General features: G+C 63.3%; 56 protein-coding genes, 6 tRNA genes and 1 pseudogene. 36 read left to right on the top strand and 27 right to left on the bottom strand.

Features of this window, described 5'->3' with window-relative positions; translation table 11 throughout:
• The first annotated feature begins 126 nt into the window (after positions 1 to 126).
• From rho to B552_RS0106725, 5 genes are all read left to right on the top strand, one after another.
• Positions 127 to 1389, top strand: coding sequence for a transcription termination factor Rho (rho, locus tag B552_RS0106745; RefSeq protein WP_026035395.1), 1263 nt, complete (start codon positions 127 to 129; stop codon positions 1387 to 1389).
• A gap of 75 nt (positions 1390 to 1464) precedes the next feature.
• Complete coding sequence (locus B552_RS0106740) at positions 1465 to 2346, top strand: M90 family metallopeptidase (RefSeq protein WP_019448239.1); 882 nt, start codon at positions 1465 to 1467, stop codon at positions 2344 to 2346.
• Between the two features lie 173 nt (positions 2347 to 2519).
• Positions 2520 to 2780 (top strand): type B 50S ribosomal protein L31, encoded by a 261-nt coding sequence (locus B552_RS0106735; protein ID WP_008647952.1) that lies wholly within the window; start codon positions 2520 to 2522, stop codon positions 2778 to 2780.
• 153 nt (positions 2781 to 2933) lie between these two features.
• Complete coding sequence (locus B552_RS0106730; RefSeq protein WP_019448238.1) at positions 2934 to 4718, top strand: UDP phosphate-alpha-4-amino-4-deoxy-L-arabinose arabinosyl transferase; 1785 nt, start codon at positions 2934 to 2936, stop codon at positions 4716 to 4718.
• A gap of 73 nt (positions 4719 to 4791) precedes the next feature.
• Positions 4792 to 6141, top strand: coding sequence for an MATE family efflux transporter (locus B552_RS0106725; RefSeq protein WP_019448237.1), 1350 nt, complete (start codon positions 4792 to 4794; stop codon positions 6139 to 6141).
• 97 nt (positions 6142 to 6238) lie between these two features.
• On the opposite strand, the gene B552_RS0106720 is transcribed toward B552_RS0106725, so the two are convergent.
• The 7 genes from B552_RS0106720 to gltX form a co-directional block, all read right to left on the bottom strand.
• A tRNA-Asp gene (locus tag B552_RS0106720) sits at positions 6239 to 6315 on the bottom strand.
• A 65-nt stretch (positions 6316 to 6380) separates the two neighbouring features.
• Positions 6381 to 6456: transfer RNA gene (locus B552_RS0106715), tRNA-Glu, on the bottom strand.
• A gap of 115 nt (positions 6457 to 6571) precedes the next feature.
• Positions 6572 to 6647 (bottom strand) — tRNA-Ala (locus tag B552_RS0106710).
• 166 nt (positions 6648 to 6813) lie between these two features.
• A tRNA-Asp gene (locus B552_RS0106705) sits at positions 6814 to 6890 on the bottom strand.
• Positions 6891 to 6956: 66 nt separating this feature from the next.
• Positions 6957 to 7032, bottom strand: a tRNA-Glu gene (locus B552_RS0106700).
• 7 nt (positions 7033 to 7039) lie between these two features.
• A tRNA-Ala gene (locus B552_RS0106695) sits at positions 7040 to 7115 on the bottom strand.
• A gap of 228 nt (positions 7116 to 7343) precedes the next feature.
• On the bottom strand, positions 7344 to 8741 hold the full coding sequence (gltX, locus tag B552_RS0106690; protein ID WP_019448236.1) for a glutamate--tRNA ligase: 1398 nt from the start codon (positions 8739 to 8741) through the stop codon (positions 7344 to 7346).
• A 196-nt stretch (positions 8742 to 8937) separates the two neighbouring features.
• Here gltX and B552_RS0106685 point away from each other — a divergent pair, with 196 nt between their 5' ends.
• Positions 8938 to 9879, top strand: coding sequence for a patatin-like phospholipase family protein (locus B552_RS0106685; protein WP_026035394.1), 942 nt, complete (start codon positions 8938 to 8940; stop codon positions 9877 to 9879).
• A gap of 155 nt (positions 9880 to 10034) precedes the next feature.
• Here the strand turns inward: B552_RS0106685 and B552_RS0106680 are convergent, their stop codons facing one another.
• The 5 genes from B552_RS0106680 to B552_RS0106660 all read right to left on the bottom strand — a co-directional run bounded on the left by B552_RS0106680 (position 10035) and on the right by B552_RS0106660 (position 16799).
• Positions 10035 to 10715: a C40 family peptidase gene (locus B552_RS0106680; protein WP_019448234.1), complete on the bottom strand. Its 681-nt coding sequence runs from the start codon at positions 10713 to 10715 to the stop codon at positions 10035 to 10037.
• A 356-nt stretch (positions 10716 to 11071) separates the two neighbouring features.
• Positions 11072 to 12721 carry a dipeptide ABC transporter ATP-binding protein gene (locus tag B552_RS0106675; RefSeq protein ID WP_019448233.1) on the bottom strand — a complete coding sequence of 550 codons (1650 nt, stop codon included), beginning with the start codon at positions 12719 to 12721 and terminating at the stop codon, positions 11072 to 11074.
• Positions 12718 to 13848 (bottom strand): ABC transporter permease, encoded by a 1131-nt coding sequence (locus B552_RS0106670; protein ID WP_019448232.1) that lies wholly within the window; start codon positions 13846 to 13848, stop codon positions 12718 to 12720. Before B552_RS0106670 ends, B552_RS0106675 begins: the two co-directional genes overlap by 4 nt.
• On the bottom strand, positions 13845 to 14894 hold the full coding sequence (gene yejB, locus B552_RS0106665; RefSeq protein WP_019448231.1) for a microcin C ABC transporter permease YejB: 1050 nt from the start codon (positions 14892 to 14894) through the stop codon (positions 13845 to 13847). The genes B552_RS0106670 and yejB overlap by 4 nt, the downstream gene beginning before the upstream one ends.
• 18 nt (positions 14895 to 14912) lie before the next feature.
• Positions 14913 to 16799, bottom strand: a complete 1887-nt coding sequence (locus B552_RS0106660) for an extracellular solute-binding protein (protein WP_019448230.1) — start codon at positions 16797 to 16799, stop codon at positions 14913 to 14915.
• 209 nt (positions 16800 to 17008) lie between these two features.
• On the opposite strand from B552_RS0106660, the gene fabI reads away from it, so the two are divergent.
• Positions 17009 to 17791 (top strand): enoyl-ACP reductase FabI, encoded by a 783-nt coding sequence (gene fabI / locus B552_RS0106655; protein WP_019448229.1) that lies wholly within the window; start codon positions 17009 to 17011, stop codon positions 17789 to 17791.
• Positions 17792 to 17857: 66 nt separating this feature from the next.
• Here the strand turns inward: fabI and B552_RS0106650 are convergent, their stop codons facing one another.
• Positions 17858 to 18748, bottom strand: a complete 891-nt coding sequence (locus tag B552_RS0106650) for a LysR family transcriptional regulator (RefSeq protein ID WP_026035393.1) — start codon at positions 18746 to 18748, stop codon at positions 17858 to 17860.
• Positions 18749 to 18853: 105 nt separating this feature from the next.
• On the opposite strand from B552_RS0106650, the gene B552_RS0106645 reads away from it, so the two are divergent.
• The 5 genes from B552_RS0106645 to B552_RS0106625 all read left to right on the top strand — a co-directional run bounded on the left by B552_RS0106645 (position 18854) and on the right by B552_RS0106625 (position 23739).
• Positions 18854 to 20827, top strand: coding sequence for an alkyl sulfatase dimerization domain-containing protein (locus B552_RS0106645; RefSeq protein ID WP_019448227.1), 1974 nt, complete (start codon positions 18854 to 18856; stop codon positions 20825 to 20827).
• A 174-nt stretch (positions 20828 to 21001) separates the two neighbouring features.
• The gene (locus tag B552_RS0106640) at positions 21002 to 21280 is read left to right on the top strand and encodes a metal/formaldehyde-sensitive transcriptional repressor (RefSeq protein WP_019448226.1); all 279 of its coding nucleotides are present in this window, start codon (positions 21002 to 21004) and stop codon (positions 21278 to 21280) included.
• A 52-nt stretch (positions 21281 to 21332) separates the two neighbouring features.
• Complete coding sequence (gene dmeF, locus B552_RS0106635) at positions 21333 to 22349, top strand: CDF family Co(II)/Ni(II) efflux transporter DmeF (RefSeq protein WP_035879524.1); 1017 nt, start codon at positions 21333 to 21335, stop codon at positions 22347 to 22349.
• A gap of 220 nt (positions 22350 to 22569) precedes the next feature.
• The gene (locus tag B552_RS0106630; protein WP_019448224.1) at positions 22570 to 22992 is read left to right on the top strand and encodes an Hsp20/alpha crystallin family protein; all 423 of its coding nucleotides are present in this window, start codon (positions 22570 to 22572) and stop codon (positions 22990 to 22992) included.
• Between the two features lie 102 nt (positions 22993 to 23094).
• On the top strand, positions 23095 to 23739 hold the full coding sequence (locus B552_RS0106625; protein ID WP_019448223.1) for a BON domain-containing protein: 645 nt from the start codon (positions 23095 to 23097) through the stop codon (positions 23737 to 23739).
• A gap of 42 nt (positions 23740 to 23781) precedes the next feature.
• Here B552_RS0106625 and B552_RS0106620 read toward each other — a convergent pair whose 3' ends face one another.
• A complete protein-coding gene (locus tag B552_RS0106620; RefSeq protein ID WP_019448222.1) occupies positions 23782 to 25314 on the bottom strand; it encodes a thymidine phosphorylase family protein in 1533 nt (510 codons plus the stop codon).
• Between the two features lie 2 nt (positions 25315 to 25316).
• On the bottom strand, positions 25317 to 25595 hold the full coding sequence (locus tag B552_RS0106615) for a DUF1488 domain-containing protein (protein ID WP_026035392.1): 279 nt from the start codon (positions 25593 to 25595) through the stop codon (positions 25317 to 25319).
• A gap of 205 nt (positions 25596 to 25800) precedes the next feature.
• Here B552_RS0106615 and B552_RS27265 point away from each other — a divergent pair, with 205 nt between their 5' ends.
• A complete protein-coding gene (locus B552_RS27265) occupies positions 25801 to 26268 on the top strand; it encodes a hypothetical protein (RefSeq protein ID WP_019448220.1) in 468 nt (155 codons plus the stop codon).
• Positions 26269 to 26278: 10 nt separating this feature from the next.
• Here B552_RS27265 and B552_RS0106605 read toward each other — a convergent pair whose 3' ends face one another.
• Both B552_RS0106605 and B552_RS28795 read right to left on the bottom strand, forming a co-directional pair.
• On the bottom strand, positions 26279 to 26926 hold the full coding sequence (locus B552_RS0106605; RefSeq protein WP_019448219.1) for a response regulator transcription factor: 648 nt from the start codon (positions 26924 to 26926) through the stop codon (positions 26279 to 26281).
• A complete protein-coding gene (locus B552_RS28795; protein ID WP_157160202.1) occupies positions 26923 to 27162 on the bottom strand; it encodes a hypothetical protein in 240 nt (79 codons plus the stop codon). The genes B552_RS0106605 and B552_RS28795 overlap by 4 nt, the downstream gene beginning before the upstream one ends.
• A gap of 131 nt (positions 27163 to 27293) precedes the next feature.
• On the opposite strand from B552_RS28795, the gene B552_RS0106595 reads away from it, so the two are divergent.
• Positions 27294 to 27863, top strand: coding sequence for a hypothetical protein (locus B552_RS0106595; protein ID WP_019448217.1), 570 nt, complete (start codon positions 27294 to 27296; stop codon positions 27861 to 27863).
• Here B552_RS0106595 and B552_RS0106590 read toward each other — a convergent pair.
• Positions 27848 to 29206, bottom strand: coding sequence for an MBL fold metallo-hydrolase (locus B552_RS0106590; RefSeq protein ID WP_019448216.1), 1359 nt, complete (start codon positions 29204 to 29206; stop codon positions 27848 to 27850). The genes B552_RS0106595 and B552_RS0106590 overlap by 16 nt on opposite strands.
• Before the next feature lie 263 nt (positions 29207 to 29469).
• On the bottom strand, positions 29470 to 30306 hold the full coding sequence (locus tag B552_RS0106585) for a universal stress protein (protein WP_019448215.1): 837 nt from the start codon (positions 30304 to 30306) through the stop codon (positions 29470 to 29472).
• Positions 30307 to 30553: 247 nt separating this feature from the next.
• Between B552_RS0106585 and B552_RS0106580 the strand changes: the two genes are divergently transcribed.
• Together B552_RS0106580 and B552_RS0106575 are read left to right on the top strand one after the other, a co-directional pair.
• Positions 30554 to 31009 (top strand): universal stress protein, encoded by a 456-nt coding sequence (locus tag B552_RS0106580; RefSeq protein ID WP_026035391.1) that lies wholly within the window; start codon positions 30554 to 30556, stop codon positions 31007 to 31009.
• Between the two features lie 29 nt (positions 31010 to 31038).
• Positions 31039 to 31506, top strand: coding sequence for a CBS domain-containing protein (locus tag B552_RS0106575; protein ID WP_026035390.1), 468 nt, complete (start codon positions 31039 to 31041; stop codon positions 31504 to 31506).
• Positions 31507 to 31594: 88 nt separating this feature from the next.
• On the opposite strand, the gene B552_RS0106570 is transcribed toward B552_RS0106575, so the two are convergent.
• Complete coding sequence (locus tag B552_RS0106570) at positions 31595 to 31813, bottom strand: hypothetical protein (protein ID WP_019448212.1); 219 nt, start codon at positions 31811 to 31813, stop codon at positions 31595 to 31597.
• A gap of 435 nt (positions 31814 to 32248) precedes the next feature.
• Between B552_RS0106570 and B552_RS0106565 the strand changes: the two genes are divergently transcribed.
• From B552_RS0106565 to ftsH, 6 genes are all read left to right on the top strand, one after another.
• On the top strand, positions 32249 to 32764 hold the full coding sequence (locus B552_RS0106565; RefSeq protein WP_019448211.1) for a lecithin retinol acyltransferase family protein: 516 nt from the start codon (positions 32249 to 32251) through the stop codon (positions 32762 to 32764).
• 67 nt (positions 32765 to 32831) lie between these two features.
• Positions 32832 to 34352: a bifunctional aminoglycoside phosphotransferase/ATP-binding protein gene (locus B552_RS0106560; RefSeq protein ID WP_019448210.1), complete on the top strand. Its 1521-nt coding sequence runs from the start codon at positions 32832 to 32834 to the stop codon at positions 34350 to 34352.
• Between the two features lie 146 nt (positions 34353 to 34498).
• Positions 34499 to 35161 carry a nitroreductase family protein gene (locus B552_RS0106555; protein WP_026035389.1) on the top strand — a complete coding sequence of 221 codons (663 nt, stop codon included), beginning with the start codon at positions 34499 to 34501 and terminating at the stop codon, positions 35159 to 35161.
• Between the two features lie 40 nt (positions 35162 to 35201).
• Positions 35202 to 35444, top strand: coding sequence for a hypothetical protein (locus B552_RS0106550; protein WP_019448208.1), 243 nt, complete (start codon positions 35202 to 35204; stop codon positions 35442 to 35444).
• Between the two features lie 69 nt (positions 35445 to 35513).
• Positions 35514 to 35768 (top strand): hypothetical protein, encoded by a 255-nt coding sequence (locus tag B552_RS0106545; protein ID WP_019448207.1) that lies wholly within the window; start codon positions 35514 to 35516, stop codon positions 35766 to 35768.
• 66 nt (positions 35769 to 35834) lie between these two features.
• Positions 35835 to 37733, top strand: coding sequence for an ATP-dependent zinc metalloprotease FtsH (gene ftsH, locus B552_RS0106540; RefSeq protein ID WP_019448206.1), 1899 nt, complete (start codon positions 35835 to 35837; stop codon positions 37731 to 37733).
• Here the strand turns inward: ftsH and B552_RS0106535 are convergent.
• Positions 37704 to 39230, bottom strand: a complete 1527-nt coding sequence (locus B552_RS0106535) for an NAD(P)/FAD-dependent oxidoreductase (protein ID WP_019448205.1) — start codon at positions 39228 to 39230, stop codon at positions 37704 to 37706. The genes ftsH and B552_RS0106535 overlap by 30 nt on opposite strands.
• Positions 39231 to 39513: 283 nt before the next feature.
• Between B552_RS0106535 and atpD the strand changes: the two genes are divergently transcribed.
• The 9 genes and pseudogenes from atpD to B552_RS28295 all read left to right on the top strand — a co-directional run.
• The gene (atpD, locus tag B552_RS0106530) at positions 39514 to 40884 is read left to right on the top strand and encodes a F0F1 ATP synthase subunit beta (protein WP_019448204.1); all 1371 of its coding nucleotides are present in this window, start codon (positions 39514 to 39516) and stop codon (positions 40882 to 40884) included.
• Positions 40881 to 41297 (top strand): hypothetical protein, encoded by a 417-nt coding sequence (locus tag B552_RS0106525; RefSeq protein ID WP_019448203.1) that lies wholly within the window; start codon positions 40881 to 40883, stop codon positions 41295 to 41297. The genes atpD and B552_RS0106525 overlap by 4 nt, the downstream gene beginning before the upstream one ends.
• Entirely contained in the window at positions 41294 to 41569 is a 276-nt protein-coding gene (locus B552_RS0106520) for an AtpZ/AtpI family protein (RefSeq protein WP_019448202.1), read from the top strand. Before B552_RS0106525 ends, B552_RS0106520 begins: the two co-directional genes overlap by 4 nt.
• Entirely contained in the window at positions 41566 to 42255 is a 690-nt protein-coding gene (locus B552_RS0106515; protein WP_019448201.1) for a F0F1 ATP synthase subunit A, read from the top strand. The genes B552_RS0106520 and B552_RS0106515 overlap by 4 nt, the downstream gene beginning before the upstream one ends.
• Entirely contained in the window at positions 42252 to 42518 is a 267-nt protein-coding gene (gene atpE, locus B552_RS0106510; RefSeq protein ID WP_019448200.1) for an ATP synthase F0 subunit C, read from the top strand. The genes B552_RS0106515 and atpE overlap by 4 nt, the downstream gene beginning before the upstream one ends.
• A 9-nt stretch (positions 42519 to 42527) precedes the next feature.
• Entirely contained in the window at positions 42528 to 43277 is a 750-nt protein-coding gene (locus B552_RS0106505; protein WP_019448199.1) for a hypothetical protein, read from the top strand.
• Positions 43274 to 44704, top strand: coding sequence for a F0F1 ATP synthase subunit alpha (locus B552_RS0106500; protein ID WP_019448198.1), 1431 nt, complete (start codon positions 43274 to 43276; stop codon positions 44702 to 44704). Before B552_RS0106505 ends, B552_RS0106500 begins: the two co-directional genes overlap by 4 nt.
• Positions 44701 to 45567: a F0F1 ATP synthase subunit gamma gene (locus B552_RS0106495; RefSeq protein ID WP_019448197.1), complete on the top strand. Its 867-nt coding sequence runs from the start codon at positions 44701 to 44703 to the stop codon at positions 45565 to 45567. The genes B552_RS0106500 and B552_RS0106495 overlap by 4 nt, the downstream gene beginning before the upstream one ends.
• Positions 45568 to 45668: 101 nt before the next feature.
• A pseudogene (locus B552_RS28295) lies at positions 45669 to 45776 on the top strand (type 1 glutamine amidotransferase domain-containing protein); the annotation flags it as partial.
• 89 nt (positions 45777 to 45865) lie between these two features.
• Here the strand turns inward: B552_RS28295 and B552_RS0106490 are convergent.
• From B552_RS0106490 to B552_RS0106470, 5 genes are all read right to left on the bottom strand, one after another.
• The gene (locus tag B552_RS0106490; protein WP_019448196.1) at positions 45866 to 46519 is read right to left on the bottom strand and encodes a BON domain-containing protein; all 654 of its coding nucleotides are present in this window, start codon (positions 46517 to 46519) and stop codon (positions 45866 to 45868) included.
• 90 nt (positions 46520 to 46609) lie between these two features.
• The gene (locus B552_RS0106485; RefSeq protein WP_026035388.1) at positions 46610 to 48070 is read right to left on the bottom strand and encodes an efflux transporter outer membrane subunit; all 1461 of its coding nucleotides are present in this window, start codon (positions 48068 to 48070) and stop codon (positions 46610 to 46612) included.
• The gene (locus B552_RS0106480) at positions 48067 to 49158 is read right to left on the bottom strand and encodes an HlyD family efflux transporter periplasmic adaptor subunit (RefSeq protein WP_019448194.1); all 1092 of its coding nucleotides are present in this window, start codon (positions 49156 to 49158) and stop codon (positions 48067 to 48069) included. Before B552_RS0106480 ends, B552_RS0106485 begins: the two co-directional genes overlap by 4 nt.
• Positions 49155 to 49859: an ABC transporter ATP-binding protein gene (locus tag B552_RS0106475; protein ID WP_019448193.1), complete on the bottom strand. Its 705-nt coding sequence runs from the start codon at positions 49857 to 49859 to the stop codon at positions 49155 to 49157. The genes B552_RS0106480 and B552_RS0106475 overlap by 4 nt, the downstream gene beginning before the upstream one ends.
• Positions 49856 to 51001: an ABC transporter permease gene (locus tag B552_RS0106470; RefSeq protein WP_026035387.1), complete on the bottom strand. Its 1146-nt coding sequence runs from the start codon at positions 50999 to 51001 to the stop codon at positions 49856 to 49858. Before B552_RS0106470 ends, B552_RS0106475 begins: the two co-directional genes overlap by 4 nt.
• Before the next feature lie 421 nt (positions 51002 to 51422).
• Here B552_RS0106470 and B552_RS0106465 point away from each other — a divergent pair, with 421 nt between their 5' ends.
• From B552_RS0106465 to B552_RS0106455, 3 genes are all read left to right on the top strand, one after another.
• Positions 51423 to 51833, top strand: a complete 411-nt coding sequence (locus B552_RS0106465) for a response regulator transcription factor (RefSeq protein WP_019448191.1) — start codon at positions 51423 to 51425, stop codon at positions 51831 to 51833.
• 215 nt (positions 51834 to 52048) lie between these two features.
• Positions 52049 to 52690, top strand: coding sequence for a helix-turn-helix domain-containing protein (locus B552_RS0106460; RefSeq protein WP_348599414.1), 642 nt, complete (start codon positions 52049 to 52051; stop codon positions 52688 to 52690).
• A gap of 122 nt (positions 52691 to 52812) precedes the next feature.
• Positions 52813 to 53346, top strand: a complete 534-nt coding sequence (locus B552_RS0106455) for a flavodoxin family protein (protein ID WP_019448189.1) — start codon at positions 52813 to 52815, stop codon at positions 53344 to 53346.
• A 65-nt stretch (positions 53347 to 53411) separates the two neighbouring features.
• Here the strand turns inward: B552_RS0106455 and B552_RS0106450 are convergent, their stop codons facing one another.
• A complete protein-coding gene (locus tag B552_RS0106450) occupies positions 53412 to 54506 on the bottom strand; it encodes an adenylate/guanylate cyclase domain-containing protein (protein ID WP_348599411.1) in 1095 nt (364 codons plus the stop codon).
• Between the two features lie 210 nt (positions 54507 to 54716).
• Here B552_RS0106450 and B552_RS0106445 point away from each other — a divergent pair, with 210 nt between their 5' ends.
• Both B552_RS0106445 and B552_RS27260 read left to right on the top strand, forming a co-directional pair.
• Entirely contained in the window at positions 54717 to 55013 is a 297-nt protein-coding gene (locus B552_RS0106445) for a hypothetical protein (RefSeq protein ID WP_019448187.1), read from the top strand.
• 399 nt (positions 55014 to 55412) lie between these two features.
• On the top strand, positions 55413 to 55645 hold a 233-nt coding region (locus B552_RS27260), incomplete at its 3' end, for a porin (protein ID WP_035879520.1).

The following is a 55645-nucleotide window of genomic DNA, read 5'->3' as shown; positions in this document are numbered from 1 at the left end:
GTGCGCCAGCTCTGGCGCGCCGGCCGGATTGTGCTAAGATGCCAGCCAACAACTCCCCGAGCGTTCGCTCATTCCTCCCCCTTCTCCTAGGTCTTGCCCGTCCGGGCCCTTCTGTACCCCTTGTCTATGCACCTGACAGAACTCAAATCGCTTCACGTGTCTGCGCTTCTCGAAATGGCGGCAACGCTCGAGATCGACAATGCACAACGGATGCGCAAACAGGAACTGATGTTTGCGATCCTCAAGAAGCGCGCCAAGATGGGCGAAACCATCTATGGAGACGGCACGCTGGAAGTTCTGCCCGATGGCTTTGGTTTCCTGCGCTCGCCGGAAACCTCGTACCTGGCCAGCACGGACGACATCTACATCAGCCCCTCGCAAATCCGCCGCTTCAACCTGCATACCGGCGACTCGATCGAAGGTGAAGTGCGCACGCCGAAGGACGGTGAGCGCTACTTCGCGCTGGTGAAGGTGGACAAGGTCAACGGGCAGCCGCCCGAAGCGGTGAAGAACCGCATCATGTTCGAGAACCTGACGCCGCTGCACCCGAACCGGCCGCTCTCGCTCGAACGCGACATCCGCGCCGAGGAAAACATCACCGGCCGCATCATCGACATCATCGCGCCGATCGGGCGCGGCCAGCGTGCCCTGCTGGTGGCCTCGCCGAAGTCCGGCAAGACCGTGATGCTGCAGCACATCGCCCACGCGATCGCCAACAATCATCCGGAAGCCGACCTGTTCGTGCTGCTGATCGACGAACGTCCGGAAGAAGTGACCGAGATGCAGCGCTCGGTGCGCGGCGAAGTGGTGGCGTCGACGTTCGACGAACCCGCGATCCGTCACGTACAGGTGGCCGAAATGGTCATCGAGAAAGCCAAGCGCCTGGTGGAGCTGAAGCGCGACGTGGTGATCCTGCTGGACTCGATCACACGTCTGGCGCGCGCCTACAACACCGTGGTTCCGGCATCGGGCAAGGTGCTGACCGGCGGTGTGGACGCCAACGCCCTGCAGCGCCCGAAGCGCTTCTTCGGCGCCGCGCGTAACCTGGAAGAAGGCGGCTCGCTGACCATCATCGCCACGGCGCTGATCGAAACGGGCAGCCGCATGGACGACGTGATCTACGAAGAGTTCAAGGGCACCGGCAACATGGAAGTGCACCTTGAGCGCCGTCTGGCCGAGAAGCGCGTCTATCCGGCCATCAACCTGAACAAGTCGGGCACACGCCGCGAAGAGCTGCTGATCAAGCCGGACATCCTCCAGAAGGTCTGGATCCTGCGCAAGTTCATCTCGGACATGGATGAAGTCCAGGCGATGGAATTCATCCTCGACAAGATGAAGCCGACGAAGAACAACGCGGAATTCTTCGACCTGATGCGTCGCGGCGGCTAACACTCCCGCAGCCCATCTCCGGCAAAAATGGCGTACCCTTGGGTGCGCCATTTTTGTTTCCGCCCTGCGAGAACCATGTTCGGAAAACTGACCAGCTTCCTGCGCGCCCGCTCGAAGGAGCGCAAGCTTGCCCACTATGCGATTCCCGACGAGCTCTGGACGCATACCGTGGCCGCCCTGCCCTTCATCCAGCGCTATGGCGAGGCCGATCTCGCGGCATTGCGCGAGCTTGCCACGCTGTTCATCGCCAACAAGGAATACTCGACCGCGCACGACATGGAGCTGACCGACGAGATGGTGGTCAGCGTGGCGGTGCAGGCTTGCGTGCCGATCCTGAAGCTCGGCATCGAGTGGTATCGCGGGTGGCATGGCATCGTGCTGTACCCGGGCGAGTTCGTGATTCGCAAGACCGTGCAGGAGGATATCGGCTTCGAAGACATCGGACTTGTACACGGCGTCGAGGAAGAAGCCAGCGGCGAAGCGTGGGAGCATGGGCCGGTGATCCTGTCATGGCAGGACGTGGCAACACCCGGTGCGGGGCTCCCCGCCGACCACTCGCTGCCCGCGGACACCTACAACGTGGTCATCCACGAATTCGCCCACAAGCTAGACATGCTCGATGGCGAGGCCGATGGCGTACCGCCGTTCTCGCGCGTGCTGCACCCGGGAATCGACCCCGAACAGTGGGCCGAGACCTTCCTGACCGAATACGATGCCTTCGCCGAAGCTTGCGATGCCATTTCCGATCATGCCTGGGAGCACCCGGAACGCCTGCCGCCCCGGTTGCAGGTGATCGACCCCTACGGCTGCGAGGCGCCAAGCGAGTTCTTCGCAGTGGCGTCCGAGACATTTTTTGTGGAGCCGACGGGCCTGCAACGGCACTGGCCAACGCTTTACGCTGCCCTCGCGCAGTTCTATCGGCAAGACCCGGCCGAACGTGCCGCAAAGGTCGCCTGAGGCACCATGCGTCGCGCTGCAGCAAATTTGCTTCGCCAGTTGCCTGGTGGCCAATTTCTCTGCCATAATCCCGGTTTGCCCGTTACCGGCAAGTGGTTCGCTCGCCGCAAGCATTTGAAGCTGCGGCACGCAGACATAGAGCGGACTGGCTACCCAACCAGAAAGGAAGCACCATGAAAGAAGGCATTCACCCGAATTACCGCGAAGTCCTGTTCCACGACGTGTCGAACGACTTCAAGTTCGTGACCCGCTCGACGATCCAGACCAAGGACACGATCGAACACGAAGGCAAGACCTACCCGCTGGCCAAGATCGAAGTGTCGTCGGAATCGCACCCGTTCTACACCGGCACCCAGAAGATCATGGACACGGCCGGCCGCGTCGAGAAGTTCCGCCAGAAGTTCGGCAGCAAGCTGGGCGCCGCCAAGAAGTAATCGCCCCGCTTATTGCAAGCGCGTGCCGCACAACGAGGACAGATGCTCCCGCTGTGCGCGACCTGACAAAGAGGCAGCATCGGCTGCCTCTTTGCATTTGTGGCCCACAATGGCAACCTTGATACGCCTGGGTCACAGCCTTTCCATCTGCCGATGAGCCAAGCCAAGACCTCTCCCGTCCATCTGACTGCCGCTGCCACCGGCGCCCTGCCGCGCGCCCTGCTGCTGGCGATCTGCATCATCTATGGACTGGCTGGCCTGTTCGGCCGTGACCCATGGAAGAACGAGGATGCCGCAGGCTTCGGCGTGATGTGGCAGCTTGGTACGGGCAACCTGCAGGACTGGCTGATGCCGAACATCGTCGGCCGGCCGTTCAGCGATGACGGCCCGCTGGCATTCTGGGTGGGCGGCGGGATGATCCGGCTGTTCGGCGGCTGGCTTGGCGCCCCGGATGCCGCACGGCTTGCCACGGCGCTGTTCTACTTCGCCACCTGCGCGCTGATCTGGTATTCCACCTATTTGCTGGGCCGGCGTGACGAGGTTCAACCGTTCGCATTCGCTTTCGGCGGACAGCCCGATGCCCGCTCCTACGGGCGGACACTCGCGGATGGCGCGCTGCTGATCTTCCTGGCCTGCGTCGGCTTGGCGTTGCGCGGCCATGAAACCACCGCGCAGGTCGGACAGGTGTGCCTGATTGCCTTCATGCTCTACGGCCTGGTCCGCAGCCTGGACAAACCCGTGCAGGGCAGCCTCTGGTTTGGCGTGGGCCTGGGCGCACTGTGCCTGGCCAGCGGCCCGATCCTGGCGGCGTCGCTGCTTGCCGCCACAATCGCGGCCGGTACGTTCTGCAAGCCACTGCCGCTGAAGCGGCTGATTGGAATCGGGCTGCCGATTGCCGTCGCCATCATCGTGGTGTGGATGGCCGCCGTGTACTTCGGCGCGACCACAACCGACGACGCCGTCACGTACATCCGTGAATGGGCCCGCTACGACCGCCGCACCTACGGTCCGCCCACGCTGTTCACCGCCGGCTTCATCGCGCGCAATTTCTTCCTGTTCTCCTGGCCCGTATGGCCGATCGCCGCCTTCGCGTGGCTGTCCTGGCGCGGCATGCGTCAGGCACCCCACGTGGCACTGCCGCTGTCGATCGTGGCCGTACTGTTCCTGCTGCTGGTCCTGCTGCGCAGCCCGGGCGACGTGCAGTTCATCCTGTTGCTGCCGCCGATGGCCGTTCTGGCCGCCTTCGCACTACCCACTCTGCCGCGTGCAGCGATCAATGCGATCGACTGGTTTTCGCTGCTTTTCTTCACGATTCTGGGCGGCACGATCTGGTTCCTCTGGATCGCCAAGACCACGGGCTGGCCGCCGCGCGTCGCCAACAACGTATTCCGCCAGTTGCCGGGATTCCAGCACACGTTCACGATCAGCGCTGTGGTTATCGCTCTGGCCGTGACAGTCGCCTGGGTGCTGATCGTGCGCTGGCGCCTGTCGCGCGCGCCGAAGCAGATCTGGCGCCCGGTGGTCATCTCGGCAGCGGGCACCACGCTGATGTGGGTCATGGCGATGACGCTGTGGCTGCCGTCGATCAACTATGGCAAGACGTATCGCGACGTGGCGCAGGCTGCCGCGCTGGCCCTGCCATCGACGTACACGTGCGTGCAGCCGATCCGCATGGGCGATGCCCAGCTTTCGTCGTTTGCGTACTTCGGCCACATCCGTTTCGGCGGCCCCGAGGACGGCTGCGACGTGCTGCTGCGGCACGATGCCGTCGACTACGGCGCACCGAGCAGCATTTCCCATTTCGAATGGCGCCTGATCTGGGAAGGCCGTCGTCCGGCAGACCGCGACGAACGCTTCCGCATGTATCGGCTTGTCGATATGTCGCGTGTAACCGCGCCGCGTCAGACACAGCCGCATCGCCTGCCGCGCCAGCCCTGAGCGCCAGCCGCCTGAGCCCATCCAGGCGGTGACGCACACGGTTCCAGCCTGGCGCCCCCAATCCATTAGAACGATGAGCAGCGCCCTGCAGGATATTCGTCGCATCACCCATCTGGCCGCCCCCGTCCTGGTGGGACAACTGGCCGTCATCGCCTTCGGTGTTATCGACACCATCATGGCTGGCCGAGCATCGGCGACGGACCTGGCCGCCGTAGGGCTGGGCGGATCGATATACGTGACGGTCTACGTGAGCCTGATGGGGGTGCTGCAGGCGCTTGCTCCAATCGCCGGACAACTCCATGGGGCCGGACGCTCCGCCGAGATCGGCGTCGAGGTACGCCAGGCCGCGTGGCTCGGCGTGGCGCTGGCGATCCCGGGCATGTTGCTGCTGCTGTTTCCCACGCCGCTGCTCGAATTCGCCAAGGCACCGCCTGAACTGGTCGACAAGGCCTCGCACTATCTCCATATCGTGGCGTTCGGCCTGCCGGCAGCGCTGGGCTTCCGCATCTACATGGCGCTGAATAACGCGCTATCGCGCCCGATCATGGTGACGGTGTTGCAAATTGGCGGGCTCGCACTCAAGGTACCCCTCAATGCATGGTTCATCGATGGCGGCCTGGGCGTGGCGCCGATGGGCGGCCCGGGCTGCGCGCTGGCATCGACACTGATCAGCTGGGCCTGGTGCCTGTCTGGCCTGCTGATCCTGTGCCGCGGCGTGGCCTATCGGCAGTTGGAGATCTTCACGCGCTGGGAATGGCCGCACTGGGACCGGATTCGCCCGTTGCTGCGACTTGGCGTCCCGATGGGGCTCACATACCTGATCGAGATCACTTCATTCACACTGATGTCGATCTTCATCACGCGCCTGGGCACGGACACCCTGGCCGGGCACCAGATCATCGCCAACCTCAGCGCCGTGGCTTACATGCTGCCGCTATCGCTATCGATTGCCACCTCCACACTGGTCGCCCAGTCGATCGGGGCACGCGACATGGCCGCCGCACGGCGCATTGCCTGGCGCGGCATCCGCTTCGGGGCGAGCCTGGCACTACTGACCGGCACCCTGCTCTGGTTGCTGCGCGAACCGCTGTTGCATGCCTATGCCAAGGATCCCGAGGTGGTGGCCAAGGCGCTGCCGCTGATGCTGTTTGTGGCGTTCTATCAGGCGTTTGACGCCGTGCAGGTCATGAGCGCATTTATCCTGCGCGCATACAAGATCGCGCTGATCCCGACGCTGATCTATGCAGCGTCGCTCTGGGGCGTGGGGCTTGGTGGCGGGTACGTGATGGGCTTCGGACTGATCGACGCCCTGCCGGCCTTCACGCGCGGCGCTTCAGGCTTCTGGCTGGCCAACAGCATCAGCCTGGCAATTGCAGGCACGTTGCTGGTTCGATATTTCATGAAGGTGAGTCGCGTGGACTGAAGAGCGGGTTGACCAGTTCAACCCGCCGGCCGCGCAGGCGACCCTCTCCGCTCCGTATGGACGAAAAAATGCCCGCTTGCGCGGGCATTTTCAATATTGGCGGAGCGGACGGGACTCGAACCCGCGACCCCCGGCGTGACAGGCCGGTATTCTAACCGACTGAACTACCGCTCCGTTGTCGGCTGTCGACCGGAGATAACTCCGACGACTGCTGGGCGTCTGATTACGCCCGGCTGTTTTGGCGTCCCCTAGGGGATTCGAACCCCTGTACTCACCGTGAAAGGGTGATGTCCTAGGCCTCTAGACGAAGGGGACAGAAATCTGTTGCAAGCAACGTTTTCCGTCTGCTGCTGCGAAGTCCGCCATTCTAGCAGAACTTTCACAACTTCAAGCACCTTTTTTACTACTACTTCAAGTGCTTTGCAAATCCTGGTGGAGCTAAGCGGGATCGAACCGCTGACCTCTTGCATGCCATGCAAGCGCTCTCCCAGCTGAGCTATAGCCCCGTAATTCCTGGTCCTGCAAAAATCGTAGTTTCTTGCGAAGCCGCGATTATATTTTGATTTTTCGAGACTGACAAACTTAGCCTCGGGTAAATCGAAAAGTGATTATCAAATAATCACCTCTCACCCAAATAAAAACCCGCTTGGTTTCACCCAAGCGGGCTCAGTCTGGCGGAGCGGACGGGACTCGAACCCGCGACCCCCGGCGTGACAGGCCGGTATTCTAACCGACTGAACTACCGCTCCTTTGTCGGTTGCTGCTCGGAGCTTCGCTCCGGACAGCCAACTGGACGTCTGATTACGTCCAATATTTGGCGTCCCCTAGGGGATTCGAACCCCTGTACTCACCGTGAAAGGGTGATGTCCTAGGCCTCTAGACGAAGGGGACAGAAACTTGGTGGAGCTAAGCGGGATCGAACCGCTGACCTCTTGCATGCCATGCAAGCGCTCTCCCAGCTGAGCTATAGCCCCATAGTTACTGCCGTTACTGCCGTTACTGCCATTTACCACTACTTGCCCACCAGATTTACTGCGTTTCTGGCGAAGCGGCGATTATAAAGCACTCACACCGTTTTGCAAGTCCCTTTTTTCAGTTTTTCAACCGATCCGCTTGACTTGCGTCGTGCAGCAGGGAGAACGAGATTATGCTGAAGTCTCGGCCAGAGCGCAAGCCCCAGCCGAGACTTTTTCAGCAGTTTTTTACGCAGCGGACAGGCGGCGCAGCACCGTGTCGCGACCGAACAGTTCCAGCACCGCGTCGATGCCCGGCGTCTGCAGCTGACCCGCCACCAGCAGGCGGACCGGCATCGCCAGCTTCGGCATCTTCAGGCCGAACTCAGCCAGTACTGCCTTGAACGCAGCACCGATCGCCTCGCGCTTCCATTCGGGCAGCGCGGCCAATTGCGTGGCCAGGGCCTGCAACGCCGGCCGAATCTCGTCGGTCAGATGCTCGGTCTTCAGCGCCGCATCGGCCTGCGGCTCGCCGCGATAGAACAGGATCGCGGTCTGCGCCACTTCCTTGAGCGTGTGCGCACGATCCTTGACCAGCGCGATCACGTCGGCCAGGTTTGCACCCTCCACCTTGCCGCCCAGCGCCTCGATGAACGGGCGCGTCAGTTCGGCCAGGCGCGCGTTGTCGCCCACCTTGATGTAGTGATTGTTGAGCCAGGCCAGCTTTTCCGGGTTGTACTGCGCCGGGGACTTGCCCAGGTGCTCCAGGTCGAACCACTCGATGAACTGCTCGCGCGAGAAAATCTCGGCGTCGCCGTGCGCCCAGCCCAGACGCGCCAGGTAGTTCAGCACCGCTTCCGGCAGATAGCCTTCATCGCGATAACCGGTCACGGGCAGCGCGCCATGGCGCTTGCTCATCTTTTCGCCCTGCTCGTTCAGCACGGTAGGAAGATGGGCGTAGACAGGCACCTCGCTGCCCAGCGCGCGGATGATATTGATCTGCCGCGGCGTGTTGTTGACGTGGTCATCGCCACGAATCACGTGGGTGATCTTCATGTCGAGATCGTCCACCACCACGCAGAAGTTATACGTCGGCGTGCCGTCCGGACGCGCGATGACCAGGTCATCGAGTTCGTCATTCGAAATCTCGATACGGCCCTTCACGGCGTCATCCCAGACCACGCTGCCACCGATCGGGTTCTTGAAGCGCACCACTGGCTGCACACCGGCCGGCGGCTCCGGCAGCACCTTGCCCGGCTCCGGACGCCAGAAGCCGTTGTAGCGCGGCTTTTCGCCGGCCACGCGCTGCGCCTCGCGCAGGGCATCGAGCTCTTCCGTGCTCATGTAGCAGTGATAGGCCAGTCCGCTGTCCAGCATCTGCTGAACGACTTCGCGATACCGGTCCATGCGCTGCATCTGGTAGAACGGACCTTCATCGATATCCAGATCGAGCCAGGCCATGCTTTCCAGGATCACGTCGACCGCGACATCGGTCGAGCGTTCAACGTCGGTATCCTCGATGCGCAGAATGAAGTCGCCCTTCATGCGGCGGGCAAAGGCCCACGGATAGAACGCCGAGCGAATGTTGCCGAGGTGAATAAAGCCGGTCGGACTCGGTGCGAAGCGGGTGCGGACGCGTTGTGTCATGGTCAGGAGAAACAAAAAGGCCCGCGCACGGATGCGCGCAGGCCGACTGTCAGGGAATGCTGCATTATACGCGCTGGCTGATACGATCCCGACGTGGAATCATTTATGCTGCCACCGGTCTGACACAGGGCTATACGCGATACTACCGGCCCGGTGATGCCCACGGCATCACAATCTGCAAGGTCCCAATTCCTCGATGCAACGACGAAATTTCCTGGGCGCGTCAGCAGCAATGCTGCTGGCTGCCTGCTCATTCGGCCCCAGGCCGGACGCGACAAACACCAGCACGACCGCCACCGTGCCACCCGCCACACCCCGGCCGATCCGTATTGGCCTGGCGCTTGGCGGCGGCGCGGCGCGCGGCTTTGCCCATATCGGCGTGATCAAGGCGCTCGAGGCCCAGGGCATCCATCCTGACATCGTCACGGGTACCAGCGCGGGCTCCGTTGTGGCAGCGCTCTACGCATCGGGCATGGACGGGTTCACGCTGAACAAGCTCGCGTTGACAATGGACGAGGCCACCATCGCCGACTGGGCCCTGCCCTTTGGCACGCGCTTCGGTGGTTGGCTCAAGGGCGAGGCGCTGCAGAACTACGTCAATCGCCTGGTCAAGAATCGTCCGATCGAGGCCATGAAATTGCCGCTGGGCATCGTTGCCACGGATCTCAAGTCTGGCGACCGGATCCTTTTCCGCCGTGGCAATACGGGCCAGGCCGTGCGCGCATCGAGCAGCGTGCCGGGCGTATTCCAGCCCGTTTCGATTGGCGGGCATGACTACGTCGACGGCGGTTTGGTGGAACCCGTGCCGGTGGATTCCGCGCGTGAGATGGGTGCCGATTTCGTGATCGCGGTGAATATTTCCGCCGATCCGGCAAGTCAGAAAAACGGCGGCCAGAGCGGCGTCCTGCTGCAGACCACCGCCATCATGGGTCAGTCGATCAACAAGATAGCGCTCTCGCGCGCCGACGTCGTGATCCGGCCGGACCTGCCGGACATGGGTGGCAGCGACTTCACTTCGCGTAACCGGGCGATCCTGGCCGGCGAACAGGCCACAGCGGCGGTACTGCCAGCGCTGAGAGAAAAACTGGCCGCCGCCCGCAGTCGCCCGGCGACGACCGGCGCCGTCGCCACGCAATAATTGTCAGCATGGCCCAAACTGCCTGACAGAAATTGTCAGGTCGGATGACAAATCGTGTCACCCTTTAGTGGGGTACTTGTCTTAATACAATTACGTCGCACGCAACAAAAAAGGACTGCCTGGGCAGTCCTTTTTTGTTTGGCTTCGGGCCGGAATCAGCCGCCGTACAGCGAGCGTCCCTGGGCATTCGGATCGAAGCGCTTGAGCGTCTCGATCATGTTGCTCGTATTGTCGACGGAGCCACGGGCGGAGTCGTCAATACGGCGGGCGCCGTTGTAACGCGTCACCCAGTACGACGCACGCATGTCGTCGACACGGATCTTGCTGCCGGTGGACGGGGCGTGCACGAACTTGTTGTCGCCAATATAGATACCGACGTGCGAGAACGTGTGGCGCATCGTGTTGAAAAACACGAGATCGCCGGGGCGCAGGTCATTCACCGCAACGGTGGTGCCAACCTGGCTCATTTCCACGGAGCGGCGCGGCAACATGAAGCCGAAGGTGTCGTTGAACACGTAGCGAACGAAGCCGCTGCAGTCCAGACCCGATTCGGGGCTGTTACCGCCGAAGCGATAACGCACGCCAATCAGGCCCAGCGCGTTCATGACCAGGTCGCCAGCTTTCGTGGCGACATTGCTGGTGGAGTTCATCACCGACGACAGCAAGCCACGCTTGCCTTCCGGATGGGCGTCCGTGGCATCGGCACGGGCTTCGATCCGGGCGTCGGGGTCCTTGAACACCGTATCCGCCAGCACTCCATTCGACACAGTCGCACCGCAGGCAATGGCAATTCCAACGGCGGCGTGCGCCAGGGAATGAAGTACCGTTCGCTGCATTGGTTCTCCTGATGATCGGACTAATCTGACCGGTAAACAGACAACACCGGACAGCGTGAAAAACATCAGGGTGGATCGTACGCAAGAAGTACGCCAGCGAATTGACTCCAGTCCCGCACCAGCCGCGTGCACTGACGGTCTTCCCCAAGACCTACGCGACGGACGAACCACCCCCGAAAAAACTTATCGCGCGATCTTAAAGGAGCCACCCTTGACGTGTCAAAGATGGTTACAAATTTCCCGCAAATCGCTAGCAAATCAACGAACTAGCGTAAAAAACGCATCTAGATTCTTGATCTTCGTATAAACGGTGCGTGTTACGCAGCCGTGTCAAAGCATGCTGCAACGCACATCATTCAAGCTGCTCCAAGCTGGGCTGCCGCCATCAGCTTGCGCGTATACGGATGTTGCGGTGCGCCGAGCACCGTTTCGGTTTCACCCGACTCCACCACCTCACCGTTCTTCATCACGATGACCCGGTGCGCCATGGCGCGAATCACGGCCAGGTCGTGACTGATAAAGAGGTAGCTGAGGTTGTACTTGTGCTGGAGCTGCGACAACAGTGCCAGCACCTGCTGCTGGATCGACACATCGAGTGCTGAAGTCGGCTCATCGAGCACCAGTACCTGCGGTTTCAGGATCAACACCCGCGCAATGGCAATGCGCTGCCGCTGACCGCCTGAGAACTCGTGCGGATAGCGACCCAGCGCCGTGCGGTCGAGCCCGACCTCGCGCAGCGCCTCGATCAGACGTTCGCGCATGGACTCCGGGGACAGCCCGGGCTGATGGAGTGCAAGCCCCTCCCCCACGATCTGCTCGATCGTCATGCGAGGCGACAGCGAGCCGAACGGATCCTGGAACACCACCTGCATGCGCGAGCGCAGCGCACTGCGCTCCTTGCTCGTGCAGGTGTCGAAACTGCGGCCGAGGAACTGGATCGTTCCCCCGCTCTTGCGCTGGAGCGCGAGCACGGAATGCGCGAGTGTCGTCTTGCCTGAGCCCGATTCCCCGACGATGCCGACCGTCTCGCCCTCGCGCAGTTGCAGATTCACGTCCTTGACGGCCCGGAACGGTTCCTTGAGGAACCAGCCCGCCATCCCTGAGCGCTTCTTCATATAGTTGACGCACAGCGCTTCCGTCTCCAGCAGCACCGGCGCCAATGGCACGAGCGGCAGCACCTCGCGCCTGGGTCGACTGTCGATCAGCTTGCGCGTGTAGGGGTGGTGCGGATTGGCAAAGACTTCGGCAGTCTCGCCGGATTCCACCAGGACTCCCTTCTCCATCACGCCGACGCGCTGGGCAAATGCCCGCACCATGTTCAGGTCGTGCGTGATCAGCATCACCGCCATGCCGAACTCGGCCTGCAGGTCACGGAGCAGATCAAGAATCTGCGCGCGGATGGTCACGTCCAGCGCAGTGGTCGGCTCGTCGGCCAGTAGCAGCTTGGGCCGGCAGGCCAGTGCCATGGCGATCATCGCCCGCTGGCGCTGCCCGCCCGACAACTGGTGCGGGAAACTGTTGAAACGGTTGGCTGCGTCCGTGATGCCGGTGCGTTCCAGCAATGCGATGGCGCGGTCGCGCGCGGCGCGCCGGTCCAGCCCCTCGTGCAGCGCCAGTGTTTCGACGATCTGGTTGCCGATCGTGTAGAGCGGATTGAGTGCCGTCATTGGCTCCTGAAAGATCATGGCGATCTCGGAGCCACGGATGCGGCGCATCTCGCGGTCGGACACCTGCAGCAGATCTTCGCCCTCGAAGCGGATTGCGCCCTGGTATTGCGCATCGTCGACCAGCCGCAGCATGGCAAGCGCCGTCACGGTCTTGCCCGACCCCGACTCGCCCACCAGCGCGAAGCGCTCGCCGGCGCGCAGATCGAAGCTCACATCGCGCACCGCGCGCGTGGCATGCTCGCCCTCGCCGAACGTGACCGACAGCCGGTCCACGCACATCAACTTGGTACCCGGCATTGGTGCCGCCACCGGCTCCGTAAAGGTCATCGCGAGGCTCATTGCACGGCCTCCGTTGCCGCGCCGCGCGCCGGCACCTTCGGCGCCACGCGGCCGCGCATTTGCGCCAGCCCCATCCGCGTATCGAACGCATCGCGCAACGCATCGCCCATGAACGTCAGCAACAGCAACGTGATGACGAGCACCGCAAACGTCGACAGGGAAATCCACCAGGCGTCGAGGTTGGCCTTGCCCTGCGCCAGCAATTCACCAAGGCTTGGCGTGGTCGGCGGAACCCCAAGGCCGAGGAAGTCCAGGCTGGTCAGCGCCAGGATGGCCGCGCTCATGCGGAACGGCAGGAACGTGATCACAGGCGTGAGGCTGTTCGGCAGGATATGCCGCCACATGATCTGCACGTTCGACAGGCCCAGCGCGCGGGCAGACTTGACGTAATCAAGCGAGCGATTGCGGTAGAACTCCGCGCGCACGTAATCGGACAGCCCCATCCAGCCGAACAGCGACAGCAGGATGATCAGCAGCGTCAGGCTCGGCTCGAAAATCGATGCAAATATGATCAGTAGATAGAGTTCGGGCATCGACCCCCATATCTCGATCGCCCGCTGCGACATCAGGTCGAACCGGCCACCGAAGAATCCCATCAGCGCGCCGGTCAGCGTACCGATCAGGACGCCGATGACCGTGAGCGCCAGGCCGAACAGCACCGAAACACGGAAGCCGTACAGCAGACGCGCGAGAACGTCGCGGCCACGGTCATCGGTGCCAAGCCAGTTCTCGGCCGACGGCGGCGCCGGATTGGGCTCCTTGGCGAAGTAGTTGAGCGAATCGTACGAATAGCGGTTCGGCGGGAAAACGGCGAAATTGCCATGCGTCGTGATCCGGTCAAGGATGTACGGATCCAGGTAGTCGGTGCGCGTCGGGAAATCGCCGTCGAACGTGGTTTCCGGGTAGACCTTGACGATCGGGAAGTAATAGTCGCCCTTGTAGCGCACCATCAGTGGCCGGTCGCTCGACAGCACCTCGGCACACAGGCTCAACACGAACAGGGCCACGAACAGGATCAGGCTCCAGTAGCCGAGCCGGTTGTGACGGAAGCGCTGCCAGGCGCGCTGGCGCGGCGAGAGCGAATGCGGCAGCCCGTTCTGGATCGGGGCACGATTGAAGATGCTCATCGATGCATCCCCTCGAAGTGGATGCGGGGATCGACCATCACGTAGCAAATATCCGAAATCAGGCGCGTCACAAGACCAATCAGCGTGAACAGGTATAGCGTGCCGAGCACCACGGGGTAGTCGCGCCGCAGCACGGCCTCATAGGACAGCAGGCCCAGTCCGTCGAGCGAGAACAATGTCTCGATCAGCAGCGAGCCCGTGAAGAAGGCGCCGATGAAGGCCGCCGGGAACCCCGTCACCAGCGGAATCAGCGCGTTGCGGAATACGTGCTTCCACAGCACGCGGCGCTCGGCCAGGCCCTTGGCGCGCGCCGTCAGCACATACTGTTTGCGGATTTCCTCGAGGAACGCGTTCTTGGTCAGCATCGTGACGACCGCAAAGCTGCCCACCACCGATGCGGTGATCGGCAGCACCAGGTGCCACAGGTAGTCCATGACCTTGCCCATGATGGACAACTGGTCCCAGTTGTCGGAGGTCAGGCCGCGCAGCGGGAACCACTGTACGAACGTCCCGCCGCCAAACAGCACCAGCAGCAGCACCCCGAGCACGAAGCCCGGGATCGCATAGCCCACCAGCACAATCATGCTGCTGATTACGTCAAACCGGCTGCCCGCCCGGATCGCCTTGGAAATGCCGAGCGGCACCGATATCAGATAAGTCAGGAAAAACGTCCAGAGCCCCAGGCTGATCGAGACTGGCATTTTCGACTTGACCAGCTCCCAGACACTGCGGTGCTGAAAGTAGCTCTGGCCAAGGTCGAACCGGGCGAAGCGCTTGAGCATCAGGAAATAGCGCTCGAGCGGCGGTTTGTCGAACCCGTACAGCGCCTGGATCTCCTTGATCTTGTCGGGGTCAACGCCGCGCCGGCCGCGATACTCGGCGCCGCCGCCGCTGGCCTCTCCGCCGCCGCCCCGCCCTTTCATCTCGAGCATCATCTGCTCGACCGGGCCGCCGGGCACGAACTGGATCACGACGAACGTAAGCGTGATGACACCGATCAGCGTCGGGATCATCAGCAGGATGCGCTTCAACAGGTAGGCAAGCATGGCCGTCCGGGTTCGGGATTACTGGGTTTTCGGCGTCAGGTCATTACGCCACCAGTTGGAGAGGATCCAGCCCTCCGCCGTGTAGTAGTACGGCAGACGCGTCGGGTACGCCATCTCCTTGCGATACGCCACACGATGGAATGCACTGTACCAGTTTGGCACGATGTAGTACCCATGCATCAGCACACGGTCGAGCGCACGGCCGGCCGTGACCAGTTCCTCTTGCGACCGCGCATGCAGAAGCGCATCAACGAGTTTGTCGACGGCGGGCGACTTAAGTCCGAAAAGATTGTCCGAACCTGGCGTACCCGCCGCTTCGGCCGAGAAGCGGTCGCGCAGTTCGTTGCCCGGACTTTGCGAATCCGGGAAGCGGATCGACACCATGTCGAAATCGAAATCCTCGAGCCGCTTCTGGTACAGCGCGAAGTCCGTGGTGCGCTGCCGCACTTCGATGCCAAGCTTCTCCAGATTGTGGATATATGCGGTGATGACGCGGCTCATCGCGCCGCCGTCGTCGAGGAACTCGAACACCAGCGGATCGCCCTTGGAGTTGCGCAGGGCGCCATCTTCATATGTCCAGCCCGCCTGCGCCAGCAGGCGGCGCGCATCGCGCAGGTTGTCGCGCAGCGAGCGCGGCGGATTCGTGGTCGGCTGCACGACGTCCGTGCCAAACACCTCGGCTGGCAATTCGGCACGCAGCGGATCCAGCAGTTGCAGCTCACGCGGGCCCGGCCTGCCGTCGAAGGTCGAGCTGGCGGCCAGTTCGCTGTTTGAGAACCAGCTATCGAGCCGCTTGTAGGCCCCATAGAACAATTGCCGGTTCAGCCATTCGAAGTCGAGCGCCAGGATCAGCGCCTGGCGCACGCGCACGTCCTGGAAGATCGGCTTGCGCATGTTCATGACGAAGCCCTGCATACCGGCGCCATTGCGGTGCGGGAACTCGGTCTTGATCAGCTCGCCCTCGCGGAAACGCGTGCCAACGTAGCTCTTGGCCCAGTTCTTCGACCGATATTCGACGATGGCGTCGAATTCACCGGCCTTGAATGCCTCGAGCTTGGCGGTCTCGTCCTTGTAGAGGCGGTAGACCACGCGGTCGAAATTGAATGTCCCGCGCCGCACGGCCAGATCCTTGCCCCAGTACTTCGGATCTCGCTGGAATATGATGCCGCGCCCGGCATCGTACCGCTCGATCTTGTACGGGCCGCTCGTGATCGGTTCCTCGAACGTCAGCTTGTCGAACGGCACCTTGGCCGTCCATTTCTTCGAGAACACGGGGAGCGAGCCGACGATCAGCGGCAATTCGGCGTTACGTTGCTTGAAGTCAAAGCGCACCGTGCGTTCGCCGGTCACCACCACGGCCTTCACATCGGTGCACATGCTGCGATAGCCCGGGCTAGCGAACTTGCCCATCAGCATGTCGTACGAGTATTTGACGTCCGATGCCAGCACGGGGTCGCCATTGACGAAGCGCGCTTCGCGGCGGATATGGAAGGTCACCGACAGTTCGTCGGGTGCCACGGTCACATCGTCGGCCAGCAGGCCATAGGCGCTGGCGGTCTCGTCCGCACTGCTGATCAGCAGCGATTCGAACATCAGGGCATTGAGCCCCGGTGCGGAAGTGCCCTTGAGCGTGAACGGATTGAACTTGTCGAAGCTGGTGCGGCGGTCGGGGTTGGCCAGCGTCAGCGTGCCGCCCTGAGGCGCATCGGCATTGACGTAATCGAAATGCTTGAAGTCCGGCGCATACTTGAGGTCGCCGTGGAGCGCAAAACCATGGGCAGCGAACGCGGATGCGGGAAAACCCGAAGCCAGCACGATAGACAGTGCCACGCCCCATTGCACCACCACGCGTCGACGGAAGCACTGCCCGGCCGCCCGAAGCGGCCAACGTGCGTGAATCAGCATCCGGTTGCAGACCTCCACATAGCCCAGGACATCCCGGCGGCTTGTGGCCGGGCGAAGTTGTGCGACAATTTTACATGCGTTCGGGTAGCCCCCAGCCATCCGGACATTCCCTCTACGCGGCGCAACAAAAAGCGGGGAACTTTACCCGTCATGCACCGGCCATGTGCCCACGCATGAACACGCCCGTCCTCACATCACTTGGAGAATTTATGGGATTTCTGGCAGGTAAGCGGATCCTGATCACCGGCTTGCTTTCGAACCGTTCGATTGCATACGGCATCGCAGCAGCATGCAAGCGCGAAGGCGCAGAACTGGCATTCACCTATGTCGGCGAACGTTTCAAGGACCGCATCACGGACTTCGCCAAGGAATTCGGCTCCGACATGATCTACGAATGCGACGTGAGCAGCGATGAACAGATCGCCGCCACGTTCGCCGCGCTGGGCCAGCGCTGGGACAAATTCGACGGTCTGGTGCATTCGATCGGCTTTGCCCCGCGTGAGGCCATCGCCGGAGACTTCCTCGATGGGCTGTCGCGCGAAGGCTTCCGCATCGCCCATGACATCTCGGCCTACAGCTTCCCCGCGCTGGCCAAGGCCGCGCTGCCGCTGCTGAACGACAAGGCATCGCTGCTGACGCTGACCTACCTGGGCGCCGAGCGCGTGGTACCGAACTACAACACGATGGGCCTGGCCAAGGCGTCGCTGGAAGCCAGCGTGCGCTACCTGGCCTCCGCCGTCGGCCCGCGCGGCATGCGCGCCAACGGCATTTCGGCCGGCCCGATCAAGACGCTGGCCGCGTCGGGCATCAAGGACTTCGGCAAGCTGCTCAAGCACTTCGAGGACGTGGCCCCGATGCGCCGCAATGTGACGATCGAGGAAGTCGGCAACGTCGCCGCCTTCCTGCTGTCGGATCTGGCCAGCGGCGTGACCGGTGAAATCACCTACGTCGACGGCGGCTACAACATCGTCGGCACCGCTGTCGAAGAATAAGCCCGGCCCGCACCGTCCTGCGACCAAAGCTGCGACCAAAGCGCTCCACCACGGAGCGCTTTTTCTTTATGCCACCGCCACGATGGCGGCCACCGCCCGCTCTGCGGCCGGGGACAGCGTCCGCTGCGCCAGCCGCACGATTGCGAACTGCATTGGCACTTCGGGCATCTCGGGCACATCAAGCGGAATCAGCCGCCCAGCCTCCAACTCTTCCCGCACGGCGCGTGCAGGCGCCAGCAGCACGGCGTCGGCATGCTTCGCGAGGTGTGTCAGGGCCCGGAAGTCGTTGCTTTCGACCTGGAACGGCAACTCCTGGCCAGGCTTGCAGCGCAGCAGCTTGCGCAGCCGCTCGTGCGTCTCGGGCGGGAACACGACCGATGCCAGCGCCGCCTCACGCAGCGTTTGCAGTGAAACGGCCCGCCCCGCCAACGGATGCCCCGCCCTGACGAACATGCCACCCGCCTCCGCCGGCAGCCGCTGCACCTTGAGTTCGGCCACTGTCGGCACCGTGCTGTGCTCGACAACCGCAAAATCGATCCGCTCGGCCCGCAGGGCGTCCAGCAACGCCTGGGGATGACTGACTTCGGTGGCAATGCGCAGCTTCGGCCATTGCCGATGAAGCGCGCAGAGCATCTCCGGCAGCAGGATGGCCGCCGGAAATGCGCCGAGCCCGATCTGAACGCTGCCGATCTCGTGCTGCCTGACCAGCGTCAGGTCGCGGGTCAGGCAGTGCGACTCAAACAGGATGCGCCGCGCGCGCTCGGTAACCATGCGCCCCACGGCCGTCAGCGTCACGCCACGCGTGCCGCGGTCGAACAGCACCGCGCCGGCTTCTTCCTCCAGCGTCTGGATACTCCGCGTCAGCGCCGGCTGGCTCAAGTGCACGCGACGCGCCGCAGCCGCCAGCGAGCCCTCCTCCGCCACTGCAACCAGATGCTCTAGTCGTTTCAGGTTCATGTATGCGACAAATGCATTGCTGCGATACGAAATTTGCAATTGAATTATAGGCAGCCGGCGCATCCAATAGACGCTTTCCCAACCCAATCGCCCAGAGTCCACGCAATGCGTCTTGCCCGCTTCACCGTCTTTGCCTCTGCCGCGCTGACGATGTCCGTCGCGCTGGCCGGCCCGAATCCCGCCACACCGATCACCGAACAGTCGAATGCCGAATGGCTGCGGAAGCTGCCGTTTGCCGATCGGGCCGACTATGCGGACGCGCAGCGCGGCCTGGTGGCACGCTTTCCGGAGCGCACGATCAAGACTGCCGACGGCAGGGTGGCCTGGGATTTTGGCGCCTACGCGTTCGAGTCCGCGGCCGATGCGCCGCCCACCGTCAATCCGAGCCTGTGGCGCCTGGCCCAGCTGAACAACGAGGCTGGCCTGTTCAAGGTGACGGATCGCGTCTACCAGATCCGGGGCGCCGACCTGGCGAACATGAACATCATCGAAGGCGATACCGGTCTGATCGTCATCGATACGCTGCTGACGGCGGAGACGGCCCGCGCGGCGCTCGACCTCTATTACGCGAATCGCCCGCACAAACCCGTTGTGGCCGTCATCTACACGCATAGCCACGTCGACCATTTCGGCGGCGTGCGCGGCATCGTCAGCGAGGCCGACGTGAAGGCCGGCAAGGTGGAAATCATTGCGCCAAACGGCTTCATGGACGAAGCGGTCAGCGAGAACGTGCTGGCGGGCGGCGCCATGGGCCGCCGCGCGCAGTTCATGTACGGCACCAACCTGCCGACTGGCGCCACCGGCCAGGTCGACACCGGCCTGGGCAAGGCAACCGCGCGCGGCACGATCACGTTGCTGGCACCCACCACGTCGATCACCAAGCCGATCGAAACACGCCGCATCGACGGCGTCGACTTCGAGTTCCAGCTCACGCCGGGCACGGAAGCGCCTGCGGAAATGAACATCTACCTTCCGCAGTTCCGCACACTATGCATTGCCGAGAACGCGGTGCGCACCCAGCACAACCTGCTGACGCTACGCGGCGCGCAGGTACGTGATGCGAAGGGGTGGTCCTACTTCCTGAGCCAGGCGTTGCTGCGCTATGGCGACCGGACCGATGTGCTGATCGGCCAGCATCACTGGCCCACCTGGGGCCACGCACGGATCGTGGAGATGCTGTCCGACCAGCGAGACATGTATGCATACCTCAACGACCAGACGCTGCGGCTGATGAACCAGGGGCTGACACCGCTGGAAATCGCCGACACGCTCAAGACCCTGCCCGAGCCGCTGGCCAGCAAGTGGTACGCACGCGATTACTACGGCTCTGTCAGCCATAACGTACGCGCCGTCTATCAACGCTATCTTGGCTTCTACGATGGCAACCCGGCCCACCTGAACCCGCTGCCGCCCGAGGAGTCGGCCAAAAAGACGATCGAATGGATGGGCGGTGCCGACGCCGTACTGGCCAAGGCGCGCGACGCCTATGCACGGGGCGACTACCGCTGGGTCGTGCAGATCGGCAACGAGCTGGTCTTCGCCGACCCGTCCAATGCGGCAGCCCGCGCGCTGCAGGCCGACGCGCTGGAGCAACTCGGCTACCAGAGCGAGAACGCAACCTGGCGCAATATCTATCTGAGCGGCGCGCAGGAACTGCGCAACGGCGTCGACAAGAAACGGGCCGCCCCGCTTGGCTCACCTGACCTGGTGCGCGCGCTGACGGTACCGAACTTCTTCGATTATCTGGCCGTGCGCCTGAACGCGGACAAGGCCGCCGGCAAGACAATGACGCTGAACTGGCAGTTCACCGACCTGAAGCAGCGCTACGCCATGACGCTGCGTAACAGCGCGTTGACCTACGTGGCCGAAGCCCAGCACGCGCAGCCAACTGCCACGATCACACTGACCAAGGCCACGCTGGACCAGATCAGCCTGAAGCAAATCACGTTGCCGCAGGCGATGCAGTCCGGAGCGATCCGCATCGACGGCAACCCGCAGGCGGTGGCCGGTTTGTTCGGCATGCTCGACACATTCGATCCGGCGTTCAACATCGTCACGCCGCACGGATACCAGAAGTAGCGGAGGGGCGATCCCCAGAATGACGGCACGCGGAGACGGGATGGCAATGTGAATTAGACATTACTTACATAGGGCTGTACGGCCGGATTACCCTCCCTCTCCAGCTTCGCGCAAAGCTCATGGCAGTCAGGATCTGATAGTATCCCCCCCTATACTATTTCAGCCTTACCTGTCATGAGCCACACCATCCACGACAAGCAGAAGCTCATCAACCGCGTGCGCCGCATTCGCGGGCAGATCGATGCCATCGAGCGCGCCCTCGATGAGGAGAAGGGTTGCCTGGACGTCCTGCAGCAAATCACAAGCTGCCGTGGCGCCATGAACGGCCTACTGAGCGTCGTGCTGGAAGAGCACATCCGTTGCCACCTTGTCGACGCCGAGCCTGACAGGAACGACGGCGAAGGCGATTCCCGCGAGGTGCTCATCGAGGTGGTTCGGAGCTATTTCAAGTAAGGATTGGCGCCGCCAGGACGAACAGGACCACAGCACCTTCTCAGTCATTACCATGCAAACTCAGGATCTATCCCGGTGGACGCACTCCCACGTGTTCGATACCGGCAATCACGCCGCTGAGCGGGGTACCCGGCTCGTCATGCTGATCACCGCAGCCATGATGTTCGTGGAAATCGCGGCGGGCCTCTGGTTCAACTCCATGGCCCTGCTGGCCGATGGCTGGCATATGAGCTCGCATGCGCTGGCCATCGGGCTTAGCGCCTTCGCGTATGCCGCCGCTCGCCGCTATGCGAACGACGCGCGCTTTGCCTTCGGCACCTGGAAAATTGAAGTGCTGGCCGGCTTCGCGAGCGCTGTCTTCCTGCTCGGCATCGCCGCGCTGATGGTGTTTGGTTCCGTTGAGCGCATGATTACGCCGCAGGCCATTCACTACAAGGAAGCGATGGCCGTCACGGTCATCGGACTGGTGGTCAACCTTGCCTGCGCTCTCATCCTCGGTGGCGCGCACGACCATGGCCATGGACACCATCACGGCCAGCACCATGGCGCACATGCGCACGACGACCATGACCACGAGCACAAGCATCATGACCTGAACCTGCGGTCGGCCTACGTACACGTCCTGGCGGACGCCGCCACTTCTGTGCTGGCGATTCTTGCGCTGGGCGGCGGCTGGCTGTTTGGCTGGAGTTGGCTTGACCCGGTGATGGGCATAGTGGGTGCTGTGCTCGTTGGCGCCTGGGCATTCGGCTTGCTGCGGCAGACCGGCGTGGTCCTGCTGGATCGCGAGATGGATCACGACGTCGTCGAAGAGATCCGTGAGGTCCTGGCGACGTTCAACGTGGGAGACAGTGCCACGCAACTGGTCGATCTTCACGTTTGGCGCGTGGGCAAGGAGAAGTTCTCGTGTGCCCTCAGCCTGGTCACGGACGACGCGGCCTTGTCAGCCGCAAAGATCAGGCACGCACTCAGCATTCACGAAGAAATCGTGCACTTGACGGTCGAGATCCATCGCTACGGCGATGGCGACGAACGCACGCAAAGCGCGTTGGCACCTGCCTGTCACTGATCCCGATGCAGGCAGGCCAATGTCTGCCTGCGACAATCTCCGCCCCTCAAGGTCTCCCGACTACATGTGATCTCACCTGCATCGCCGCAGGCCACCCGGCAGCGGTGCAGCACAGCCCCCTGCCTCCGTTGATCCAGCGCAAGGGGCTCCGGATGCTGCGTGCCAGTATGAATTCGCACGAGGCATGACCTCTGCCAACTCAATCCAGCAGGAGATCACGATGAGCAACATCCGTCTTTACGATCCGTTCTCCATCGAGCCGATTGGCGACATGTTCCAGGGCATGCTGCGCGCAATGCGTGGAAGCGGAGAGCCCGGATTCGCCTTCAAGGTAGATGTGACGGAGTCCGACAAGGACTACACCGTGGTTGCCGAAATCCCCGGCGCGAAGAAGGAAGACATCAGTGTTTCCGTGGAGCGCGGCACGGTGATGATCTCGGCCAAGGTCGAGAAAGCCAGCGAAGAGAAGCAAGGTGAGCGCGTGATCCGGCGTGAGCGCTACAGCGGCAGCATGCAGCGGGCGTTCACCCTGGATACGCCGGTGGACGAAAGCAAGGTGGACGCCAGCTACGAGGATGGCGTACTGCGCGTCTTGCTGCCCAAGGCCGAAGCCACACCGCAACGAAAGATCAGCATTCGCTGACCATCGTCGCGAACCTCGCAGGGACTGTCGCCGCTGCGCGCGTCGCGCTACCGGCGGCATCCTTGCGCTCGCTGCAATGACGATCGATGCAGGAGAAGTGCTATGAAGACCGACTTGCAACTGAAGAAGGATGTCAGCGACGAACTCGAGTGGGATCCGTCCATCGCTGCCGCCGGCATCGGCGTCGAGGCGCAGAACGGCTACATCACCCTCACCGGGCATGTCAGGAATCTGCCGGAGAAGCTGGCGGCGGAACGCGCGGCCGAGCGAGTCGGAGGCGTCAAGGGCGTCATTGTGAAGCTGAACGTCGGGCAGCAGATGGAGGCCGGAGATGAGGCGCTTGCCAAGGCGTGCCGCGAAGCGCTGCAGGCGTATGTGCACGTTCCGGCGGATGACATCCGGCTTCACGTGGAGAAAGGTTGGGTGACATTGTCCGGCGATGTCCAGTGGGGCTACCAGCGCCACACCGCCGAGCATGTGGTGAGCCTGATCCGCGGCGTCAACGGTGTCCTGAACGATATCCGGATCACCCCGCGCCTCGCGCCCGAGGATATCGAGGGCAAGATTGATGCGGCTTTGCGCAGGCATGCCGAACGTGAAGCCTCGCACATCCACGTCAAGGCCGAGGCTGGCGTCGTCACGCTCGAGGGCACCGTGGACTCGCTGGCGGAGCGACGGGCAGCAGCCGGGGCTGCGTGGTCCGCGCCCGGCGTCTCGCAGGTGATCAACAACCTGCGCATTCGATAGGACATCGACAGAAATTCTCAGCGGAGCCGGCAGCGCCCCGCTTCAGTCGTCATCGATCCGGACTGCGGGATGCTGCGCCGCAAAGGCGGTAGCGTAGGCAAGCTCCCCGGAAGCCTGTGCATTCAAGGTGAACAGTGTCTGGCCGGCCGTCACCTTGTCGCCCAGGCGCACCTTCATCTCGATGCCCGCCTCAGGGTGCTCGGGGGCGCCGGCCAGCCGCGCAGCGCGCGCGATGCGCCGGCAGTCGATCTCGTGCACCTGCCCGGAACGGTCGGCCAGGATATCGTGGCGGAAGACTGCCTCACCGGGGGTTCTCAGCCCACCCTGGGCCTCGCAGATTGCCTGGAACTTCTGCCACGCCGCGCCACGTGAAAGTATCCTTTCAGCCTCTTCCCCCCCCTCCCCTTCGCGGCACACACCACAAAGCTCCAGCAAGGCGCCGGCCAGCATGATGCTGCGCGTGCGCAGATCAACCGGCGCCTGCGGCGCACACTGGAGCACCTCGAGCACATCGCGCGCTTCGAGCGCCGGCCCGACCCCGCGTCCGACGGGCTGCCTGCCGTCGCTCTGGACGATGGCCAGATGCAAGCCAAACACCTCACCGACGTGTTCGAGCATCGCACGCAGGCGTCCGAGGTCCTGCAAGCTGCGCACTTTTGCCGTCGGTCCTACCGGGACATCGATCAATACATGTGTGGAACCGGCGGCAATCTTCTTCGAGAGAATGGAAGCCACCATCTGTGCATCGCTGTCGAGCGCCAGTGCGCGCTCCACCCGGATCAACAGATCGTCTGCGGGGCTCAGAGACAATGCGCCGCCCCAGGCCAGTGCCGCGCCGGTACGCTCCACCACTCGCCTCATTTCCCTGGCATCGAGGGCCACGCGGGTCAGAACGGCCATGGTGTCCGCCGTACCCGCTGGCGATGTAATCGCACGTGACGAAGTCTTGGGCACCAGCAACCCGGCCGCCGCGGCAATCGCCACCACAATCGGCGACGTGCGATTACCCGGAACGCCGCCTACGCAGTGCTTGTCGGCCACTATCGGTGTGGCCCATTGCAGGGTCTCGCCCGCCTCGACCATCGCACGCGTCAGATCGGCCGTTTCACGCAGGCTCATGCGGCCGTTGGCACAGGCAGCGAGGAATGCGGCAATGTGAACGTCCGAATAGCGTTCCGCCGCGATGTCCGTGACAACCGCAGCCAGTTGTGCACGGTCCAGACGATGGCCGAAGATCTTGCTGCGCACGTCACGCAACGATTCCAGCGACGGCGCATGACTGATCCATACGGCATCTCCGGCACGCGCCTGCAGATGGTCGCAGGCGCTCCTGGAAAGGCTGGCCTCCTCCATGGAGAGCAGCACTGCATCCACGGTGTTGACCGTGGCAATCAGCGATCTCTGACCAATCCTTACCGTGACACGAGCCTGCGCGGAAAATCCCTCCGCCCGGCATACCGCGCAATCGCGGTTCAGGTAGACGACGTGTTCCTGCCAAGTATCGATGCCCAATGGCCGGAATGCCAGCGGCCCATTGTCATTGCATGGCGCGGTGGGCGTGCTCGCGGCCATCATGCCTAAATTGCGAAACGAAAATGGCCGCTATGCAGCACGACGTTGCTTGCGCCGGTCAACTCGAAGAGGCTTTTGGCAACCGATTCAATGTCCGGCTTGTGGCGCTCATACGCCGCCAGCAGGTCCTCGAACCGGTATGACCGTGCGCCGAAGTGATCTTCCAGCGCTTCTGCCGTAACGCCATACGACGCCAGGCTCCCGTCGACACGCACCGAGCACTGCAGGCTCGGGCCAGCGGGACAGTACGAGGGAGCTTGATTCAGGAAGTCTATCTGTCTCATGACGGGTCCGACGATGCGTTGGATGCGAGCGATTCCGGCAATCCGTGTCATTCCGGACTGCCTGTATCAACCCTAGCTTCCGGTGAACAGATGGGATTGATGTGTATCAAGCTCCCCGAATCCCTACGGCCTACGCTCGATCGAAAGAGGGTTGGGCATTACTGCCCGGCCATCCGAATCCGCTTCACCGACGAAACACCCGCTCATGCACCCATCGTTCTGCGTCAAGTCAGTCGCCGTTGCAATGGCGGCGGTCGCCGTCGCGGTCGCCGTCGTCCACGCGCAAGTGCCCTCGCCCGAGATTCGCGAATCGGGCGGCGTCCCCTACGTCTCGGGCGGCGTTGGCATCGACGACGTCAGCCAGATGAAAGCACTGGCCCCCGGGTTCAACGTCCGGCTTCGGTTCGCGGACGAATCGAATGGCAACTCGCTTTCCGATGTATTGATCGTGGTGCTGGATGAGAGGAATGAACGCGTGCTCCGCGTGCGCACTGAAGGTCCGCTTCTCTATATGAAGCTGCCACCGGGCCGCTATCTCCTGGCCATGGCGTATCTGGACAGTGTCCGTCAGTTGCCAATCACTGTCGGGCGTACGCCGATGCAACTGACGATCGGCTTCCACGTGGAGGACGTTGACGTCTCATTGCAGCGCGGTCACGACAGTTCGCGTTAGCGCAGTGACTTTATAGATCCTCGTCGGAGTCGAACAGATGATTGCGCATCGCGTATCGCACCAGCGCGGCGTCGCTTGCCAACTGCATCTTCTCCATCAGGCGCATCTTGTAAGTGCTGACGGTCTTCGCGCTCACGCATAGGGCCGACGCGATACTGGTGAGCGGTTCGCCCAGCACCAGGCGCCGATACACCTCCAGCTCCCGGTCCGACAATCGCATGTGCGGTGCCTCGCCACGATGGTCCTGCAAGCTCGTGGCAATTTTTTCGGCGATGGCCATGCTGACGTAGGTTTCCCCATTGGCGACCTTGACGATGGCGGAGACCAGCTCGGTTGCGGCGCTCTCCTTGGTCAGGTAGCCGGCCGCGCCGGCCTGGAATGCGCGCACGATGTATTGCTCCTCGGCGTGCATGGTGAGCACGAGGATGCGTAACGCCGGATGCTGGTCGCGCAGCAGGCGAATCAGTTCCAGCCCGCTTCGGCCAGGCATGGACAGGTCGAGCAGCAGCACCTGCGGTGAGGACTCGCGCACCAGTGAGAGCACCTGCGTGCCGTCGGCGGCTTCCGCGACGACCTCGAACCTGCCGGCCCGCTCCAGAATCTGTCTCAATCCGTCGCGGACGACAGCGTGATCATCGGCAATCATTACGCGCGTCATGCTTTGGCCTCTACCCCATGCGGCGGGATGGTCACGATCAGCAGGAATCCGTCTCCCGGTTCGCTTTCGATCGTGGCGGCCACGTCCTCCAGTCGCAATGCCCGGGACTCCGGTGCGGTGTCATCACATCTGAACGAAATATAGGGCAGCAAACGGCGTCCGCAATCGGAGGAGCACACGCCAGCAATCCCTTGCCGGGTGTTGCTGGAATTCTTCAGAATCCCGGTGTTGTGCATCGAACCACACTTTCCCCTTTGCATCGGCAACGCCCCCCGGATTGATGCGTATCAACCCTCTTTCCGGGTCCGTGCATAGATTGAGCAGTAGCCAATCGTTGTTGCCGCTGTTACCTGACGGGGGAGCCGAGATGCCTGAACGTTCCGAAGACTGCCTTACCGAGCAGCACCTGCGCCTCTTTGGCGGCATCGTGCACTGGTTCGCGCGCCACGAAATCCTGATGGAGGATGTCATGTCCGCGGTCTCCGGCGCCAGCCGGGCCGACGTCATGCTGCTGACGCGCCGTCTGGATTTCAATGCGAAGCGCGAAGCGCTGCTGGATCTTCTACGCCACCACGGCACGCCCGTGGACAAGTTCGACCGGATTTGTGCGTATCTGCTGGTTCCCCATACCCAGATGTCCCTGTGGCGCGACATTGCACATTCCACCTGGCGCCCGGGCAGGCATCTGGAACTCATCCAGCCGAACTGGATCCTGAATCTGCCCGCAACGATCAGGCCGATCACGGATGACCTCGATGAACCAAGCGAGCGACAGATGTCGCGCGACGACCGGGAACTGACCTACTCGATCCAGGACCTTCAGGACGTCGAAGGCATTCTGGCGGCGAACTATCGCGCGCTGTCCGAGTTCCTGCATGAGGCCGGGCTTCTGCCGGCAGCCAGCGGCGGCCGCCAGGCCGCTCATTCCAGCGAATAGGACTGCCGGTACTCCGGCATCGTGACGGGCCAGCGGAGTTCCCGCTCGATGTGCTGCCGCATGGCATCGCTGGCGTGCGGCTCGCCGTGCACGACAAACGTGCCGCGCGGCGCGCCGCCGAATCCTTTCAGCCAGGTCATCAACTCCGCCGCGTCGGCGTGCGCGGAAAGGTTCTGGATCTGGGCCACGTCAGCCCGCACGCCGATATCCTTGCCATGCATGCGAACCACGCGCCCGCCAGCGGCAAGCATTGCACCGCGCGTACCGGCGGCCTGGAATCCGGTCAGCAGAATGGTATTGCGGGGATCGGGTCCGAAGCTCTCCAGATGATGCAGCACCCGGCCGCCCGTCGCCATGCCGCTGCCCGCGAGGATGATCTTCGGTGTACGGTCGCGGTTCAGCCAGATGGACTGGTCGACGCTTTGCACGGGCGTCGCCAGCGCGCAGGCTGCGGTGCAGGCCGCGCGATCGATACGCAGTTCCTCGGCGTGTCGCGCGAAGATCTTGGTAGCTTCCGCCGCCAGCGGACTGTTGAGGTAGACGGGAACGTCCGGTATGCGCCCGAGTTCGCGTAGCCGATACAGGCAATACAACAACGACTGGGTGCGGCCAACCGCAAACGCAGGGATCACGAGCGTACCGCCCCGCCCGATCGTGCGTTGGACGACGTCGCACAGCGTGTCCAAAGGATCCTCGGCCGGATGAAGCCTGTCCCCGTAGGTGGACTCCACGAGCAGCCAGTCGGCCTCGCGCACGGGCTCGGGCGCAAGCATCACTAGATCCCGTTGCCGGCCAAGATCACCCGAGAACACGATACGCTGACCGTCAACATGCACGGTCACGCTAGCTGCGCCAATGATGTGACCGGCCCGGTGGAACTCCACATCCACGCCGGCCGCTGCCGAACAGCGAGTCCCATAAGGAACCGGCTCGAGCCTGCGCAACGCCCGGGCAGCATCGGCACTCGTGTATAGCGGCAGCGCCGGATGGTGCCGGGAAAACCCCTTGCGGTTCGCGTAAATCGCATCTTCCTCGGCCAGCGCGGCACTGTCTGGCAGCAGGATGCCGCATAGCTGCGCGGTGCCCATCGTGCAGAACACGCGCCCCCTGAAGCCATTGCGCACCAGCAAGGGCAGGTAGCCGCTGTGATCGATATGCGCGTGGGTAAGCACCACCGCATCGAGGCTGGCGGGATCCACCGGAAGCGGGTCCCAGTTGCGCAGGCGCAGGGCCTTGAATCCCTGGAACAGCCCGCAGTCGACCATGACCCTGCTGCGGCCTGTATCGAGCACGTACCTGGAACCGGTTACGCAGTCGGTGGCGCCCAGGAACTGCAGTTTCATGACAGCCCCCGATCCGGCGAGTTGGAAACCAGCGGCCGGGCCGCAATCCGCCCGGATGCACCATGCCGCGCGGCGTCAGGCAGCATTGCCTCCGACCATCCTGCGTGCGACGTAGCGGTGCTCGCCCTTGGCTTCGGCGGCCTCAGGAATTGGGGGCCCTCCGCGCAGCCGGCACAGGCTACTGCCAGCATCACGCATGCGGCCAACCCCAGACGGTGACGACATCCTGCATAGGTGTTCACGATTTCATCCTTCACCGTGGGTCAGTGCGACATCAGGACCGGCACCGTCATCGATGCCAATAGCGTGCGGGTGACGCCTCCGAGCACAAGCTCTCGCAGTCGGCCGTGGCCGTAGGCGCCCATCACGATCAGGTCAGCGTTGAAATCCGCCGCGCGCGACAGCAGCAACTCGCCGGTCGCCAGGTCGGAGCCGCCCACGGCGTTTTCGACGTTGACGGTAACGCCGTGGCGCATCAAGACCCGGGCCGCGTGGCTGGCGGGCGTTGCGTCCGCAGGGATTTCGTCGGGCACGGTCTGGGCGCTCAGGATCGTCGCCTGGGCCCCTGTGATCAGCGGGATCGCATCGTGCAAGGCCCTCGTTGCTTCCCTGCTGCCGTTCCACGCCACCAGGACCCGCGTGCCAACCGTCGGGAAATCCCCCGTGAAGGGAACCACAAGCACCGGCCTGCCGGTTTCGAGAATCAGGGACTCCAGGAACTGATGCGCAACGAAGCCTTCGATATCGCCGGGATCGTGCTGCCCCGCAACAATCAGCGCGGCTTCACGGGCTTCGCGCAGCGCCATCATCACGGGCTCGGTCTCCACCGTACGCCACTCGGCTTGCACGGGTAACGCCCTGACGGCGTCCTCGAACCGGCACCGCACTTCGTCGCGAAGGCGGTGGCGCCGCTCGACCTCCTCCGCCACGAATTGCGCTGCGCCTTGCACAACTCCATACCACGCCGGGTCGGGCACGAACCCCGCAAACAGGGCAATCAACCGGCATTCGTTGGCCACCGCCAGGCGGGCCGCCAGGTCCAGGCGCCGCATGGAGGCCCGGGTGGTATCGAGATGCACCAGGATGCTGTCGTAGCGCATGGCTTTACTCCATCGGCCTGGATGGCCGTGGTTCCAATTTAGGGGGGCTCCTGCACTGGCAGTTGATGGAAGTCAACCCCGCCTTCCGTACCTCGACCGGGCCGGGTCTGGCCAGATCACGGCAAACGGGTTGCAACGCCGGGCGCAATAAGCCTTGATGTCCGTCAACTCCGGCGATGCACAGGCCACTACCCTCAAATCGGCCGCACCCATGCGCCTGTATTCCCTTGCCACGGAGTTGCTCACCATGTACCAACGCATATTGGTTGCAGTAGACGGCAGTCATTCGTCCGATCTCGCCCTGAGCCAAGCCATCACAGTCGCCAAGGCGATGGGTGCGGAGGTCCAGGTAGTTTTCGTAGCGGACGATAGTGACCTGTTCTTCGAAGTCGCCCACACCAACAATGAAGCCCTGATGAAAAATATCGCGTCGTTCGGGAGTGACGTGCTCAAGGCAGCCAGCGCACGCCTGACCGAAGCCGGTATCCGCTGTTCGAGCAGACTGTTCGAGAAACCCATCTCGCCGGGGAAGATCTCCGCCACCATCGTCGCGGAAGCCGACACATGGAACGCCGATCTGATTGTTCTTGGCACACACGGCCGCCGCGGCATCAAGCGCATCGTCATGGGCAGCGTGTCCGAGGGCGTCGTCAGCAAGACTTTCAGACCGATCCTTCTTATCCATAGCGAAGCGAAGGACTGACCCCCTCAGATCGTCGTCGGGAGCCTGTCATGAGAGTCGAGGAAGTCTGTTCTCGCCGCATGTTCCATGTACCGGCATCGTGCAGCCTGCTGGAGGCCGCCCGCCACATGCGGGATCGCCATACCGGCGCACTATTTGTCACGGAGCGCACCGCCACCGGACTGCGCGTGAACGGCGTCGTGACCGAACGCGACATCATCGTGCATGGTCTGGCCAATGCCGCCGATTGCGGCAGCACACCCGTGGCAACCGTGATGACCCTGGGCGTCGTGACGGTCGACGGGAACGCGGCAGTCAGCGATGCCCTGCGAACCATGCTGGCTCACGGCGTACGCCGCGTCGCTGTGCTGAGCGAGCTTCGTACGGTGTTGGGGGTACTGTCGATGGATGACGCCATCCGCGCGCTGGGGGCCGACTGGGCCTTGCTCGCCAGCATCCTCCAGCGGGAAAGGGCACACGAAAGCATCGAGGGAAGCAAGGAGCCGTTGTTCCTCTGAACCTTCTACGCTGAACCTTCTACGCGGAACCTCCGCGCCAGGGCACCACGGCGTCACCCGTGGCAGGCCCTGACGCAATGCCGCCGACTCAAAGGCTGGCGGCCTGCACCGGATTTCGGCGCGCGACGGCATCCAGGATGCGCAGTCCCTTATTCGTCACTTGCGCTCGTTCTCCGCCAGGTGCCGACGCCTCAAGCCGGACGAGCTCTCGCAAAACGAGGGCGCTGACATCGGCCGGATCAAGCTCCCTGCCCTGATCGGAGCCGCCAAGCACTATCAGTGCCGCGATTTCGTGCGGACTAAGCATCTCTGTCTCCCCGATCCACCAAACCCGCCCCTTCTGGAGGCGATATCCGGCGGAAGTACGCTGCGATTTGCGGACGGAACTATAGGAGTCAGCGCACGAAGGCGCGGCCGTTTCAGCGAATACCTTGCGTGCCGTCAAGCCAGCTAGCCCCTGCCGGGAATTGGTGTTCAGACAGGCACGGATTTCGCCAGGAAGACCGGCACCGCCGAGGACGTCGCCCGGCCCACGTCATCCGGAGCCTCTTCCCGGGTAGGCAATCCCTGACACTCCAGTGTCATCGTCAGACATCGCGCCACCCAACCGGACGACATGACTGACAGACGGGAACGGACGGCACTCTCAGACCAGGATGATTTCGAGCGCGCCCCGCCTTGCCGATACTTCAGGCGTGGGAGCGGGAGTCCGCTTCGGCACGAGGGATGGAAGGGGCGAGCGATGAACGAATACACAAAGAACATCGGCCTGAGTGACCATCTGCAGGCTTTGGCGATGGCGCTTCTGCCTGGGATGCATCTGATCACGGAGCGCCGCGGTTATGTCCATCATGGCATCTATGCTGGCAACGGAGAGGTGGTGCACTATGTCGGCTTCAAGCGTTTCCTGCGCAGCGGTCCGGTCGAGAAGACCTCCCTGGCGGATTTTTCCGGTGGCTTCGGATTCCGGGTCCAGACCACCTCGCAGGCCAGGTACCTCGGCGCGGAGGTGGTGCGGCGCGCGGCATCGCGTCTCGGTGAGGACGATTACCGCCTTCTTACCAACAACTGCGAGCACTTCTGTACGTGGTGCCTCTTCGGCGAGAGCCGCAGCGATCAGGTGCAGGCGCTTCTGAAGCACCCATGGCGCGCGTTGCTGGCCATCGTCGGGATCCTGTCCGATCTGCGCGCAGGGCGTGCGGACCAGCGGAACACGGACCGGCGCGCTGGCAGCCATTTGGAACAGCTTGCGGCATAACATCGGGGGGAGCGGCCCCGTGCGGCGGCGACAGCCCGGTCGCCCGGCCATGGCCCAGGGAGCATACATGGACGATGCGGCATTGACCGGGGCTTTGCGGCAGCCAGCCGCCTACCCCCATCCGGTGCAGGACGTTCGTGTCATCGAAACCCACATCTCGCGGGTGTTCCTTGCCGGCCCGTTCGCCTACAAGGTCCGCAAACCCGTGAAGTTCGATTTCGTGGATTTCTCAAGTGCCGAGGCGCGCCACGCGGACTGCGAAACCGAACTGCGCCTGAACCGCCGCTTTGCCCCCGATCTCTACCTGGACGTCACCCCAATCGTTGCCGGCAAAAGGCCCGGCTCCGTCATTGTGGGCGGCCATGGCTCGCCGCTTGAGTTTGCCGTCAGGATGCGACGCTTTTCGCAGGAGGATCTGCTCGTCGAAGCGATCAAGGCGGGCCGCCTGTGTCCTGCCCACATCGATGCACTGGCCAGCAGCCTTGCCACCTTTCACCGTGGCCAGCCACATGCCGCCCCTCAGGATGGCTTTGGCACGCCAGCAAGCATCGATGCCACGATTGCCGAGTGCCTTGGCGGCCTGGCCCGCCTGCCCACCGCGCGCGATGTTGTGGATCAGGTCACACACACGATGCACGCCAGGGCGGCAGCACTGCGCGGCTGCTTCGGTGCAAGACTGCGCAATGGCCACGTGCGCGAGTGTCATGGCGATCTGCATCTCGGCAACATCGTGCTGCTGGACGGCACCCCGACACCGTTCGACTGCCTTGAATTCGATCCGCGCCTGCGCTGGATCGACACCATGAGCGATCTCGCCTTCCCGATCATGGACTTGCTGCATCGCGGCAGGCGGGATTTCGCCTACCGCCTGCTGAATGGCTACCTGGAAGCGACCGGCGACTATTCCGGACTGATCTTGCTTCCGTTCTACGTCGCCATGCGGGCAGTCGTGCGTGCGCGCGTGCTGCTGGAACGCGCAGCGCAAAAGCGCGCCGAAGGCGAGGCAATGGATCTGGCACGCGATGAATGTCACAGCCTGCTCGCGCTGGCGCAGCAATACCTGACCCTTCCGGCGGCGCCATTGGCGGTGATGCACGGCCTTTCCGGCAGCGGCAAGTCCACCGTTGCAGCACGGATGAGCGAGACTGGCGGGATGGTGCGCGTGCGCTCGGACGTCGAACGCAAGCGGCTGCGCCACGGCAACCCGCCGCAAGAAGGCTGGTATGCGGACAGCGTGACCGAGCGCACCTATCGACGGCTGCTGGCGATCTGCCGGGTCGGCTGCAAGGCCGGCTTCCCGATGATCGCCGACGCGACGTTCCTTTCCCGTCACCAGCGCGATCGTTTCGCCAGCCAGGCACGCCGGCTTGGCGTGCCGTTTTGCATTGTCGACTGCGAAGCCCCCGTTGAGACACTGCGCGCCCGCATCGAGGCGCGTGCACTGGCTCGCCAGGACCCCTCCGATGCCGATCTCGCGGTGCTGGCGCGGCAATTGCGCACGCGCGACCCGCTCACCTCGGCGGAGCGCATCTGCGTGGTGCCTGCCGATCATCCCCAGATCGAAGGGCCACAGACTCCGCCTTTGTGACAAGGTCTCGCCGCGCGACATGTGACAGAGGCCACCGAGATTTGATGGAGCGCAATCGATCGCACGGCACAGCGCCTAGATTGGTCAGTATGCGGCGCTGTGCACGACGTATGCCGCACCCTGGAAACCACCGTTGCGAGGCGGCGATGAATGATTTGAAGCGTCTCCCATATCAACCATTGAAAGCGTTGCCCCGGCCAGCCGTGGGTACCAGCGAGCAACTCATCGCGCTACCCGAGCCGGACAGGACATCGGGCCTTCCCTTGATGGGCGCCCTGTGGCAACGAAAGAGCACACGCACATTCGAAGAACAGGCACTGCCACCAACCCTGCTCAGTGAACTGCTGTGGGCGGCGGACGGTGTCAACCGGCCGCAAGGCGGCGGACGCACGGCGCCAACTCCCCACGGCGAAAATGTCATCGACGTCTACGCGGCCCTGCCATCGGGCCTGTACCGTTATGACCCCGTCCATCACTACCTGCAGCTAAAACTGGCTGAGGACGTGCGCAGCCTGACGGGCTACCAGGATTTCGTCGGCATGGCCCCGCTTGACCTCATCTACGTGGTGAACCATGGCCGCATGCAGGATATGCCTCCGAAGCTGCGCGAGACCTTCGCCGCAGCCTCGGCTGGCGCCATGGCTCAGAACGTCTACCTGTACTGCGCCTCGACAGGTCTTGGCACCGTCATTCGAGGCTGGCTGAACCGGCAACAGCTTGCCGAGCACATGTCCCTGAACGAGGACGAGGTGCCCATCCTGTCACAGACGGTCGGCTATCCGGCCAAGGACGAAAACTGGCTTCTGTAGGCCTTCCAGGCCTTGACCACATCATCATGGAGACATTCACATGATCAAGAACATTGGCAGTGCGGAACAGATCCGCGATGAAATTCTGCGGCGACTGCTGGGAAGCCCAGACCTTGGCGACGCGTGCCGCGACTGCGCCATTCCGCTTCCGAGTCGGGTCGATCCCACGGCAAACGGCGGCTGCAACTGGTCCATCGAATCATTCCCCGGCGTGGACCACGCATGCCTGCCCGCCGCAAGGGCCGTCACCACTGAGGTGATGCGCGAATACGATCTCCGGTAATGCGATCACGGCATGTCCGGCCATCCGCCCCGTCCGGAACGGGGGCCTGCTTAACCTGCCGAGATGCAAATGCAAACCACAATCCGATCCTACAAGGGATATCACATCGAACTGCTTCTACCGGACGTGATCGAGCCCGGAAAACCCAATGGACGCGTGCAGATCATGGCGTCCAGCGACGGCATCGGTGTCCGGTTCACACCGGACTGGCCACGGTCACCCGCGACGCTGCGGGAAGCCGAGGACTGGCTCTTCGCCTACGCGGCCGGCATCGTCGATTGCGAACTGGCGGGCGGCTTCGGCGTCGACCTGAGACACGATTGAACCGGCCCCGTGGCGCCGCTCACGCCGGCGCCATACGCGCGCAACCGGGTTCTTGATGGAACCGCCATGGAAAGCAAAAAACAGGAGTTCTCGCTCTGGTACCTCATCATTGCCGGTGTGGCCACGCTGATGCTTCAGCTCTACATAAGCCAGGCTGGTGTCAACACCCTCGCCTATAGCGAATTCAAGGCGCTGCTCAAGGCCGGCAATATCCGGGAAGTCACGCTGGGCGAGACGGCGCTGAGCGGGACGCTGCTGACGACGGGCGTGGAAAAGGTTCTGCCGCCGGACCGCGCGGAGACCCTCAAACTGGCCAAGGAACCCGAGCACGTGTTCACGGCGGTTCGCGTGAACGATCCAGGGCTCATCGCCGACCTTGACGCCGCGCACGTGCGCTATTCCGGCCAGGCCGACGCGCGGTGGATCGGTACGCTGCTGTCCTGGGTGGTGCCGGTGATGATCTTCTTCGGCATCTGGAGCCTCCTGATCCGCCGTATCGGCGGCGCCGGTGGCTTCGGCGGCGGGCTGATGGAGATCGGCAAGAGCAAGGCCAAGGTCTATCTGCAGCAGCAGACCGGCGTCACGTTCGCGGATGTCGCGGGAATTGACGAAGCGAAGGGCGAGCTGATGGAGGTCGTCGACTTTCTCAAGACACCAGACCGCTACCGTCGCCTGGGCGGCAAGATCCCCAAGGGTGTGCTGCTGCTTGGCGCGCCGGGCACCGGCAAGACGCTGCTGGCTCGCGCCGTTGCGGGCGAGGCCGGTGTGCCGTTCTTCAGCATGAGCGGATCGGAGTTCGTGGAACTCTTTGTCGGCGTCGGCGCCGCGCGCGTGCGCGACCTGTTCGCCCAGGCGGAGCAGCGCGCGCCATGCATCATCTTCATCGACGAGCTCGATGCGCTCGGCAAGACGCGCAGCCTTAACGTTGCCGGCGGCCAGGATGAACGCGAGCAGACCCTGAATCAGCTGCTGGTGGAGATGGACGGCTTTGACACCAACAAGGGGGTCATCATCATGGCGGCGACGAACCGCCCCGAGATTCTTGACGCCGCACTGCTGCGCCCCGGCCGCTTCGACCGCCATGTGGTACTGGACCGTCCCGACCTGAAAGGCCGCGAGCAGATTCTGCGGGTGCACGTGCGCAATGTCAGCCTGGCACCCTCGGTCGAACTTGGCCAACTGGCCGCCAGGACACCGGGATTCGCCGGCGCCGACCTGGCCAACCTCGTCAACGAGGCCGCGTTGCTGGCCGCGCGCAAGAACAAGTCAGCCGTCGATTCGGACGACTTCGACGAGGCGCTGGACCGCATCATCGGCGGCCTGGAGAAGCGCAACCGGATCATGATCCCGTTGGAGAAGCAGACAATTGCGTACCACGAGGCCGGGCACGCGCTGGTGGCCGAGCATCGCCCACACGCGGACCGGGTGTCGCGCGTATCCATCATCCCGCGCGGCGTGGCGGCGCTGGGCTATACGCAGCAGACGCCCACGGAGGATCGCTACCTGCTCCGGCGCAGCGAGCTGCTGGACAGGCTCGACGTGCTGCTCGGTGGTCGCGTTGCCGAGCAGATCGTATTTGGCGATGTTTCCACCGGCGCTGAGAACGACCTGCAACGGGCCACCGACATCGCGCGCCAGATGATCACCCAATACGGGATGAGCGAGTCGCTCGGCCTGCCGTGTTACGAACGCACGGGCGCCAACATGCTGCCAATGACCGCTGCGATGTCGCGGCCGGAACGCGAGTACGGCGAACAGACAGCGCAGGCCATCGACGAGGAAATCCGCCGCACGCTCGCGCAGTCCGCCGAGCGGGTCCGGCAAACGCTTGCGGCCGAACGGGAAAAGCTTGACCTGCTCGCCGGCCTGCTGCTGGAGAAAGAGGTGGTAGACCGTGCCGGCCTGGACGCGCTGATGAATACGCCGCAGGTGGCATCACCCGTTGCCGAGCCCACCGCCGCCTGAATCCTCCGGTGCGAAAGCAACGCCATCCTGCCGGCACAGGCGGCGCACCGCTCGCCGCGCAGTGATCAGGCCGGATGGCAGGCCGCCGCCCGGCATGACCCACTGTCCGATCATCAGGAACTGCCGCAAGCCGGGCAACGTGGGCGGCAACGGCCGTACACCCGTCTCTGGCGTGAGCAGCCAGCCTTCCATGCTGCCCTGCCAGTTACGCGTGCAGCGGACCACGGTGGCGGGTGTCGACACGTCGACCACCTCTATCGCGTCACGCACGCCGGGGGCGTGTGTGTCGAATATCGCGATCACGCTGTTCGCCACGCGCTGCTTCTCCGCTTCGTATTGTTGCGGCTCGTGCTCGCTCAGGTGCGACCAGTACACGTTGTTGCGCGTCGGGATCGTGCAGGTCACGGCAGTCTTGCCGGCGGGCGCGAAGGTCGGATCGTAGTGGAACAGCCGGAAGGCGATCTGATGCAGCACCGTTTGCGGGTCGACGGATAGCGGCTCATCAAGTAGCCGCATCACGTATCCGCAATGCTGCGAAAGATCGCGCGCAACGCCCAAACTCACCTGCAGGAACGAGGGAAACGGCTTGTACGCGCGAAACACGTGATCCATGCGCGGGCCGACGTACCGCCCGTCGAGCAAATCGTAGATGGCTGCATGTCCGTCGCCGGCGGAGATCACCCAGTCGCCATCGATGCGCTCGCCGTCATCAAGCTGCACCCCGACTGCGGTATCGTCGTTGACGAGCACCTGCCTGACGCTCGCGCCTGTGCGCAACACGCCACCGAGCCGCTGCAGGTTCTGCGCAATCGGCCCGATCACCGCCTGCGAGCCACCGGTCGGATAGCCGGCATTCCGGTTGCTGACCCACGCGAGCGCGAAGACGAGCGCGAGCACCGCGAGTTGCGCATTCTCCCCTTCACCGAAGAAGCCCCGCAGCAGCGGGTCGTTGAACCGCTTGCCATAGGCCTCGGCGGTGATGTGCGAAAGGCTTTGCAGAAGAGGCATGCGGGGGAGCAACTGCAGCCCCGTCATGATGCGGTCCCGCCAGGCGCCGCTCAATGACGGCAGCGGGCAGTGGCTCAGGCTGCGCACGGCGTGTACGAATTCGCGGATGTGCGCTTCGTCCTCCGGCGCGTGCCGCAGCAACTCGGCTTCGAGCCGATCGATATTCGAGTAGATCGACAGATGCTTGCCCTGCTCGCCTTCCACGCGAATCCATTCTTCCGGATAGACGAAGTGCAGACGGTCGATGTCGAACACTTCGCGCCATAACGCGTGCATGGCGTCGTGCAGATTCGAGCCGAGCAACCAGTGCAGGCAAGCGTCGAACGTATAGCCGCCGCGTTGCCAACTGGTGGCGAGTCCGCCGGGGCGTTCGTGCTGTTCAAGCACGGTGACGGCATATCCGCACTTGCGCGCGTAGACCGCGGCGCACAGGCCGGCAATGCCGGCGCCGATGATGACCACGCTTCTGGGAACGGGACTGGGCTTCATGGCTGCGACTCCTGCGGATGCGGTATGCGCCTGGCGCTTGCTCCGAAGAGCGGGGTTCCGGGCAGGCTCGACCAGCTGAGCTTGATACGTATCAAGCATCATGGCATGTCATTTTCTATAGTTGCCCTGCGGTCAACCTGCCAGACTTCTTGTCCGGTCTCGCAGCCGCTGCCACCGTCAACACCGGGCACGGGAATCAGCATGGCCTCTGGAACGCACACGAACCCGGACAAGCCCCGGCGCAATCGCCGGGAAGAATGAGAAGGCGAATGCCCGTGCAGACATGGCAAGCGCAAGTAACTTGGCCTATCGCGTCCTGGCCATACATGGCCCCGTGGTCGATGTGCTTGGCACACCGCTGCCCCAGCTTGGCCATGTGCTGACAGCCCACTTCGACGCGCGCGAGCTGGTCATGGTCGTCGCCCAGCACATCTCCGAAAACGCCGTGCGTGCCATTGCCCTGCAAGCCACGGAAGGTCTTGCTCGCGGCATGATGGTTCTGGATACCGGCGCGCCGTTGTCCGTGCCGGCGGGTCCAGCGACACTGGGTCGCCTGATGGACGTACTGGGCAATCCGCTGGACGGTGGCCCGCCGATATCCTCCGCCACCAGGCGCCCGGTGATTGCGGCACCGCCGCCGCTTGCGCAAACACTGCCTGCCGAGGAAATCCTGCCCACTGGCATCAAGGCAGTTGACCTGCTTTGTCCGTTCGTGCGCGGCGGAAAGACCGGATTATTTGGCGGTGCCGGGGTGGGCAAGACGGTCCTGATGATGGAGTTCATGCATGCGGTGGGCAAGCTGTATCGCGGCGTTTCGGTCTTCGCCGGCGTTGGCGAGCGCATTCGCGAGGGCCACGAACTCTGGCACGAAATGCGTGAGGCTGGCGTCATGGACCGCTCGGTCATGGTCTTCGGGCAAATGGATGAGACCCCAGGCGTGCGCTTTCATACCGGGTTCAGCGCGCTCGCTTGCGCCGAGGCGCTCCGCGAGGCCGGCCACGCAGAAGTGCTGTTCCTGATGGACAACCTGTTCCGCTTCGTCCAGGCCGGCACGGAGATCTCCGGGCTGCTGGGGCGCATGCCGTCCACCGTCGGCTACCAGCCAACGCTTCAGACCGAAGTGGCAAGCCTCGAGGAGCGCATCCTCTCTACTGTCCAGGGCGCGATCACCGCGGTGCAAGCGGTCTATGTGCCTGCCGACGACATGAGCGACCCGTCGGTGGCCGCAATCCGGCCTCACCTGGATGCCGTGGTGGTGCTGGCGCGTGAACAGGCTGCCCGAGGCGTCTACCCGGCGGTTGATCCGCTGGCATCCACCAGCCGCCTGATGGACGCGCGCCTGATCGGCCAGCGCCACCATCGCACGGCGTTGGCCGTACGCGAACACCTGGCACGCTACAAGGAACTCGAGGACATCATCGCGATGCTCGGCGTTGACGAGTTGTCGCAGGATGACCGTCGCATCGTGACGCGGGCGCGGCGGCTGCAGCGCTACCTGACCCAGCCGTTCCAGGTGGTTGCCGACCATACCGGGATGCCCGGCGTGACCGTACCGCTGGAGACCATGCTTGGTGACTGCGAACGCTTTCTTGACGGCGCCTATGACGCGCTGACCGAACAAGCCTGCTATATGCGTGGAGCCATGCCGTCATGAGAACCTTCACGCTCACGATGCTGGACGGCCATCGGGCTGTCGATATCGACGACACCACCAGCCTGATCGCTACCGACGCAAGCGGCGCGTTCGGCGTGCAGGCCGGTCATGCAGACCTGCTGACTGTGATCGAGCCTGGACTGTTTCGTTATCGGACGCGCAAGGCGCCGGACTGGAGCTTCGGCGCGAGCCTCGGCGGCATGCTTCACTGCCGGACGCTGCACGAGCACACCGCCGTGCGCATCGTCAGCGGCCGCTTTCTGTTCGGGCCGAACCCGGCAGCACTGCAGTCAGTTTTCGATGAACTTCTGGAGAACGAGAACCAGCTTCGCATCAGCACGCGCGAGAGCCGGCTGCAACTCGAATTCGTTCTGTACAAGCGCATGCAGGAACTTGCCCGGGCGGTGCCATGAGCCAGGAAGACGACAACCTTCGCCGCACCCTTGCCCGCCAGGTGAAGCAACTGCGGGATGCACGGCCTGCTGGCCTTGTCGGCCTGCTCGTCATTGGCGGGACGGTGGGATTGCTGCTGGTGGTCCCCGTGATCGTCGGCGCTTATCTAGGGCGCTGGCTGGACGAGCAGTTGTCGGGGTATTCCGTTCGCTGGACCGTCAACCTGATCCTGCTTGGACTGCTGGTCGGCGTGGTCAACGTCATTCTGTTCTTTCGTTCGCACGACCGATGAACAACGTCATCGTCTGGCACTTCCATCGCCTGGTGTTCACCGCACCACTACTGCTCTCGCTCGGCGTGACCGCGTGCCTGGTTGCGCTGGCGCTGGTGCTGCGTCAGAGAATTGCGCTCACGTCCGGCGGACTTCCAGTCATCGTCGAAGCGGCCTACCAGCTTATGCACGATGCCGTCGCCGAAGTGGTAGGCGCAACGCACGTGGAACGTGTGCTGCCATTCGTCGGCACGCTGTGGCTGTTCATCCTGTTGGCCAACCTGCTTGGCCTGGTGCCCGGACTGGTTTCACCGACGCGCGACCTGTCAGTCACCAGCGCCCTGGCGATCACGGTATTTGCCGCTGTGCACGTCTTCGGCGTACGCGCGTGCGGCTGGAAAGTCTACCTGCGCCACTACCTTGCCCCAAACCCCATCCTGCTGCCGTTCCACCTGATCAGCGAGATCACGCGCACGATCGCCCTGGCTATCCGGCTGTTCGGCAACATGATGAGCCTGGAAATGGCGGCCATGCTGGTGCTGCTGGTTGCAGGGCTGCTGGTGCCGGTGCCACTGCTTCTGCTGCACGTCGTCGAAGCGCTGATCCAGGCCTACATCTTCGGCATGCTGGCCCTGATCTACATTGGCAGCGCGCTGGAGGCCGGCCAGCAACCAACCACGGTTTCCCCTTCTGAGGAGCACTCATGAGCGACCTTCACCTGTTCAGCGTTGTTTCGACCATCGTGGCCGCGCTGGCCATCGCGCTGGGGGTGTTCTTCCCGGCGCGCGCCATGGGGCGTGCCGTTGCCGCGGCGCTCGAAGCACTTGCCCGGCAGCCAGAAGCCGAAAAGCCGATCAGCCGCACGCTGTTCATCGGTCTGGCGATGATCGAGTCACTGGCAATCTATTGCCTGGTGATCGCACTCATCATCCTGTTCCGCAACCCGTTGCTGGAATACTTCCTGAAATAGGAGCCCGCCATGGAACTGGACGCCACGACGTTCGTGCTCGAGATCATCAACTTCCTGGTGCTGCTGTGGCTGCTCAACCGCTTCCTCTATCGCCCGGTCAGGGCTGCCATTGACACGCGCACTAAGGCGCAGGCCAGCCGCCAGCAGGCGCTGGACGAACGGCAGGCCGGCATTGACGCCGAAGCTGCCAGCCTTGCCGAGAGCAAGGCCGAGCTGGAAGCGCGCCACAGGGCCGCAGACGCGGAACTGGCCGACGAGATCGCCGCGTTGCGGCAGAAGCGCCTGGCGGAGCTTGCGCGCGAACTCGACGCCGAACGCGAAAAGGCCAAGGCGCGGCTGGCGCAGCAGCAACAGTTCCTGGCGGCGCAGCAGGAGGGCGAGTTGCGCGAACGCGCGGGGCGATTCGTCGCCGACTATCTTGCGCGCCTGGCATCGCCCGCCGTGGAGGCGGCCGTTGTCGAGCTGTTCCTCGGCGACCTTGACAGGCAGAGCGGGCCCGCCCGGGCGGCACTACGTGACGGATGGTCGGTTCGCGGCGAGGCGCCTCCCAGTGTGGTGGTCAGCACTGCATTCCCGCAGCCGGCAGCAATGTGCAGCCGCGTTGAAGCACAGATCGAGGCGCTGATGGGCGCTAGCGCGCGTACCCGATGGCAGATCGATCCACAACTGCTCGCAGGCATATGCGTCCACTTGCCCGGCCATCTCCTTGAAGCCAGTCTGCGTGGCGGCGTGGACGCGTTTTCCGCACGCGCGGCATGACAACCGCGGAAATCGGTCTCGCCATCGAGGAAGTCGGCACGGTGGTCGGCGTGGCTGACGGCATCGCCTGGCTGCAGGGGCTACCCTCGGTCCCGCTGGGCGAAGTGTTGCGCTCGGCCGACGGCAGCCGGGCCTGGGTCTTTCAGCTCGATGAGCACCTGACTGGCTGCATCCTGCTGGATCAGGCCGAGGGTCTGGCTGCAGGAACGCGCATGCGTCGCAGTGGCCAGCGGCTGACCCTGAACTGTGCGGATGCATTGCTTGGGCGCGTCATCGATCCGCTCGGCCGCCCGCTGGACGGCCTGCCCTTGCCGCCAATGGAATCGCAGCAACCGCTCGAAGCCCGTTCGCCGGCAATCATTGACCGCGACCCCGTCACCCGCCCGTTGTACACGGGCAATACGATCATCGACACGTTGCTTCCCATCGGACGCGGCCAGCGCGAACTGCTGATTGGCGACGACGGCACCGGAAAAAGTTCCCTGGCGCTGGACGCGGTGATTCACCAGCGCGATCAGGGCGTTCGATGCGTGCTGGTGCTGATCGGGCAACGCCGGGCCGAGGTGGCCGAGACCATCCACCTGCTCAACGAGCACGGGGCCATGGCGAACACCACCATCGTGGTGGCCGAAGCGGGCAGCCTGCCAGGCCTGCAGTATCTGGCGCCATTCGCGGGATGCGCGCTGGCGGAATCATGGATGTATGCCGGTCTCGACACGCTGATCGTCTACGACGACCTTGGCAAGCACGCCCAGGCTTACCGGGAGCTGTCGTTGCTGATGCGCCGCCCACCCGGGCGCGAAGCCTACCCCGGGGACATCTTCTACCTGCATTCGCGCCTGCTCGAACGCTCGACACAGCTCAACGCCGCCCGTGGCGGCGGCAGCATGACGGCGTTACCGATCGCTTCCACCCAGCTTGGAGAGGTGGCGAGCTATATCCCCACCAACCTGATCTCCATCACCGATGGCCAGGTCTACCTGAGCACCAAGCTTGTCACCGCCGGCACCTATCCGGCGATCGATCTCGGCATATCGGTCTCGCGAATTGGCGGCAAGGCGCAGGACCGCGCTATCGCTGGCGAATGCAAGCACCTGCGGCTTGATTACCTGCAGTTCCTCGAACTCGAATTGTTCCTGCGCTTCGGCACGCGGCTCGATGACGAGATGGAAGCGCGTGTGCGCCATGGACGCCTGCTGCAGGCCCTCTTTCGGCAGGATCGCCTGGAGCCCCGCCCCATCCGCTACCAGATGGCATGGCTGGTGGCCTTGAATGAAGGCTGGCTTGATGGCCTTGGGGACCCAGCGCTGCAGGCAACCCTTGAGACGCTGCAGCGCCGCGCCAATGACGCGGATGTACCCGCGCTGGACGCACCGCGCGAGCAATGGGTCAACGCCGTGCACAACTGGATCGGCCGGTCGACATGAGCAACCAGGAAGCCTTTCGCAAGCGCGCGGCGCTACTCACGGAGTTGCACGAAATCGTGCAGGCCATGAAGAACGTCGCTGCCGCCGAACTGCTTCGCCTCACCCGCGAACGGCAAACGCTGAAGCAAGCGCTCGGCGCCGTCGCGGGCGGGCTGGCCCGCTGCAGCGAGATGCACCCGCTTGATGTCACGCCTCCGCCGCACACGGCACGCGCGAGCTGGCTGGTGATCGGCGCCGAGCGAGGGTTCTGCGGGACATTCAACGCCCGCCTGCTGCAGGACATGCAGGCCCTGCTGGATGCCGATCCGCAAGCACACGTCTTGCTGGCAAGTCGCCGTATGGGCGATCACTTTGCCGATCACCCTGGCGATCACCTTGGCGATCACCTCGACCCCGCCGATGGCCGATACGTCATCATGCCAGGCTGCGCAGCGGTGGAAGACGCGGCTGCCGCTCTCGACTGCTGGCTACCCGCGCTCGAAGCCGAAGCACGAGACGGCCGCACGATCTGGATGTTGCATACCGCGGACCAAGGCTTCGCCCGACGGCGCCTGCTGCCGGTCCCGGACCTTACCGGCATCGTCCCCGAACCTGCCATGCAGGGCACCTCGGGCCCACCCGCGCACTATTTGCGCGCGCCAGTGCTGCGTACGGCGCTGCGGCAACAGGCGTTCCGGCTGCTTGTGCAGGCCGCGCTCTACGAGTCCCTGGAACACGAGAACCGTTCGCGGCTGACGCAGATGCAGCTTGCACACGAGCATCTGGACCGGCTGGGCCAAGCCCTGCGACAGCGTCAGGCGACACAGCGCCAGGCCGACATCACCAACGAACTGGAAACGCTGACCAGTGTCCTCGCCCGCTGATGCGCTGGCATCGGTCTATGATTCTGGGCATCTATCCTTCTGGACGCTGGACACCCTCGGCAGGCGTCTGATGAACTACCCATTCAATCCAAGGATTTCCTGACTGGCAACCGCACGTTGCGGTGGATGGGCTGCTGATCACAGGGCAAAACCCTGCTTCCTCGGAGCCCGTCGCGCATGCGCTGCTGCAGAACCTGAAGCGAAGCTGAGCACACATCGGTGCGCCCGGAGCCGCCCGGAGCCGTTACCCGGGCGCACCGGGTGCTCACGCACCCGGCCGCCGCTGGTTCCGCCCGGCCTATGGATTGACCCGGATATTGTTGTTGACCGAGGTTACCCCCGGTGCCGACCATGCCGCATTCACCGCGGCCTCGCGTTCCGCCCAGGTACGCAAGCTTCCACCCAGTGTGACAGCGCCGCCCAAGACCGCCACCGTCAAATGGCTGGCATCGCAAGCCGCCTGGCGTTCGATCGCGGACTTGATCAACAGGCTCAACTCCCGCCGATCCGCCTGAGGACGAACCACGATGGCATTGGCCACGCCTGTCACACCAAACAGCCCGGCCACGGCGTGCTCGGCCTCCATGCGCTGGTAGTTCCAGTCAACGGTGCCTGTAAGCGTCACGGCGCCGTGCTCCACCATGATGCTGACGCGATCGTTGGGAATCATCGCGTTCCAGCCCAGTACATTGGCTGCGGCGCGCGCGATATCGGCGTCCGTTCGCTGGCAATCGTCCGGCAGCCGGACATCCAGCTCGACGGCCAGCGCCTTGACACCGGGAATGCGCTTCACAGCGGTCTCAGCCGCGTACTTTTCCGCGACACTGGCCAGGTGCCCGGTCAGCGTCACTACGCCATCGTTGACCTGGACGCCGATCCCGGTCGCGTCGATGGCCGGGTCCCAGTTCAGTTCCTCGATCACGTCCTGCTTGAGTTGGATATCGCCTTTCATGGGTGACCTCGTTTCGTCGAAATCTGGCTGGCAGCACCATCGCTGCTGAATCCAGCCTATTTGGCGCGTGGCAACCCCCGTTGATCGACATCAACGAGACTGCGATGGGCCTTCCCAGCCTCCGCCCAGGGCAAGGTACAGCGCCACGGTGTCCTGCAGCCGCTGCGTATGCGCCTGGATGTACCCGATGCTTGCCTGCTCGAACTGGGCGTTGGCAACCAGGACCTGCAGGTATCCCGCCGTTCCAGCCACGTAATTGGCCTGCACTTCCGTCATCAATTCACGCGCTGCCTGCCGTGCACGGTCCTGGGCATCAACCGCCACCGCGTCATGGTCCAGCGCCCGCAGCGCATCGGCGACCTGCGCGAATGCCGCCAGAACCACCTCGCGGTAATTGGCTTGTGCCGCCTGGTACTGCTCCTGCGCTGCGCGCCGGCGGTAGAAAAGTGTGCCGCCCTCGAAGATCGGCGCCGCCACGGAGGCGGCTACGCCCCAGATGCCGCCTCCGGCCGCGAACAGGTTGCCCGGTAACGTCGCTTCACGCCCGTAGCTCGCACTCAGTTGAATGCTTGGCAGCATCGCGGCCGTGGCCACGCCTACCTCCGCCGCCGCCACGTGCACCTGGGCCTGCGCAGCGAGCACATCGGGCCTGCGTTGCACCAGTTCCGACGGCAGCACGCGTGGCAAATCAGCCGGCAGAACCAGCGAGTCCAATGGCAGTTCCAGTGGTGCCACTTCCGACGGGAAGCGCCCGACCAGCGTCGCACTGAGGTGGTCCGCTTGCTCCATCCTCTGTGCCAGCGGCGGAATGCTGGCTTCGAGCGAGCCGAGCTGGCTTTGCAGACTCAGTTCGCTGGCATGCAACGCGGTGCCGGCGTTCACTTGCGCATGCGTGATCTCCACCTGATCGCGCACGGCCTTTACCAGTTCGTCGGTGGCCGCAATCTGGGCGGCGTAACCCGCGCGGGCGATGGCGGTATTGACCAGCGTGCCAGTCAGTGTGAGCCAGGCCGCGCCGAATGCATAACGCTGTTCTTCCGCCTGGGCAGCCAAGGCCTCAACGGCCCGGCGATTGCCGCCGAACAGATCCAGCGCGTAGCTGACCGTCGCGCCCAGCGTAAAGACATTGAATACACCGGTTGGCGCGCTGCTTCCCAGGCGCACGGGTGTCGTTGTCTGGCGTGAAGCCCCTGCCTGCGCCGCGACCTGTGGGTAGAACACACCCGCACCGGCACGCACGGCGGCATCAGCCTGCCTCAGGTTCGCTTCGGCAACCTGCAGGCTGGGGTTCTCCGCCAGCGCCGCATCCACCGCGCGGTCCAGTTCCGCGCTGCCGAACATCCTCCACCATGCTCCCGGCACAGGCGCACCTGCCGCAAAGTGCTGAGCCTGCCCTTCGCCAGATGGCGTGCTCCCGGCATCGCCACCGCGTACATACTCCTGCACCGATGGCGCAGACGGCGGCACGAAATCGGGCCCGACCGCGCACCCCGCAAGCGCGAACGCCAGCAAGACGGCAGGCGAGATCCGGGAAGGCCAACACGCTGTCACGACACACCGCCGAGATAGACGTCGACCAGTTGGCCGGGATAGATGGCCGGCTGCTGTGGCCGCCTGAAGCGGAAGATCACGGGCAGCACACGCACGTCAACGCGCTCCGTGCGCTGGTCCGAAAGCTGGATCTTCGGGGTCAGGTAAGGCTGGACGCGAACGAACTCCAGCGCAATGCTGGTATCCGTGCCGCGCAGGAACATCCGCGCCTGCGTACCATGCTCCAACTGCAGACGGTGCACCAGAATTTCGTCGACATAGACCCGCACGGCCAGCCAGTCCTGCTGGCTGCTCAGTACGGCCACCGGCTGAGTCCCCTGGGTGTACGTGTCATAGGTCCCCGCCGGCGATACGTAAGCACCGACAGCCGTGTTGACGGACAAGACCACGCCGTCCATTGGCGCCCGGATCACGTACTTCTTCAACAGCGCGTCCGACGCGTCGGCGGCCTTGCGCAGCGCGTCGCGCTGCTTCTCCTGGTTGCGAATGTCGTATGACCATGCCCCGGCGCGCGTGAGGGCAAGCTGCCTGCGCGCCACCACCAGCGCGCTGCGCGCCATGGCTACCGCATTCGTAGCGTTGTCCATGGCGTCCTGGCTCACGGACCTGGCGTCGATCTGCCAGGACTTGTGAAGCTTGTCGTACTGGTCTTCCACGGTTTTCAGGCTTGCCACGGCGGCATCGGCCTGGGCCTGCGCCACCTCCAGCGTCTCCTTGCGCGGCTGCGCCATCAATTGCGCGAGCTGGGCATCGGCGGCATCGGCTTGCGCGGCCTGTTGCGCTGCCAGGGCGCGCTGCACCGAGTCCTCGATGGTCAACATTTCATCGCCACGCTTGATCGCCTGCCCTTCCCGCACCGCGATGTGCACCACGGTGCCGGTCACTTCCGGATACACGTTGACGTTGGCGCCGCTGGCCTGATCACTCTCCACGATGCCATTCGCATAGATGCCGCTGCGATACGGATTGGCCGCTGGCTGGAACATCGGCGGCAGCGGTGGCTTCTGCTGGGCATAGATCACTGCGGCCACCACGCCGATCAGCGCGCCCAGCGCGGATATCAGAAAGAGCCAACGATTCTTCTTCATCGCGCAGTCCCTTTCTCGATGGCCTTGAGGCGGCCATCCTCCATGTCGATGATGCGCGACGCCATGTCGAAGATCCGCGCATCGTGCGTCACGATGACAATGCAGCGTCGTTCATTAAGGATGTTCTCGCGGATGAAGGCCATGATCATGCGGCCGGTTTCGCCATCGAGCGAGGCCGTGGGTTCGTCCAGAATCAGGATGTCCGGCTGACTGACAATGGCCCGCGCAATCGCCACGCGCTGCTGCTCGCCGCCACTAAGCTTGACCGGAGGCAGTTGCGCCCGGTTCTCCAGCCCGACGATCCTGAGGTACTTTCGCGCCTCCGCCAGGGCCTCGGCCCAGTCGTATCGGCGCAGGACCAGCGGAATGGCTATGTTCTCCAGCGTGGTCAGGCGCGGGAACAGGTGGTAGTCCTGAAACACGAACCCGATCTTGGCCAGGCGAAATGCAGCCAGTTCATCGTCACCAAGGCTCCACACGTCGACGCCGTCGATGATCACGCGCCCGCCGTCGGGACGGAGGATGCCGGAGATCACGCTGAGCAGCGTGGTCTTGCCGCTTCCCGAAGGGCCCACGATGAAAAGTACCTCGCCGAAGTAGGCATCGAAACTCACGTCACGCAATGCGTGGGTGCGAGCCTCGCCCTCGCCGAACCATTTCTCGACGCCGTGTGCGGAGATGGCAACTTGTGACACGGTCACCCCCGGAAGATGTCGAACGGGTCGATGCGCAGCACCTTGCGCACGCCGATATAGCCGGAGAATCCGGCTATCACGATGACCATGGCCAACGCCAGACCGAGGTTGTAGAAGGTAATGACCGCCGCGTAGTCGGGGATCTTCAGCCGTGCCAGCGCGATCAGGACCGCGCACAGGCCAATGCCGAGACCGTAGCCAGTCAGCGCTACAAACGTCGCCTGGAACAGGATCATCATGACCAGTTCGCGTCCCTTCGCGCCGATCGCCTTGAGCGCACCGAACTTGTCCAGGTTCTCGACGATGAACGTGTAGAACGTCTGCCCGGAGATCGACAGCCCGACGATGAAGCTGATGACGGTCATAAGCAGGATGTTCGTACCCAATCCCGTCTGGTACTTGTAGAAGTCCGAAATGCGTGCGACGAACTGCGCCTTCGTCAGTGCCAAATAGCCAAGCCGGCTCACCGCGCGCTGGATGCGCACGACGTCCGCCGGGGTTTTCGGCTCTACAAGGATGTACGAGATGGTGTAGCGCGTAGTAGGCAGGTACTGGATCGCTCGCTGGTACGTGGTGTAGAGCGTCGGTATGCCGAACAGCCCGCTGGTCGAGACCTCTGCAACGCCAACGATCACGCCACGATGGTCGTTGATCTCGAAATCCGTGCCGACATCGGGGTTCTCCAGCTTGGAAAGCTCGGCATCCTTGACGACCAGGAAGGCGTTCTCGGCAAACAGATCATCGATGCTGCCGCGAATGACGCTGGGCCGGCCGAACAGACTCGTGTCATCGATGCCGATCACGGTCACCGGCTGATAGGTGCCGCTCCTGAGCCGCACAAGCGCCCCGCCGGAGTAGAGCGGCACGGCAAAGCGCACGCCGTCGATGCTGCGCACGGCGTCCAGCACGTAGTCCGGCATGCCGATCGTGTTGGCCACCGTGTTGACGGCCGGGTCCATGATCCAGATGCTGGCGCCGATGTTGAACACCGTCGACGACGAGCGGTTCAGCACGCCGGCGAACAGCGATGTCATCTCGATCATCAGGAACACCGAGAACGTGAGGCCAACCAGCAGGCCGCTGAATTTGGCGCGGTCGTTGACCAGCAGCTTGTAGGCCAGCAGCAGGATGCCTGCAACGGCCGCCAGCCCCCCCGATCGACCCGAGGCCACATGAGACGAACTGGAGTCGCCGGACAGCACTTTCGCCCCTCAGCGCAAGGCATGGCCCAGGCGCCGGGCCAGCAAAATCCACCGGCCGGCATGGGCACCCGGGGCAACGATTGGATAGGTCACGTCTGTCTCCTGCCTGGCGGTAGACGCCTGAAGCCGCCGCCCACTCGGGCGCCGGTCAGAAGTGATTTGTGGGAGATGCTCTTCAGCTTGGCACTCAGGCGCCTTGCCAGGTTGTTCTGCGTCAAGGCAAAGGCGCTTCGTTGCAGCTGGAATTCGCGGCTTTCCGGAACTTCACCGTTGCGTCAGGGAAGCCTGACAACGCCGCCTCCGCCACTGACGAGACTCTCAGTGACGCCTGCTTTCACAAGAGCGGACCGGTCACGATACTGAATGCATGAATCCATGCACCGAAATCCATTGCCTGACCGTGTACCTGATCGAACGGACGCCGGCCGTCCGGACAAGGCAACTGCAAATGCTGAACAGCCTCTACGGTCTGTATGTGGCGGGCGCTGGCAGCGAAGTGGAAGCCGATGTGCCCCAACTCGTTGCACTGCGGCCCGATGTCGTACTGATTGGACTGAACGCCGCCGAGAGCGCGCCAACGACACGCATCCGCACGCTGGCCGACGCATTGCCGGAAAGCACGCTGATCGTGCTGCCCAACGAGGGAACCCCGCAGATGCGCCGCGCGTGTCTGATGGCGGGAGGCAAGTATTGTTTTGACAAGACACTCGAGGTTGCCGAACTGCGCACGCTGTTGTTGACGATGGCGGACGCGGTCATGCAACGACGGGAGTTCTAACCCGCGGCGCGAGCGCGCATCAGACGCGCGAATCCGCGGTACCCAAGCCAGTTGCTCGCCAGGAGACAACGATGTTCGAGACAGGCTTTGCCACATCGACTGACGTCATCGTCGATGACGCCCCCCAGACTTCAACGCTGTATTTGCACCCGGCCCCCGGGAAGCCATCGCCGGCAACCGCCCAATGCTCCACCTGCATGCTGCGGAACCTCTGCATGGCATCCAATCTGAATCACGCCGATGTCGCGCGCCTGGACAATGCGGTACGCAACTGGCGGCTGGTCAAACAGGGTCAACTGCTCTACAGCGCAGGGGACCTGTTCCAGAATGTCTATGCACTGCGCTCGGGCTCGTTCAAGACTGTCGTGGCGCATCAATGCGGGCGCGAATATGTATCCGGATTCTTCCTGCCTGGCGAAACGCTTGGCCTGGATGGCATTGCCACCGAATCGCATACGTGCGATGCCATCGCCCTCGAGGACAGCACGGTTTGCGTGATCCCGTTCCACCTGCTGGAAGCGCTTTGCCGCGAAATCAAATCCCTGCAGCAGCACGTTCACAAGATCATGAGCGCGGAGATCGTCCGGGAGATCGGTCAAATGGTCCTGCTGGGGAATCTCAGCGCGGAACAGCGGGTTGCGTCTTTCCTCCTCAATATCTCGGACCGGCTCGAGCGCCGCGGCTATTCGCCACGGGATTTCACGCTGCGCATGACACGGGAGGACATTGGCAGCCACCTGGGCATCACACTGGAAACCGTCAGCCGAACGTTGTCCCGTTTCCAGCAGGAGGGAATCATCCGAGTCAATGGCAAGCAAATCGAGTTGCTGGACCGGGAGGCGCTCGACGCCCGTTGATGGAGACGCCCCGCCCTTCCGTTGATACATATCAAGCCGACTGACACGACGACACCTAGTCTTTCCATGACAACCGAGCCATCACGACGTCGGCCCTTGCCAATGGAAAATGGGAAAAAGCCATGCACAACACTGCGGTTGTTTTTTACTCGCGTACCGGCACCACACGACAGGCCGCGCAGATGCTGGCCGATCGACTAGACTGCCCGATCTTTGAAATCGAGGACACGGTCAGTCGTTCCGGCCTATGGGGCGACGTGCGATGTGTGTTCGACAACGTCCTGCAGCGGCACGTGCCCTATCGGTACACGGGCCCGGCCTTGGCAGACTGCGAAAACCTGGTGGTCATGGCCCCCATATGGGTCGGACACCTGGCGGCGCCAATGCGCAGCTTCCTGAAAGACAACCGGAAATTCCAGGGTGGCCTGGCCGCGGTGGCCGTCATGGCCGCGCGCGGCGGCTTCCGCGCCGCAGAAGAAATCGCGATGGCAGTAGGACGGCCTCCGCATCCGGTACTGGTCCTGCTGCAACGAGAGATCGCGGACGGAGAGGCCCTGCAGGATCTCAACGACTTCGCCGCCAGCCTCCAGAACCAGGTCCCGGCGAATCCGCCACAAGCCCCTCGGCCCGCCTGGCTTTCTCCAAACGAGGCCTGAGAACGAAGAAGCGAGTTGGGGGAACGAGAGGGCGAAAGCCAGAGATGCGTCGCGGATTCAACCGGTCAACCCCTTTCGGTTTGCAGGAAGAACTCGACGCGCTCGTCACTGTCCCCCACGGCTTCACCGAACGTAAGCCAGCCGTGGCTCCGGAGCGCGACTTCGTCACGGCGCAGGATGAATGCCTCTTCACCGTCGATGTTGACGTGGGTGCCGTTCGAACTTCTGTCGATCAGCACATACCGCCCAGCACGCGGTTCAACCATCGCCTGGAAGCGCGACGCGCGCCGGTCCGACACCACGATGGTCATGCTGCCGTCGCGCCCGACGGTAACTGGCGCCGAGTCGGCGCTCATTTCCACAAGCGTGTCGCGATATCGCAGCGTGAGAAACGCGCATGCGACTGATCTCGGGCTCATCTCGGCGACCAGTGTCAGGTCGGTGCCCTCTTGCCATATCAATTCGAACAGTTCCACGGGCTGGTCTCTCCCGCGCACCTTGATCGGATAGAGACTGCGTATCCGCTGTCGCAGACTTGCCGACAGGTGTCCCTCCGTATCCTTGCTGGTGATGATCTGCCCTCGCGATGCAAGAGCCGTAAGGCGAGCAGCCAGGTTTACGGTATCGCCAAACACGTCTCCAGAAGCATCCAGCAGGATCGGACCATGGTGAAGCCCAATGTGGACCGACATGGGAATACCGGAAACGGGTGCGAGTTGCGAAACGGCATGCTGGATGTCGACAGCTGCAAGCATCGCTTCATCTGCCGACGGAAACAGCACCATGATCTCATCGCCGATGGCCTTGATGATCCGACCTTGCGAAGCGCAGGCACAGGCCGTCATCACACGGATGCATGCGCCGATTGCCGCCAGGGCTGCCGCATCGCCGGCCACTTCATACAACCGTGTGCTGCCGCTGACATCCGCGAACATCACCGCCCCATCCGACGCGTCGCATTGCGATTCCCGATCCATATACCTCGACACCCCTGCAGCTCTGCCGTGTGTTGTCCGATCGGATCCATGCCCCTCACGATCCTGCAGATGAATTCTGGCACCGCCACTTACGTTGCTCAACCCGAAAGCGCTCAAGCTGCGTCGGTTGCCGATTGCGCCCCATCCAGTTCCTGGACCGTTGGCGGACAGACGGAAATTCATCGGAGATCACTAGCTTTTTTTCTATTGCCCGCCAAAGTAGTTCCTGATGGAGGTCGAATGCAAATCAACCTCCACGCAAAGTAACCCTCTGACATCTTCTGGCCAATATGATCGGGCGTAGAGCAACCGTTTCAGCCGCAATAACAACCGGCCAAGGTTCCCTGCACCGTCTCCGCGCCAGCTCCAGGGCATCAAAGTGAGTGATACATCATGCACACCGTAATCAGGGCATATTCGGGAGCAGGCGCCAAGGAACTCTTCGATTTGCTGGAGAGACGCACTCCTGAGATCGAATCGCTGATGCGCTCTGTCCAGGGCTTTGTCAGCTACACACTGGCCCGAAGCGATGATGGCGAATTTGGCTTCTCGGTTACCGTTTGCAATGACAAGACGGGCGTTGAGGAAAGCAGCCAGAAGGCCAGGGACTGGATCGCCCAGAACACTGCCGGCATTGATGCAAGTGCCCCGACCATCTCGGAAGGACTTGTGATCCTGCACGTCAAGTAGCGGCACGACGCCTTGAGCCGGTCGAGCAAAGCGTTGGCGCCGTCAACGACCGATGAAAGCGGGACGCGCCACCGATGTTTGTCGGGAACCGCCCACCTGCGCCCCGGCGGACCGAGTTCGGCCACAAGCTTGCAGCCACCGCACAAACCCGCGTCTCCGCCCTCCAGTTTGAGTCAGCCGGCTTGAAACTCTCAATGAACGAAATTGTCTTGAATTCGTCACTTGTAATCAATCGAAATAATTCGGAAATTAATCGGAAATTAATTTTGACAAATTCCAAAAATTAATCTGTTTCACTTTCGCGACACTCAGGAATCCCCTAGGTTTGGCCCGAATAAGGATTGCTTCATAGTCACTTCGATCGCTGGGTGGAGACGGCGACATTCTCGGAGGACAACTATGAAATTGAAATACCTCACGGCCGTCGTGGCAGCCCTTACCTCTGCCAGTGCCTTCGCCCAATCAAGCGTGACCCTTTACGGTGTGATCGACGCGGGCCTGGAATTTGTGAATCATGCAGCACCGTTTTCGTCGACGAACGCGGGGGCTGCCTACCTGGCTAACCCGGGTACCGGCAACAACGTGTACCGCGTGAACTCGGGCGGCCTGTCCGGTTCGCGTTGGGGTCTGCG

Origin of the sequence: Cupriavidus sp. BIS7, assembly GCF_000292345.1 — a bacterium.
Classification (GTDB): Bacteria; Pseudomonadota; Gammaproteobacteria; order Burkholderiales; family Burkholderiaceae; genus Cupriavidus.
The sequence above is the reverse complement of the archived record's forward strand: the minus strand, read 5'-3'. Positions and strand labels throughout refer to the sequence as shown.

Coding starts and splice junctions, on each gene's coding strand:
- rho (WP_026035395.1), top strand. CDS start 127: ATGCACCTGACAGAACTCAAATCGCTTCACGTGTCTGCGCTTCTCGAA.
- B552_RS0106740 (WP_019448239.1), top strand. CDS start 1,465: ATGTTCGGAAAACTGACCAGCTTCCTGCGCGCCCGCTCGAAGGAGCGC.
- B552_RS0106735 (WP_008647952.1), top strand. CDS start 2,520: ATGAAAGAAGGCATTCACCCGAATTACCGCGAAGTCCTGTTCCACGAC.
- B552_RS0106730 (WP_019448238.1), top strand. CDS start 2,934: ATGAGCCAAGCCAAGACCTCTCCCGTCCATCTGACTGCCGCTGCCACC.
- B552_RS0106725 (WP_019448237.1), top strand. CDS start 4,792: ATGAGCAGCGCCCTGCAGGATATTCGTCGCATCACCCATCTGGCCGCC.
- gltX (WP_019448236.1), bottom strand. CDS start 8,741: ATGACACAACGCGTCCGCACCCGCTTCGCACCGAGTCCGACCGGCTTT.
- B552_RS0106685 (WP_026035394.1), top strand. CDS start 8,938: ATGCAACGACGAAATTTCCTGGGCGCGTCAGCAGCAATGCTGCTGGCT.
- B552_RS0106680 (WP_019448234.1), bottom strand. CDS start 10,715: ATGCAGCGAACGGTACTTCATTCCCTGGCGCACGCCGCCGTTGGAATT.
- B552_RS0106675 (WP_019448233.1), bottom strand. CDS start 12,721: ATGAGCCTCGCGATGACCTTTACGGAGCCGGTGGCGGCACCAATGCCG.
- B552_RS0106670 (WP_019448232.1), bottom strand. CDS start 13,848: ATGAGCATCTTCAATCGTGCCCCGATCCAGAACGGGCTGCCGCATTCG.
- yejB (WP_019448231.1), bottom strand. CDS start 14,894: ATGCTTGCCTACCTGTTGAAGCGCATCCTGCTGATGATCCCGACGCTG.
- B552_RS0106660 (WP_019448230.1), bottom strand. CDS start 16,799: ATGCTGATTCACGCACGTTGGCCGCTTCGGGCGGCCGGGCAGTGCTTC.
- fabI (WP_019448229.1), top strand. CDS start 17,009: ATGGGATTTCTGGCAGGTAAGCGGATCCTGATCACCGGCTTGCTTTCG.
- B552_RS0106650 (WP_026035393.1), bottom strand. CDS start 18,748: ATGAACCTGAAACGACTAGAGCATCTGGTTGCAGTGGCGGAGGAGGGC.
- B552_RS0106645 (WP_019448227.1), top strand. CDS start 18,854: ATGCGTCTTGCCCGCTTCACCGTCTTTGCCTCTGCCGCGCTGACGATG.
- B552_RS0106640 (WP_019448226.1), top strand. CDS start 21,002: ATGAGCCACACCATCCACGACAAGCAGAAGCTCATCAACCGCGTGCGC.
- dmeF (WP_035879524.1), top strand. CDS start 21,333: ATGCAAACTCAGGATCTATCCCGGTGGACGCACTCCCACGTGTTCGAT.
- B552_RS0106630 (WP_019448224.1), top strand. CDS start 22,570: ATGAGCAACATCCGTCTTTACGATCCGTTCTCCATCGAGCCGATTGGC.
- B552_RS0106625 (WP_019448223.1), top strand. CDS start 23,095: ATGAAGACCGACTTGCAACTGAAGAAGGATGTCAGCGACGAACTCGAG.
- B552_RS0106620 (WP_019448222.1), bottom strand. CDS start 25,314: ATGATGGCCGCGAGCACGCCCACCGCGCCATGCAATGACAATGGGCCG.
- B552_RS0106615 (WP_026035392.1), bottom strand. CDS start 25,595: ATGAGACAGATAGACTTCCTGAATCAAGCTCCCTCGTACTGTCCCGCT.
- B552_RS27265 (WP_019448220.1), top strand. CDS start 25,801: ATGCACCCATCGTTCTGCGTCAAGTCAGTCGCCGTTGCAATGGCGGCG.
- B552_RS0106605 (WP_019448219.1), bottom strand. CDS start 26,926: ATGACGCGCGTAATGATTGCCGATGATCACGCTGTCGTCCGCGACGGA.
- B552_RS28795 (WP_157160202.1), bottom strand. CDS start 27,162: ATGCACAACACCGGGATTCTGAAGAATTCCAGCAACACCCGGCAAGGG.
- B552_RS0106595 (WP_019448217.1), top strand. CDS start 27,294: ATGCCTGAACGTTCCGAAGACTGCCTTACCGAGCAGCACCTGCGCCTC.
- B552_RS0106590 (WP_019448216.1), bottom strand. CDS start 29,206: ATGAAACTGCAGTTCCTGGGCGCCACCGACTGCGTAACCGGTTCCAGG.
- B552_RS0106585 (WP_019448215.1), bottom strand. CDS start 30,306: ATGCGCTACGACAGCATCCTGGTGCATCTCGATACCACCCGGGCCTCC.
- B552_RS0106580 (WP_026035391.1), top strand. CDS start 30,554: ATGTACCAACGCATATTGGTTGCAGTAGACGGCAGTCATTCGTCCGAT.
- B552_RS0106575 (WP_026035390.1), top strand. CDS start 31,039: ATGAGAGTCGAGGAAGTCTGTTCTCGCCGCATGTTCCATGTACCGGCA.
- B552_RS0106570 (WP_019448212.1), bottom strand. CDS start 31,813: ATGCTTAGTCCGCACGAAATCGCGGCACTGATAGTGCTTGGCGGCTCC.
- B552_RS0106565 (WP_019448211.1), top strand. CDS start 32,249: ATGAACGAATACACAAAGAACATCGGCCTGAGTGACCATCTGCAGGCT.
- B552_RS0106560 (WP_019448210.1), top strand. CDS start 32,832: ATGGACGATGCGGCATTGACCGGGGCTTTGCGGCAGCCAGCCGCCTAC.
- B552_RS0106555 (WP_026035389.1), top strand. CDS start 34,499: ATGAATGATTTGAAGCGTCTCCCATATCAACCATTGAAAGCGTTGCCC.
- B552_RS0106550 (WP_019448208.1), top strand. CDS start 35,202: ATGATCAAGAACATTGGCAGTGCGGAACAGATCCGCGATGAAATTCTG.
- B552_RS0106545 (WP_019448207.1), top strand. CDS start 35,514: ATGCAAACCACAATCCGATCCTACAAGGGATATCACATCGAACTGCTT.
- ftsH (WP_019448206.1), top strand. CDS start 35,835: ATGGAAAGCAAAAAACAGGAGTTCTCGCTCTGGTACCTCATCATTGCC.
- B552_RS0106535 (WP_019448205.1), bottom strand. CDS start 39,230: ATGAAGCCCAGTCCCGTTCCCAGAAGCGTGGTCATCATCGGCGCCGGC.
- atpD (WP_019448204.1), top strand. CDS start 39,514: ATGGCAAGCGCAAGTAACTTGGCCTATCGCGTCCTGGCCATACATGGC.
- B552_RS0106525 (WP_019448203.1), top strand. CDS start 40,881: ATGAGAACCTTCACGCTCACGATGCTGGACGGCCATCGGGCTGTCGAT.
- B552_RS0106520 (WP_019448202.1), top strand. CDS start 41,294: ATGAGCCAGGAAGACGACAACCTTCGCCGCACCCTTGCCCGCCAGGTG.
- B552_RS0106515 (WP_019448201.1), top strand. CDS start 41,566: ATGAACAACGTCATCGTCTGGCACTTCCATCGCCTGGTGTTCACCGCA.
- atpE (WP_019448200.1), top strand. CDS start 42,252: ATGAGCGACCTTCACCTGTTCAGCGTTGTTTCGACCATCGTGGCCGCG.
- B552_RS0106505 (WP_019448199.1), top strand. CDS start 42,528: ATGGAACTGGACGCCACGACGTTCGTGCTCGAGATCATCAACTTCCTG.
- B552_RS0106500 (WP_019448198.1), top strand. CDS start 43,274: ATGACAACCGCGGAAATCGGTCTCGCCATCGAGGAAGTCGGCACGGTG.
- B552_RS0106495 (WP_019448197.1), top strand. CDS start 44,701: ATGAGCAACCAGGAAGCCTTTCGCAAGCGCGCGGCGCTACTCACGGAG.
- B552_RS0106490 (WP_019448196.1), bottom strand. CDS start 46,519: ATGAAAGGCGATATCCAACTCAAGCAGGACGTGATCGAGGAACTGAAC.
- B552_RS0106480 (WP_019448194.1), bottom strand. CDS start 49,158: ATGAAGAAGAATCGTTGGCTCTTTCTGATATCCGCGCTGGGCGCGCTG.
- B552_RS0106465 (WP_019448191.1), top strand. CDS start 51,423: ATGAATCCATGCACCGAAATCCATTGCCTGACCGTGTACCTGATCGAA.
- B552_RS0106460 (WP_348599414.1), top strand. CDS start 52,049: ATGGCATCCAATCTGAATCACGCCGATGTCGCGCGCCTGGACAATGCG.
- B552_RS0106455 (WP_019448189.1), top strand. CDS start 52,813: ATGCACAACACTGCGGTTGTTTTTTACTCGCGTACCGGCACCACACGA.
- B552_RS0106450 (WP_348599411.1), bottom strand. CDS start 54,506: ATGAATTTCCGTCTGTCCGCCAACGGTCCAGGAACTGGATGGGGCGCA.
- B552_RS0106445 (WP_019448187.1), top strand. CDS start 54,717: ATGCACACCGTAATCAGGGCATATTCGGGAGCAGGCGCCAAGGAACTC.